The sequence below is a fragment of the Marichromatium sp. AB31 genome, from assembly GCF_003718685.1.
In the GTDB taxonomy this organism is placed as follows: domain Bacteria; phylum Pseudomonadota; class Gammaproteobacteria; order Chromatiales; family Chromatiaceae; genus Marichromatium; species Marichromatium gracile.
In genome coordinates, this window is sequence record NZ_RHFI01000020.1 from 1 (window position 1) to 54939 (window position 54939).

The following is a 54939-nucleotide window of genomic DNA, read 5'->3' on the forward strand; positions in this document are numbered from 1 at the left end:
CGCCTCGACCTCGGCGGCGACGAGCGCGCGCTCGACGGCCTCGCGATCGCGCGCGGCGCGCGCCGCCGAGGCGCCGCCCCAGCCGCCGGACTGCCAGGGATGGCGCCCGAGCGCGACCAGATCGGCCACCGAGATCGGCCAGCGCACGCCGTCGTCCTGACCGAGATAGGCCAGACGCCGCGCCCGCTGGCGCGCCGGCAGCCGCGCCAGCGGCTCGCCGGCGAGCCGCACCTCGCCGCGATGGGGCAGCAGTTGGGCGATCGCCTTGACCAGGGTGCTCTTGCCCGAACCGTTGGGACCGACCACCCCGAGCAGCTCGCCGGCCTCGAGGGCGAGCGCGACCTCGCGCAACAGCGTCCGCGCGCCGATCCGGACCTCCAGCCCATCGACCGTCAGCAGGCTCATCCCGGCGCCCCGCGCGAGCGCAGCACCAGCGCCAGGAAGAAGGGCGCGCCGACCAGCGCGGTGACCACCCCGAGCATCAGCTCGCGCGGGGTGTCGAGCAGACGTAGCGCGATGTCGGCGACCAGCACCAGCAGCGCGCCGCCGAGTGCGCTCGGCACCAGCAAGGCGCCGGGACGGTGGTGTACCAGCCGACGCAGCAGATGCGGCACCACCAGACCGACGAAACCGATGGTGCCGCTCACCGCCACGGTCGAGCCCACCGCCAGCGCCGCGCCGAGCACGATCAGCCCGCGCAGCCGCGCCAGATCGACCCCCAGGCTCGCCGCCTCGGCCTCGCCGAGTGCGAGCACCTCCAGCGCCGGCGCGGTGGCCAGCAGCAGCATGAGCCCCAGCACCACGAAGGGCAGTGCCAGCAGCACGTCGTCGAAGCTGCGATCGCTGATCGAGCCGAGCAGCCAGAGCACGATGTCCTGCACGCTCGCCGGATTGGGCGCGAGGTTGAGCGCCAGCGAGGTCAGCGCCCCGGCGAGCGCCGAGAGCGCCACCCCGGCGAGGATCAGCGTCAGGTTGCTGGCGCCGCGCCGGGTGAGCAGATAGAGCGCCAGGGTGGCGAGCAGCGCGAACAGCATCGCCGCCCCCGGCAACAGCCACAGGCTGATGGCGGTGAGACCGAAATGCAGGGTGAGCACGGCGCCGAGTCCGGCGCTCGCCGAGACCCCCAGCAGCCCGGGTTCGGCCAGGGGATTGCGCAGCAACCCTTGCAACGCGGCACCGCTGGCCCCCAACGCGGCGCCGACCAGCCAGGCCAGCACCACCCGCGGCAGCCGGATCTGCTGCACGATCAGCCGTTGCTCGGTGCTGCCGGTACCGAGCAACCCGGCGAGCACCTCGCCCGGCGTGAGCGGCGCGGCACCGAGACCGAGCGAGAGCAGGCTGGCGAGCGCGAGCGCCACGAGCAGCGCGAGGTTCAGCGACCAGGGCGCGAACAACCGGCGCATCACCGCCCTCCCCCGACGCTCGACGGCGGCAGCGCCTCGACCGCGGCGACGATGGCCTCGGCCGCCGCGACCAGCTCCAGCCCGCCGCAGCCCCAGGCATCGCCCGGCACCCGCACCGCGGGGATGCGCGCGAGCTGGTCGCGAAACAGCGGGTGACGGGCGTAGGTCGAGGCGCTCGGCGGCTGGCGGCGATCGAAATAGCCGAGCAGGAAGAGATCCGGCGGATCGCTCACCAGCCGCTCCAGCGGGAAGCGGCCCCAGCCGCGATGGCCTGCCTCGGCGGCGAGGTTGACCAGCCCGAGATGGCGCATCAGTCCGTCGACATAGGTCCCGGCCCCGGCACTGCCGCCGCTCGGGCGCAGATAGAGCGCACGCCGACCGGCAAGCCGCCCGGCGAGCGCGCGCATCCGGCGGCGCGCCTCGGCGGCCAGCGCGGCCCCGGCCTCGGCACGCCCGATCGTGGCGGCGACCGCGCGCGCCGTCTCCAGGCTGTCGTCCCAGTCATGCGGATAGGGCAACTCGATCAACCGCACCCCGCGCTCGGCGAGCAGCCCGGCGTGGCGCCGCCCGCCCCAGCCGCTGTAGACCAGGGCGATGTCGGGCTTGAGATGGAGCAACTCCTCGACGCGCCCCCGATTCCCGGGATAACGCTCGGCGAGCGCCGCGCGCGGCGAGCCGGGCCGCTGGCTCTGTACCGAGACCGAGCGGATCTGTCGGGGATCGGCGACGGCCAGCAACAGCAGGTCGGCGCAGAGATTGGTGCTGGCCACGCTCGGCGCGGGCGCGGCGGCCAACGGCGGGTGCCAGCACAGCACGACCAGCGGCAGGCACCAGACCCAGATGTGGCGCATGCGAGAAGCGAACCTGGACATCGGCGGATCAGTCGATGGGGATACCGAGTCGGGAGAGATCGATCGCATGTCCGGCGCTGACCAGATAGCTCGCCGCGCAGCGCGGCCCCAGCCGTCGGGTCAGGGCGCCGAGCCGATCGCGAAACAGCCGACCCTGCGGGTGCGCCGGGATCACGCCCCAGCCGGTCTCCTCGGCGACCAGGATCACCGGCGCGCGGGTACGCCCGAGCTGCTCGAGCAGACGCTCGACCTCGATCGCCCATTCGGCCTCGGCGGCCTCCAGCCAGTTGGCCACCCAGGTGCCGAGCGAGTCGACCAGCAGACAGTGACCGGTGCGGTCGTGCTCGGCCAGCGCCGCGACCAGCGCGGTCGGCGCCTCGCAGGTCAGCCACTCGGGCGGGCGGCGCACGCGGTGCGCCTCGATGCGCGCGCACCACTCGGCGTCCTCGGGGTCGAGCGCGGCGGTGGCGACATAGACCACCGTCAACCCGGAGTCACGCGCCAGACGCTCGGCCCACTCGCTCTTGCCGCTGCGCGCCGGACCGGTCACCAGGATGGCGCCGGTACGCGGCTCGATGCGATGATCGGGACGCATCTCAGGCATCGTAGCCCAGCACCGGCGAGAGCCAGCGCTCGGCCTCCGCGAGCGTCATGCCCTTGCGCACGGCATAGTCCTCGACCTGATCCTTCTGCACCCGGCCGATGCCGAAATAGCGCGACTCGGGGTGCGAGAAGTACCACCCCGAGACCGCCGCCGTCGGCCACATCGCATAGTTCTCGGTGAGGCTGAGATCGATGCGCCGCTCGGGTTCGAGCAGCTGCCACAGGGTGCCCTTCTCGGTGTGATCGGGGCAGGCGGCATAGCCCGGCGCCGGGCGGATGCCTCGGTAGCGCTCGGCGATCAGCGCATCGTTGTCGAGGGCCTCGTCGGCGGCATAGCCCCAGAAGCGGGTGCGCACCAACTGGTGCAGCCGCTCGGCGAAGGCCTCGGCGAGGCGGTCGGCGAGCGCCTTGAGCATGATCGCGCTGTAGTCGTCGTGATCGGCCTCGAAGCGTTCGAGATGCGCATCGATGCCGTGCCCGGTGGAGACCGCGAAGGCGCCGAGATAGTCGGCCCGGCCCGAGTCGTGCGGGGCCAGATAGTCGCTCAGACAGAGATTCGGCTGGGTGCCGTCCTGGGCGCGCAACATCTGCTGGCGCAGATGATGGAGCACCACCTGCGGCTCGGCGCGCGCCTCGTCGGCGTAGAGCGCGATGTCGTCCTCGCCCCAGGCGTTGGCGGGGAAGAAGCCGAACACGCAGCGCGCGCGCAACCAACGCTCGCGCACCAGTTGATCGAGGAAGGGCAGCGCCTCGGCATAGAGCTCGCTCGCCTCCTTGCCGACGATCTCGTCCTCGAGGATCGCCGGGAACTTGCCGGCCAGCTCCCAGGCCTTGAAGAAGGGCGTCCAGTCGATGCAGCCGACCAGGTCGTCGAGCGGATAGTCCTCGATCACCGCGATCACCCCGTCGCCGACGCGCTCCAGACGCAGGTCGAGCCCCTCGGGGACGGTGAACGCGGGATCGAGCAGCGCCGGGCGCGGCGGCTGGTAGTCCGCCCAGTCGAATCCCGCCCGGTTGGCGCGCGCCGCATCGATCGGCATCGCCTTGCGCGCCGTGCGCTTGCCCTCGCGATCGGCGCGCACCTTGGCGTATTCCTCGCGGATGCCGGCGATATAGCCGGCGCGCTGCCCCTCGCTGAGCAGGTTGGAGGCGACACCGACCGCGCGCGAGGCATCGGGGACATAGATCACCGGGGCCTCGCGCTGGGGCGCGATCTTGATCGCGGTATGGAGCTTGGAGGTGGTCGCGCCGCCGATCAGCAGCGGCATGTTCATGCCCTGACGCTCCAGTTCCTTGGCCACGTGCACCATCTCGTCGAGCGAGGGGGTGATCAGCCCGGACAGCCCGATGATGTCGACCCGCTCCTCGCGGGCGCGCTGGAGGATGGTCTCGGCCGGGACCATGACGCCGATGTCGATCACCTCGTAGTTGTTGCACTGCAGCACCACGCCGACGATGTTCTTGCCGATGTCGTGCACGTCGCCCTTGACGGTGGCCATCAGGATGCGACCGTTGTGCTGCTCCTCGGCGCCGGAGGCGGCGCGCTCGGCCTCGAGGAAGGGGAACAGATAGGCCACCGCCTTCTTCATCACCCGCGCCGACTTGACCACCTGCGGCAGGAACATCTTGCCGGCACCGAACAGGTCGCCGACATGGTTCATGCCCGCCATCAGCGGTCCCTCGATGACGTGCAGCGGACGCCCCAGGGCCTGACGCGCCGCCTCGGTGTCCTCGTCGATGTACTCGGTGATGCCCTTGACCAGGGCATGCTCCAGGCGCTTCTCCACCGGCCAGCTACGCCACTCCTGATCCTGCTGGCGCGACTCGCCGCCACCGCCGCCGGCCTGATACTCGGGGGCGATGTCGAGCAGCCGTTCGGTGCCGTCGGCGCGACGGTTGAGGATGACGTCTTCGACCGCCTCGCGCAGCGCCTCGGGCAGGTCGTCGTAGATGGCGAGCTGACCGGCGTTGACGATGCCCATGTCCATGCCGGCGCGGATGGCGTGATAGAGGAAGACGGCGTGGATCGCCTCGCGCACCGGGTTGTTGCCGCGGAAGGAGAAGGAGACGTTGGACACGCCCCCGGAGATCTTGGCGTGCGGCAGGGTGCGCTTGATCTCGGCCACCGCCTCGATGAAGTCGACGGCGTAGTTGTCGTGTTCCTCGATGCCGGTGGCGACGGCAAAGATGTTGGGGTCGAAGATGATGTCCTCGGGCGGGAAGCCGACCCGCTCGGTGAGCAGCCGATAGGCGCGGGTACAGATCTCGACCTTGCGCGCACGGGTATCGGCCTGGCCGACCTCGTCGAAGGCCATCACCACCACCGCCGCGCCGTAGCGCCGACACAGCCGCGCCTGGTGGAGGAACTTCTCCTCGCCTTCCTTGAGCGAGATCGAGTTGACGATCGGCTTGCCCTGGACGCACTTCAGCCCGGTCTCGATCACCTCCCACTTGGAGGAGTCGACCATCACCGGCACCCGGGCGATCTCGGGCTCGGCGGCGACCAGGTTGAGGAAGCGACGCATCGCCGCAACCGCGTCGAGCAGTCCCTCGTCCATGTTGACGTCGATCACCTGAGCGCCGTTCTCGACCTGTTCGAGCGCGACGCTGAGCGCGGTGTCGTAGTCCTCTTCCTTGATCAGCCGGCGAAAGCGCGCCGAGCCGGTGACGTTGGTACGCTCGCCGACGTTGACGAACAGCCCATCGGCGCCGATGTTGAGCGGTTCGAGCCCGGAGAGCCGACAGGCCGGGGCGATCTCGGGACACTGTCGCGGCGAGACCTCGGCGACCGCCGCGGCGATCGCGCGGATGTGATCCGGGGTGGTGCCGCAGCAACCGCCGACGATGTTGAGAAAGCCGCTGCGCGCCCACTCCGAGACCTGCCCGGCCATGGTCTCGGGGTCGAGGTCGTAGCCGCCGAGTTCGTTGGGCAGCCCGGCGTTGGGATGGGCCGAGACGTGGCAGTCGGCGATCCGCGACAGCTCCTCGACATAGGGACGCAGCTCGCTCGGACCGAGCGCGCAGTTGAGCCCGATCGAGAGCGGCTCGGCGTGACGCAGCGAGTTGTAGAAGGCCTCGGTGGTCTGGCCGGTGAGGGTGCGCCCGGACTGGTCGGTGATGGTGCCCGAGAGCATGATCGGGCGCTCCACCCCGTCCTCGTCGAACACCTGACGCACGGCGAACACCGCGGCCTTGGCGTTGAGGGTGTCGAAGATGGTCTCGATCAGGATCAGGTCGGCGCCGCCCTCGATCAACCCGCGGGTGGACTCGGCATAGGCCGCCACCAGGGTGTCGAAGTCGATGTTGCGCTTGCCCGGATCGTTGACGTCGGGCGAGATCGAGGCGGTGCGGTTGGTCGGGCCGAGCACGCCGGCGACGAAGCGCGGACGCTCCGGGGTCGAACAGGCATCGGCGGCGACGCGGGCCAGTCGCGCCGCCTCCACATTGATCTCGCGGGCGAGCGCCTCCATGCCGTAGTCGGCCATCGCCACCGAGGTGGCGTTGAAGGTGTTGGTCTCGATGATGTCGGCGCCGGCCTCGAGATAGTCGCGATGGATGCCGACGATGATCTCGGGCTGGGTGAGCACCAGCAGGTCATTGTTACCCTTGAGGTCGCAGGACCAGTCGGCGAAGCGCTCGCCACGATAGTCGGCCTCGGACAGACCATGACGCTGGATCATGGTGCCCATGGCGCCATCGAGGATCAGGATCGAGCGTTCGAGACGCTCACGGATGAGGGCATTGGAGTCAGTCATGGGTGCTCGCGGATGTTCAGTGGCAACGCGCGCCGGATCGTCGCGTGTCCCGGCGCTCACGGCAGACGCACCGAACCCGTACACGACGCCGCGCAGACGTCCGCTCTGTGGCTGTCCATCCCGGACCTGCGGACCGCTCCATCCGCATCCGGGATGAAGGCCCATTCGGCGCGGAGACCGTCGAGAGGAGACCGGCGCGCCGCACGCGAGGTGTTCGGCACCGGGCTAGTCAGTGAAGACCCTGGGGGTCCGGGACACTCGTAGACAAGTTTCGGACGATAACAGAAAACGGGATCGAGTTCCGCATCCAAGGGCCAAGCGCCGTCATCGCCCCGCGTTGGAATCACTCCAGCCGAAAAGACCCGCCCCTGCTCACCCGCCGTACGGTTGACGGTGACCGTTGGGATGGCGTGCCCGCACGTTGTCGAACACATCTGCGTCGCCTTCGGCGAGCAGCGTCAGATGATGTGCATCGATGAAGGATTTCCCCATCTCGCCGCAACCGAAGGGGGCCGACTGGACGCAATCATCGCAGACTCCAATAACCCACCGCTTGGCTGTTCGGACAGCATCGGAACAGGCCGATAGCGCGCGGTCAATATCGAGACCTGCGTGTGTTCCGGCCGCGCATCATCGGCACACTGTCGATCAACCTTCATCCTGGCGCTGATCTACTCTGCCATCGAGCTGGCGCAACAACGCCTCGGCCTGCCCGCGCTCGGCGAAGTCCTCGGTCCCTCGCAGCAGCGACTGGAGCAACACCCGTGCCTTGGCGTCCTCGCCAGCGGCGTGGAGGATGCGCGCCTTGTGGAACTGCATGGTGACATTGCCCGGCGCGACGGCGAGCGCCTGGTCGATCAGGGTGCGTGCTTCCTCGATCTCACCGGCGCCGAGCAGCACCATCGCCAGGGTATCGGTGATGCTGGGCACGGACGGGGCGAGACCGTGGGCGCGCCGGGCGAGATCGATCGCACGCGCCGGATCGCGCTCACGCAGCAGCCAAGCGAGATTGTTGAGCGCGATCAGGTTCTCGGGCTGGGTCTCGAGCACCTGCTCGAACTGCTCGGTCGCCGCATCGGGCTGGTCGAGCTGATCGAGATAGAGCTGGGCGAGCGCGAAGCGGGTCTCGATATCCTCCGGGTTGCCGTCGAGCCATTGGGTCATCTCGGCTGCGGCGGTCTCGGGCTCGCCTGCGGCCAGCTGCGCCTGGGTCAGGCGTCGCAGATTGAGCCCCGAGGGCGCCTCCTCGAGCAGCGCACGAAAGCGTGACTGGGCCTCCTCGACCTCGCCCTGACGCAGCGCCAGACGACCCTCGAGGGCGAGCACATCGGGGTGCTCGGCACCGACGACCTCGCGCAATGCGGCGATGCGCGCGACGGCCTCGTCGATCTCGCCCTGGACGATCGCGTACTGCGCCAGACCACTGAGCGCCGGCACCGACTCGGGGTCGAGCGCGAGCGCCGACTCGAACGCCCGCGCCATCCGTTGCGGGCGCTCCAGCCCGGCCTCGGCGAAGGCGAGCGCGACGAAGGACTTGGCCGTCGGCACCAGCTCGGTGAGACGCAGCAGGGTGTCGCGCGCGGCCTGATAGCGCTTGAGCGCAAGCTCGGCCTCGCCGCTCAGTGCGAGCAGGTTGAGGTCCTCGGGGTGATCCGCGCGCACCGGTTCGAGCACCGCGAGCACGCGGGCCGGATCACCGGCACGCAGATGGAAGGCGGCGAGATAGAGCCGCGGCTGCAGCGCGCTCTGATTGAGCGCCACTGCGGCCTCGAGATAGGCCTCGGTGGCCACGCGATCGTCACGCTGCAGCGCCACCTGCGCCAGCCCGACCAGCGGCGCGATTGCCTCGGGGTGGGCCTGGTGCGCGGCCTCGTAGAGCCTCTGCGCCGCAGCCGGATCACCGGCCTCGAGCGCCAGCTCGGCCAGGCCGCTGCTCGCCGCGACATTGGCCGGATCGAGTTCGAGCGCGCGCCGCCAAGCGGTCCTCGCCTCGTCGTCACGCTCCATGCGTCGCAGCACCTGACCGACCAGCACATGACCTCGCGCCGCTTCGGGGCGACGCGCGCGCAGCGCTTCGGCCGCTTCCAGCGCAGCGTCGGGGTCGCCGGCGCGCAGCTGACCGAGCACCAGCTGCTCTGCGGCCCCCCACAGCGCACCGCCCGGCACGGGCGCAACATCGGCACTCTCGAGCAGGCGCTCGAAGGCCGCCGCCGCAGCGGCGCGATTGCCTTGCAGCTGCGCCAACCGGCCGGCGATCAGCAGCACCTCGGGGTGATCGTCGCCGAGACGCGACGCCAGGACCCGCAGCCAGCGCTGGGCCGTCTCCTGATCACGCTCGGCGAGCGCCAGCCGCGCCAACCCACGCAGCGCGGGGACGAAGCCCTCGTCGATCCGCCGCGCCCGCTCCAGCGCCTCGCCGGCGGCCTCGAGATCACCGAGACCGAGACGCGCCGAGGCCAGCGAGACCAGCACCCTGGGATCCTGCGGGGTCAGGCGGGCGAGTCGTGCGAGCGTCGAGGCGGCATCGCCATAGCGCTGCAACGCCAGCTCGGCATCGGCCACCAGGCCGAGCAGCAGGGCATTGTCCGGGAAGGCATCCAACGCCTCGGTGGCGGTACGCAGCGCCTGCTCGGGGGCATCGGTGCGCAGCTGATAGGCGGCGCGATAGAGCTGCGGCTCGAGTGCCTCGGGATCGGCCGCGCGGGCGCGGCGCAGATAATCGTCGGCGCCAGCCAGGTCGTCCTGCGAGACGGCGATCCTGGCCAACGCGATCAGCAACGGCACGCTGTCGGGGTGATGTTCGAGCCCGCGTTCGAGTTCGGCGCGCGCACCATCCATGTCACCGCTACCGAGACGGATCACCGCCAATCCGCTGAGCGCGGCGAGACTGCCGGGATCGCGCTCCAACGCGGCGTTGAACACCTCGGCAGCGGCCTCGGGCTCCTGGCGGCGCAGATGCACCGCACCGAGCAGCGCCAGCGCACGCACCGAATCGGGTGCCCGGTCACGATAGGCGCGCGCGGCCTCGAGTGCACTGTCGAGGTCACCGCTGCGCAGCTGCCCGATGATCAGTTGCTCGCTCGCGCCCTCGAAGTCCGGCGCCTGTTCGAGTGCGTCCTGCAGCGCGCGCACGCCCTCCACGGCATCACCCTGATCGAGCAGCGCCGCACCGAGGCGTGCGCTGACGGTCGCCGACTCGGGAATCTCGGCCTTGACCCGGCGCAGATAGCCGATGCCCTCGTCGCGCTTGCCCTGACGCATCAGCGCCGAGGCCAGCAGATCCATGGTGGGCAGATCGTCGGGGGCCTGTTCGAGGATGCGCCGCGCCTGCCCCTCGGCCTCGGCGACATCGCCGGCCTGGAGCAGCGCAGTCGCCAGCAGGCGGCGTGCGGCAAGGTCATCGGGACGTTCGGAGACGGCGCGCTGGAGATGGATCAGCGCCAGCTCGGGCTCGCCCAGGGCGAGTCGGGTGGCGCCGGCGAGATAGAGCGCGGGGCCGAATTCGGGGCTGTCACCGAGGGCGGCATCGAGCGACTCGATCGCCGCGGAAAAGTCCTGCCGGCTGTAGTGCAGCATGCCCTGGGCATAGTCGACCAGGACGCTGTCCTTGATCACCCGGCGCAGGCGATCGATATCCTGCTGCGCCTCGTCGAACTTGCCGGCCTGGATGCGCACATAGGTCCGGCCGAGTTGCGCCCTGACCTGCTCGGTGGGCGACTTCATCGCCTTGCCATAAGCCGCCTCGGCGCCGGCAAGGTCGTCTTCAGTCCGCGCGATATCGGCCAGCAGCGCCCATGCGCCGCCGACAACCGCCTGATCGTCGGCCGCGACCGCCCGCTCGGCCAAGGCGCGGGCATCGGCCATCCTGGCGGAATTGAAATGGACTTTGGCCATCGCCAACTGTGCACGAAACGACGTATCATCGGCTTGCAGCGCAGCCACTGCCTCACGCTCGGCGCGCTCGCCGTCACCCTCTCGCAAGGCGGCTTCCGACTTGATGGCCAAGATTTCAGCACGCAGCGCATCGCTGGCTTGCTCAGGGACGGAAAGCGCATCGAGGCGCGCCAGCTCGCCCTGGATCAGCCAGGCCCGCGCCAGCCAGGGCTGCAGCGCCAACGGCTCGGCACCGAGGCGCTGCGCGCGCTCGAACTCCTGCTCGGCGGCGACCGCGTCCCCCAGCCTCAGGAAGGCGCGCCCCAGCAACACCCGCGCCTCGGCGTTCTGCGGCTCGGCCTGCAACAGGTTCTTGAAGGCGATGACGGCGGCGCGCCACTCACCCTCGGCGAGCGCACTCTGGCCTTCGCTCATCAGCTCGCCGGGATCGCCGGTCGAGCGCCCGGCCTCGCAGCCGCCCCCCAACGGGGCCAGAACCACGGCAACCAGCCACCACTTGCGCAACACCGTCAAGCTCGTCATCGTTCTCCCCTCAACGACCGATTCAATGGATGGACAGCAGCCGTCCGCCCCGTCGTCCGTCCTTGCCGAGTGCGTGGACGGACACAAGAACACGCGATGGATACCCCGCAAGGCCCGAGCGATCATGCCGGATCGTGGACGCAAACTCAACGCGCCCCCGTCTCCGCTGAGCAACGGCCACGACGACGGCCATCGCCGCACAGCTTCGGCCTTCCGGCAACACCCGGATGCCAGGCGACGCGGTGAACCGTGGCGACCCCGGGTGATGGGAATGAACTCAGACGCCGCGCATTGCCAACACCGTGTGCATGTAACCTACTGCGCGCGCCCTGAGTCACCATATCCGAGATCGTCATGCCCTTACACAGATTCGACTTCGAGACCGCGTTCAGCCGCAACATCGGCTGGCTGACCCGACAGGAACAGCAGGACCTGCGCCAGCGGCGCGTAGCCATCGCCGGACTCGGCGGCGTCGGCGGCAGTCACCTGATGACCCTCACCCGGCTCGGGCTGGGCGCCTTCAGCATCTCCGACTTCGACACCTTCGGTCTGGTCAACTTCAATCGCCAGGCCGGCGCCTCGCTGCGCTCGATCGACCGCCCCAAGATCGAGGTGGTCTCGGAGATGGCGCGCGACGTCAACCCTGAACTGGAGATCCGGGCCTTCCCCGACGGGATCAAGGCCGCCAACGTCGACGCCTTTCTCGAGGACGTCGACATCTATGTCGACGGGCTCGACTACTTCGCCGTCGAGGCGCGCCGGCTGGTATTCGCCGCCTGCGCGCGCAAATCGATCCCGGCGGTCACCGCCGCGCCGCTCGGCATGGGCGCTGCGGTGCTGGTGTTCGTGCCGGGCGGGATGGGCTTCGAGGACTACTTCCAGCTCGAGGGCAGGAGCGAGGACGAGCAGCTGATCCGCTTCCTCCTCGGGCTGTCGCCGGCGATGCTCCAGCGCAGCTATCTGGTCGCACCCGAGGCGGTCGACTTCGACCAACACCTCGGCCCCTCGACGCCGATGGCCTGCGAGCTCTGCGCCGGGATCGCCGCGACCCAGGTCCTCAAGCTGCTCACCGGGCGTGGCCGGGTGATCGCCGCACCGCGGGCATTGCACTTCGACGCCTATCGCAACAAGCTCAGCGTCACCTGGCGTCCCGGCGGCAATCGCAACCCGCTGCAGCGCATCGGTCTGGCGATCGCCAGACACCAGCTCAAGCGCATGCGCGAGACGAGCTGAGCGCCGGACAATCACCCTCGACCAAGGACAAGGACCCTGGCATGACAGTCCCACGCCTCCCCGGGGCGCTCGCACTCGCGCTGCTGCTGTTGCTCGGCGCGCTCTCGGGCGCCCTGTTACCCAGACTCCATCTCGACAACGCCCCCGAGGCCTACTTCCCGGGTGACGCCCCGGCGGTACGCTTCGAGTCGGCGCTGCGCGCGGACTTCCCCCCGGATCAGGTGCTGATCGCCCTGTTCGAGGGCGATGACCTGTTCAGCGACGCCTTCCTCCAGCCCTTCTTCGGGCTGATCGAGGACATCGAGCGCAACCCCAGGGTCGAGCGGGTGCTGGCGGTGGCCGGTGTCGACCACATCAGCGGCACCGCCGAGGGCTTCGTCGTCGAGCCACTGCTCGATGCCGAGATCGCCGCCGCACTCACCCCCGCCGAGCGCCGCCAACGGGTGCTCGACGATCGCCTCGCCGCCTCCTACCTGGTCGCCGACGACGGCCGGGCCATGGCGCTGATCGTGCGCCCGCTCGAACTCAGCGACAGCCTGCAGCGTCTCGCGCTCGAACAGGACACCCGCGCGGCCATCGCCGCGGCCGGACTGGAGGGACGGCTGACGGCCATCGCCGGACAGGTGGCGCTCGACGTCGCGCAGCTGCGCGCGATGATCCACGACACCCTGATCTTCGTACCGGCAACCATGGGGTTCGGCCTGCTGATCATCTGGCTGATGTTCAGGCGGGTGCTGGCGGTGGCGGTCAGCGCCCTGGTGATCGCGGTGGTGGTCAACCTCACCGTCGCCCTGCTGGTGCTCGCCGGCAAGCCCTACACCCTGGTCTCGGCCCTCCTGCCGCCGCTGATGTCGGCGCTGACCATCGCCTCGCTGATCCATTGGCTCAACGCCCTGGCCCAGGCATCGCGTCACGGACTCGCCGGGAGCGCGCGCATCGACTGGGCGCGACGCCGGGTCGCCCGCCCCACCCTGTTCACCGCCTTGACCACCGCCGCCGGGCTGGCCTCGCTCGGTTTCAGCCCGATCCAGCCGATCGCCGCCTTCGGGCTGGTCGCAGCAGCGGGGATGCTCGCACAGTGCGCGATCGTGATCGGGTTGGTGCCGCCGATCTTCGCGCGCTGGGACCGTGGCGAGTGGCAAACCCGCCGGACACTGCGACCGCTCGACCACGCGGTCGGACGGCTGCGCCATCTCGGCATGCGTCACGCCGGTTGGGTGCTCGCCGTCACCGCCCTGGTACTGGCGTTGGGGGTACCGCAGATCTGGCGCATCCATACCGAGACCGACATGCTGCGCTTCTTCACCCCGGCGCACCCCATCACCCAGGCCAACACCCGCATCCAGGAGCGCCTGATCGGCACCACCACCCTGGAGCTGGTGTTCGACGCCGGCGCGCGCGACGCGCTCAAGCGCCCCGAGCGCCTGGCGCTGATCGACACCGTGCAAGGATGGCTCGAGGACCAGCCCGAGGTCGGCCATACCCTGTCGATGGTCGACCTGATCGAGGAGATGCACTGGGGCTTCCACGACGAACGGGCCGACTACCGCACCCTGCCCCGCGATCCCCGGCTGATCGCCCAGTATCTCTTCATCTACGACGGCACCGACCTCTACGAGCTGGTCGATCGCGAGTTCGCGCGCACCCGGCTGACGCTCAATCTCGACATCCGTGGCGCGCGCGCGATCAACGCCTTCATCGCGCGGGTCGAGACGCGGCTCGCGGAACTCGACCTGCAGGGCATGGAGGTGCAGGTGGCCGGGTTCGGCAGGCTGTTCGCCGATCAGGAGCGGCTGCTCATCGACGGCCAGATCCGCGGACTGGCCGCCGCCGTGGTGCTGATCTCGCTGTTCATGCTGGCGATGTGGCGCCGCCCCGGCGACGCCGCACTGTGCATGGTGCCGAACATCGCGCCGATCCTGCTGATCTTCATCGCCATGGGGGTGCTCGGGATCTGGCTCGACATGGCCACCGCGATGATCGCCAGCGTCACCGCCGGCATCGCCATCGACGACACCATCCATCTCTTCCACGCTTACCGTCGCAACCTCGCCGCGCACGGCTCGCGGGTCTGGGCGCTGGCCCGTGCCTATCAGCACAGCGGTCGTGCGGTGGTCGCCACCACGCTGATCCTGTGCGGCCAGTTCCTGCTGCTCGGCAGCTCGGCGTTCGTGCCGACGCGCGAGTTCGGCCTGCTCACCGCCGTCGGCCTGCTCACCGCGCTGATCTTCGATCTGCTGCTCTTCCCGGCGTTGCTGATGGCCGTCGGACGAGCGCGCGCGCGGCGCGCGCGAGCGGACTGGACAGGTCGGTGAAATCGCACCAGACTTTGGCGCAATGTCAGTGGGGCGCGAACCGGATGCGCGAGCACCGCCAACGCGCCCCACTGAACCCCCCAAGCGCCGCGCCGGGCCTTGCGGACCGCCGCGCCACCGAGCCTGAAGCGAGGAAGCCCATGTCGACGCCATCGCCCCGCCCCCAGCGGACGTCACGACGGCTCACGCCGCCACGAACGCATCACTGGACAACGGCGCTCGCGCTGCTGCTCGCCTGCGCCCTGCTCACCCCGGTGCACGCCGATCCCAAGGGGGAGCGCCTCGCCCAGCAGGTCTACGACCGCCCCGACGGGCGCGACCTCACCACCAGCGGCACCATGGTGCTGCAGGAGCGCGGCCACGCCCCGCGCACCCGCGAGATGTTCATCTACCGTCGCGACCAGGGGGGCGGCGAGGTCTCCACCCTGATCCGCTTCACCGCGCCGGGCGACATCGCCGACACCGGGCTGCTGACCATCGACCATGCCGCCGGCGAGAGCGACCAGTGGGTCTATCTGCCCGCGCTCGGCAAGCCCAGACGCATCCCCGCCGCCCGCCAGGGCGGGCGCTTCGTCGGCTCGGACCTGTTCTACGAGGACCTGCGCGATCGCCGCGTCGCCCTCGACGAACACCGCTGGCTGCGCCAGGAGACCTACGAGGGGGTGCGCACCGAGGTGCTCGAGAGCACCCCGGTCGATCCGGGCAACTCGGTCTACGGCAAGCGGCTGAGCTGGATCCACCCCGAGGCGCTGGTGGCGCTGCGTATCGACTTCTTCCGTCCCGGCCAGAACCAGCCCTTCAAGCGCTTCACCGCCCGCCGACTCGAGCGCATCCAGGGCTACTGGACGGTGACCGACAGCCTCATGACCGATCTCGACAGCGGCCACCAGACGCGGATGACCAGCACCCTCACCCGCTATGACCGCGGACTCGACCCGGTGCTGTTCTCGCGCCGCGCGCTCGAGGACCCGGTATTCGAGTCCAGGTTCCGGCCATGAGCGCACGCGCCCTCGCACCGCTGCTGCTCGCGCTCGCCGCAGCCCCCATCCAGGCGCAGGAGGTGCTGATCATCGGCACGCCCGAGACGCCGGCAGCGGTGCTGCCCGAGCCGACGGCGCCGATCGAGCGACACACGTTGGAACTCGGCATCGACCGACTGTGGACCGAGTTCGGCGCCTTCACCGAGGGCGAGGCGCGCGCGGCCACCGGCGCCCACTTCACCGGGGTGGTCGCCGCCGCGTGGCGCCCGGCGCCGGCCTGGGAGCTGCGCGCGGCACTACGCCTCGATGGCGACGCCCAGTCCGGCGCCGACCGCTTGCGCGCGCTCGCGCTCGATTACGACGAGAGCTATCTGCGCTACCGCAACCCGCAGCGACGCGTCACCCTCGGCGCCCAGACCGTGCTCTGGGGGCGGGTCGACGAGATCCCGCCGACCGACCGGCTCTCGGTGCAGGACATCAGCCGCTTCGCCATCGATGAACTCGACGACCGCCGCCGCGCCGTGCCGCTGCTGCGCTGGGAGGAGTTCGGCACCGATCACAAGCTCGACCTGGTGGTGATCCCGGCATTCCGTCCCGCCGAGCTGCCCGACGACGACAGCGTCTGGTACCCGGTCGACCGTGACCAGGGGCGGCTGCTGGGGATCCGCTCCGATCCACTGCTCGCGGCCCTGGTGCGCGGCGCCAGCACGGGCGACGATCGCCCCGGCGGCGCCGGCGCCGGTCTGCGCTTCAGCCACAGCCTCAGCGGTCTCGACTACGCACTCACCGTGCAGCACACCCGTCACTCACTGCCCTACTACGAACTCGACCCGGCGGTGCGGCGTGCGCTGCTCGACGGCGCCGATGTCGCCAGCGCGCTCGCCGCCGGCGGCGAGCGCCCGACCTTCCTCGGGCGTCACCCCTACACCACCATCCTCGGCGGAGACCTCGGGGTGGTGGTCGGCGGCGCCACGCTGCGGCTCGAGGCCGCCTGGCTCAGCGATGTCCCGGTGACCACCCGCGACCTGCGTCTCGACACCGTCGCCGGGCTCGACTGGGTGGCCGGCATCGAGTTCTATCCGGGCGACGCCGACACCCGCATCAACCTGCAGCTGGCCGGGCGGCACCTGCTCGACGCGCCGCCGGTGATCGACTGGGTCGACACCCTGAGCCTCAACGGCCAGCTCGAGAGCGAGTGGGGCCAGGGTCGCTGGCGCGGTCGGCTGCGTTTCGCCGCCGGACTCAACCGCCACGACCTCTATCTCAACCCCGAGATCGCCTATATCGCCCGCGAGCCCCACGAGTTCTATCTCGGGGCGCACTACTTCGACGGCGAGGACGGCACCTTCGGCGACTTCTATGCCGACGACACCCTCATCGCCACCGGCTGGCGGGTGCGTTACTGACCCCCGAAACGCCCTGCACAGGAGTGTCGGCAGACTTTACAACCCGCCCCTCACATGCCTGCATAAACCCAAGCAAAATTCTCAAGTAATTGAAAAATAATAACAAAAAAACCTGGCCCAACATCTGCATACAACTCCAGTGAGGGCCGCGTGACTCCGGCAAAGGAAGCTGCCGACGACGCCCCGACAGCGCGCATACAGCTCAACCTCGCAGGAGTGAAACCATGAAGACCTTGACGATCTCGCTGGCCGCAGCGACCGCACTGACCGCCAATGTCGCCAGCGCCGGCCTGATGTATCTCAATCTCCCGGACAACAGCTACGACACCACCCGCTTCATCGGCGCGCCGGACGCGAACACCATGACCGGGACCTTCGACGAGTTCGGCTACAACCAGCTGCTCGCGACCTCGATCTACGACTTCACCGACGGCTCGGTGGCCGGGTCCTTCTTCGACACCAACGACCCCGCCACGCTCGCCAGCTACGGCATCCCGACCTCCGGGACCGCGCTCGACGGCGTCTCCACCGTCGATCTGGTCATGCCGAACTGCCCGCTCGGCCAGTGCGACATCGACGCCCTGAGCCCGCTGGTACCGCCGCTCGCGACCGACAACGAAGGCTTCCTGCAGACCTGGGACCTGCAGGTCGAGTACACCTTCTACGGTGACCTCGGCGCCGGCGGTCCGACCTATACCAGCGGCACCTTCGACGTCTATTTCAACGACCTCAACGACGACACCAATGACCGTCTGGTGCTGACCGGCGAGCTCACCGGCTCGGTGCTCAGCGGTGCCAACCTCGACCTGTTCTTCGACATCACCTTCGTCGTGGATGACTTCCTGTTCATCCAGGACGACAACGGCGTCTTCGTCGATGCCTTCGACAAGCTCAGCGCCGGCGGCACCCCGACGCTGAAACTCGACACCAACGTCGATCCGCCGATCCCGGCCCCCAGCGAGCTGCTGCTCGTCGCCGGCCCCAGCGGTCCGGCCGCCGTCCGCCAGGCCAAGCTCGACGGCTCAGTCACCGGCAGCATCCCCGAGCCGGCCACCCTCGGCCTGCTCGGCGCCGGTCTGCTCGGCATCGGCTTCGCCGGCAGCCGCCGCCGCAAGCACGCCTGATCCGCTGACCTCTCGTCAGCTCGCATGATCCGACGGCGGCCTCCGGGCCGCCGTCGGCGTTTGGGGAAGGGCCGCCAGCCGCCAGCCGCCAGCCGCCAGTGGGCGTCTATACTCGATGCCTGCGCCCAATGCCCCGCAACCGCAAAGCTGCCAGAGGCGCGAAGAACGCGACCCGTCTTCGGTGTCGGCCTGCCATCAGCTGCGCGACGACGAGACAAACCACCTCCCCTCACTGGTGGCTGATCGCTGGTCGCTGATGGCTGATCCCCCCTACATCCCGAGCAGCGCCAAGCCGCGCGGCAGCAACGGCAGCAGCAGCGCGGTGAGCACCGCCGAGAGTCCCATCGCCAGACCCGCCATCGCGCCCTCGCGATGACCGAGCTGGAAGGCCCGGGCGGTCCCGATGCCGTGCGCGGCGGTGCCCAGGGCCACCCCGATCACCGCCGGATCGCGGATCCCCAGACGGCGCAGCACCCCGACCCCGAACAGCGCCCCGACCAGGCCGGTGAGCACCACCAGGGCGGCGGTCAGCGCCGGGATGCCGCCGAGCTTCTCGGCGATCCCCATCGCCACCGGCGTGGTCACCGACTTGGGCGCGAGCGAGAGCAGCACCGCGCGATCCGCGCCGAGGGCCGCCGCCAGCCCCACCGCACTGACGACCGCCACCACCGCCCCGACCACCAGGGCAACCGTGATCGGCAGCGCCAGCACGTGTAGCTCGGCGCGCAGCCGATAGAGCGGGATGGCCAGCGCCACGGTCGCCGGACCGAGCAGGAAGTGGATGAACTGGGCACCGTCGAAGTACTGCGCATAAGGCGTGTCGGTGAGCACCAGCAGCCCGATCAGGGTCGCGATGCTCAGCACCACCGGATTGAGCAGCGCCAGCCCCCCGCACCAGGCCTGGAGCCTGCGCGCACCGAGCCACACCAGCAGGGTGAGGGTCAGCCAGAACAGCGGCCGCGCGGCGAGATAGACCCATAGCGTCTCGAGCGGCATCTCGGTCACGACCGCGCCCTCGCCGCCCGTACTCGGCGCACCACCCACAGCGTGCCCTGCATGGCCAGCGCCGTCGCCACCAGGGCGATCAGGGTACCGAACAACAGCGCCGCGCCCAGCGCCTGCCAGTGGGCATAGAGCAGCTCCCAGTGGACCATCACCCCGACTCCGGCGGGGATGAACAGCAGCGGCAGATGCGCGAGCAACCCGTCGGCGGTCTCGGCAACGCGCGCGGCGAGCCCGCCGCGCACCACCAGCAGCAGGAACAGCAACAGCATCCCCAGCACCGGCCCGGGAAGCGGCCACCCGAACAGCAGGACGAGACTCTCGCCCAGCAGCTGACAGGTCAGGATCAGGGTCAGGGCCTCAATCATCTCGATAAGGACTCGCGTTCATGGAAGGTTGAAAACGATCGGCATCACGCGAGTGGCGCGACGGAATGGTTGACGAAGCGGGCAAAGACAGAAAACACGGAATGTAAACGTCGAGATGATTGACACCCCTATTAAAACTGACCTCACGGCAAGCAAAGCCGAGTTCGAGACAAAATTCGCACACGTAAAGGCTGAAAATGTTGAGTAAGCCGCGATTCAGCGGCGCTGAGCGCCTTGTCAATCGGCCCAAAACAGAACACTAAAAGTTTACGTCGAATTAATTTACGACGATAAAAAACAAAACCTTACGATCAATCCGTCTTGAATTCACAAATCACTGAACACATCCTGTTCCTGAAGTCGCGATTTCGGCAGTACTGCGTTGAAGTCGGTCTCGGCGCGATAGCCGAGCGCGACCAGCACCACGGCACTCAGCCCACGCTCGCGCAGCCCCAGCTCGACATCGAGTACCTCGCGATTGAAACCCTCGATCGGGCAGGCATCGATGCCCAGGGTCGCCGCGCCGAGCAGGAGCGAACCCAGCGCCAGATAGACCTGCTTCTCGGCCCACTGATCGAGATCGCCCAGCTCATCGCGATGCAGTCCGACATAGAACCCCCGGGTGGCCCGCTGACGCGCCTCGGCCTCCTCGGTCGGGAAGCGACCATCGGCGCGCTCCTGTGCCAGCAGGTGTTCGAGATAGTCGTCATCGATCTCGGTGCGTGCGCAGAGGACGACCACGTGCGAGGCATCGACGATCTTCGGCGTGTTGTAGGTGTGGCCGGCCTCGGTGGACATGCTCACCCGCGCCTTGCCGGACTCGGTGGCGGCGATGACGAAGTGCCACGGCTGGGCGTTGACCGACGAGGGGGCATTGCGCAACAGCGCGCGCAGCGTCTCGATCTCGGCCTCGGGGATCCGACGCTCGGGATCGAAGGCCTTGGTGGCATGACGGGTCTGGGCGTAATGGGCAATGTTCATCGGCATCGAGCACGCGATCAGGGCGTGCCTCCTCGGGAAGATCAGTCACAGACACAAGGCTCCGGCGGGCGCCGAGCGCGTGTGCCACTCAAATAGGGCGTCCCCGACCTGGGGGCGGGCGGGACCGGTCCGGTCGGCAGGCTACCAGATCCAGCAAGCGCGAGGCGATAGGGCGCGGCGGCGGTTGCTGCACGTCGCCCTCGGGCAGGTGGCGCGAGGACATCGGGTGATGGGCGCGAGCAAAGAAACCTTTTCGTGTACACAAAACCCCTGCAAGCCTATGCTTTCAGTCGTCAGCGTCAGCAACACAACTGCAGGTACACGAGGACCCACGCATGAAACGGCTCATCGTCTGCTGCGACGGCACCTGGCAACATCTCGAATCCGACTACCCCACCAATGTCGTCCAGCTCGCCCAGGCGATACGGACACAATGCGACGACAGCACGACCGAACAGGTCGTCTATTACGACGAGGGTGTCGGCGCCGAGGGCGGCATCGGCGCGCTCAGCCGCGAGTTCACCGCCATCATCGGCGGCGCCTTCGGGCGCGGGATCGACAAGAACATCATGGACGCCTACCGCTTCCTGGTGCTCAACCACCAGCCCGATGACGAGATCTATCTGTTCGGCTTCAGCCGCGGCGCCTATACGGTGCGCAGCCTCGCCGGACTGATCGGCGCCGCCGGCCTGCTGCAGCGTCATCAGCTGCGCTATATCCGCGAGGCCTACGAGTTCTATCGCGACCCCGACGCAGACAGCGACGAGGTCGCCCGTTATAGCGCGTTTCGCGACCGTCACAACCCGCAACCTGCACCGATCCGTCTGCTCGGTTGCTGGGACACGGTCGGCAGCCTCGGCTTCCCCGACGTCATCCCCGGACTGACCCTCGACCGTGCGCTCAACCGCCGCTACCGCTTCCACAACAACCGCATCGGCGCGCACGTCGAGCAGGTCGCCCATGCCGTCGCGATCGACGAGGCCCGCGCTCAATTCATGGTCACCCTCGCCGATGCCGATGACCCGACCCGCACCCAGGTGCGCGAGACCTGGTTTCCCGGCGACCACGGCTGCATCGGTGGCGGCAGCTTCGTCAAGCGCGGACTCTCGAGCATCACCCTGCGCTGGATGCTCGAGCAGGCCGGCGATCTCGGTCTGGAGAGCGACACCCGGCACATCGAGGTCGATGTCAGCCGTCACTTCAAGCACCATGAACCGGTCCTCGAGGGTCTGGCCCCCGAGGATCCCTGCATCTTCGTCGACGACGACATCCCCTTCCCCTACACCGCGGGCGAACGCGACCCGGCGCGCCTGCAGCGCGAGACACGTCCCCAGCTCCATGCCCACGCCCCGCATCAGCAGGTGGACCTCCATACCAGCGTCGGCCAGCGCTGGCGCGACTGCGCCTGGTGGCGACCGCAGCCACTCGCCCCCTTCGCCGCGACCCTTGATCGCTGGGCTGAGGACCATCCCAACCCGCTCACCGAACTACCGGCCGACGGTCACCTCGCCCCTGGGCAGGAGGTCGAGATCGAGGTCGCCGCCCGCACCCGCGATCTCGCCGACCAGCCCTGGCGGCTCCATCTCGAGGCCGGCGCAACCTACACCTTCGCACTCAGTCCGACCCAGGTCTGGCAGGACGGCGAGCTGCCACCCTGCTCGGCCGACGGCTGGGACCGACAGGATCTGCGCGGCCTGCGCCGCCTGCTCCGCCCGGTGATCCATCTGTTCGAGAACCAGCGCCAGCACCCCGAGGCGAACTGGTTCGAGCTGGTCGGCGAGATCCGAGAGGACAGCGGCGCCCGCCACCACTTCCGCCTCGGCGCGCATCCGGCCGAACGCTTCCAGCCACCGGCAAGCGGCATGCTGCTGTGCTACGCCAATGATGCGCCGGATCATTACGACAACAACGCGGGGCAGATTCGGCTGAGGATCAGCCGGCTGAGCTGACCCCCTGCTCGGGAAGCCCGCGACATGACACTCGACATCTCACCGCTGCTGATCGGTCATCCCGCATCCTGGCTCGTCCTCGCCGGGTTGCTCCTGCTGCTGCTCGCCCTGACCGGCAGGATCGGGCGCTTGCTCGAACTCTCCCGCGCCCGCCAGCGAGCTGCCTTGCTGATCGGCACCGCGCTGACCCTGAGCGGATTGCTGCTGTATCCGCCGGTGCACCCGGAGCACCCATCCGACAGCACACCCGCTGCGACAGCAGCGCCCCAGGCCGTCGAGTGTCGAGCGACGAGCGGCCCCGGAGACATACCGCCGGCCATCGCCATCGAGGCCCTGCTGGTCGCGGTCAACCACAGCACCAGGCTGGTCGAGGCCGATCAGCCGCTGGCAGCCAAGCCAGGCGACCTGCTCGCCGTCGAGTCGGTCACCCTCTGCGTCCCGACGACGGCGGACGCCCGAGCCGGCAGCGCCCATGTCGAGTTCGCGCCGGTCGACACCCGGGGTCGGACGATCACCTCGGCCATCGCCGCAACCCGCGGTCGAACCCTGATCCCGGGCCGTCAGACCCTGCCGGGTCCGGGCAGGCAATGGCGGATCGGCACCGACTGGCGCCACCTCTCGGTCACGCTCGTGCACTACCCGGACGGCGGCGGCACCGCCAACCCCGGCTGCGAGCAAGGCGCCTGCGAGATCGACGACCGACTGACCTTGCCCTTCGACTGAAAAACCCTCCCTGCCCGCGAGATCGACGGCAACCCGACCGGGTCGTCGCGGGTCTCGCCCCCCATCGCCCGCCACCGCGGCGCCATACCGGTCCAACGCCGCGCAGCACTCAACTCGTATCGACCTCGACCCACCGGGGCACACCGAAGCGCCAATCGTTGCGGCAAAGACGCCTCCGCACATAGTGCTGCAGCGCCACGCGCACGCCAGGAACACGCAACAGCTCGCCGTTCACGGGAAGAAAGTCCAGCCTGAGCGCTTCCTGAGCGGCCTGCGGCAAATCGGGGTTGATCTCGAAGGTCAGCTCTTGCTGACAATGCCAATCATGATCCTCTTCGCTCGACATCCCCCGCTCATCGCTTGGAGCGGCCTCCATCACTCGGCTCAGGACGAAATCGAGAAACCTGGATGAGTCGTGGCAATACGCCCGGAAGTGATAACGACCGTCGGCGAACACCAGGTGATGCGGTGAGATCAGGCGGGAACGCGTCCTGCTTTTCGACCAGTAGCCGATCTCCACGGCCCTTTCCTGTCGGAGCGCCTCGAGCACGACACGCAGCGCGCCAGGGGCATAGAGGGGACGGACCAGCATGTCGGCATCCTGAAAGGGCAGATCACTCCAGTCCCGCTCCTCATAGAAATAACCGAGGTGATGGACGGCACGCTGATAGTCGAGAAATCGCGCGACATCGTCGCGAATGTAGACCGCCTCGAAGCTCTCTGTCGCGACCTGACGACGCAGGCGTCGATCATGGCGCATCTGCCCCGGATGCTCTCGTTGATAGGCCTGGATCGTGCCTTGGGCATTCTGGCGAGCGATACCGAACTCCTGGGCAAGCTCTTTGGCGGTGAACCCGCCGCCCCATAAAAGGCGGGTCTCGATGAAAGCGAAGCGCCTAATGATGTCATGTTTCATGTCAGGCAATGCATTGCTTATGGTTGATGCTTTTGCTTACACTCAAAGTGTAGCTTCCATCAAGGGATATCGCCATGGACATGCACAGGGTTCGCTTACAGCTTCGACCTGGAGAGCAGGCGGACTACCGTCATCAAGACCTCATCCACGACACCCTAATCAACGCCTGGATCGAGAGCGGCGCCCGGCCGGATCAGGTCATCGGCGCATCGGCCCAACCGTGGACCTTTGCCCCGCTCGGCTTCCACAACCAGCACCAAGGGCGGGCTCACACCCTGGTCGTCTCTACCCCGAGCGCGGAGCTGGCCGCGATCCTGGCTGCATTCGAGACCGGCGCACTGCGCCATGCGCGCACCACAACGGGCGAGTTGCTCGACTTCACCTCGGCAACCGTCGTGCACGAATCACCACCGATGCTGTCCGAGCAAGCCACGCTAGGTGTTCTCACCCTCTCCCCCATCGCGATCCGGGACCGCTCGGCACCCGGCAAGCGTTGGCATACACGCCTCGACGCCTTCGACCTCTCTGCGGCGGTCAACACACGCCTGAGCCGTATCGCCGGCCGTGAGGTCGCCTTGGAGGTTCATCCCGACAGCCTCTACCTACGCGCCAACCCTCGGCACTCGGTGCTGGTGAGCACCAAACGCATGCGTAATGGACACTCGGCCTTCGTCATCGGGATGAGCGCACCTCTGGTGCTCGCCGGCAGCCGCGAGGACCTGCTCCTGGCCTGGTATGCGGGCCTCGGCGAGAAGACCCGCAACGGATTCGGCTGCATCGGTCTGGCCGAGGACGGGGTGGGACGATGAGCGATTCACTCACCCTGGCCAGCCAAGTGGCCGCAGACGTCTATCAGGCGTTGATGACCGAAGTCGTCGAGCCTTTCGTCTTGAAAGACCGCAAGGGTCACGTGCTCGATCAGAAGAAACAGAGGGATCTGAGCGCGGGAAAGATCATCGACACGCGGGTCGTGCACCTCATGTCCATCAGCGGCAAGGGAGGATATGACCCCGACCCCGTCAAGAATGCGCGCTATGCCGAAAGCGCCAACATCACCCTGCTCGATCACCTGCTCTCGGTGACGCGTGGCGCCCTGATCTTCGCCGCACTCGACATCCTGGAGCGTACCCCGGACATCGACCTGGATGGACTGCGTGTAGAGCTGCGTATCCTGGCGGCCCTCGCCTTCATGCATGACGTCGACAAGGATCTCTGTCTTCCACGTGGCACGCTGTTGTCACTGGAGGCAATCGCCGAGCGTTGGGCGCGATACGGGCTCGACCAGTTCACCGGCGATGCCCTGACAGCGGACCAGGTGCGATTTCTCATCGAGCATGCAGAAACCACCCAGGCGCATCGCAGCCCGCCGGCGGAGTATCCGCCCCGGCGTTTCTCGAGCTTGATGCGCTATGTCGCGCTGGCCGACAAGCTCGACGGACTCTGGCTCAAGGAAGGCATCGATGCGGTGCTGGAGCGTCTGCGCAAGGACGGCGCACTCGACAGCGACCTGCTGCGTCACTGGACACTGATCGACCTGTTCGATCCGCACCACCCCTTTCTCGTCGATGAACTGCAGCGTGCCCTGTCCGCCTGCTGTAAACCCGTTCCGCCACTCATCGAGGGGCATCAGGACGGGCGGCTGGTCATGCTGGTTCCCGCCGCGCAAGCAAATGAGATCCGCGACACCGCAATCCGCAAGGTGCGACGGTTTCTCGGACGCAAGCTTTTCGGACTCCGCATCAATGTCTCGAATCGCGGTCTGCCTGAAATCCTGGACTCACAGCCGGACCATGAGCAACTGACGAACTTTCTCTCGTCGAAACTGAAAGGGCGCGACCTCGCCGCACTCTTCCGGGTCAAGTCGACCCTCGCCAACGAGGTCATCACCCGAGAACTCGACGGACTCCTTGGCTGCATCGGTCTGGAACCCAACTGGCCGAAGGGTCAGGGACAGACCATCACCCCCTACCCCAACCCAGAAGCCTTGTCGGGCAATGCACAACACGCCCTGAGATCGGCCGCACACCTCGCCCTGCTCCTCAACTACAAGGCGGTGAAACAACTGCCGAGCTATGACGCACGCGAGCAGGCCGTGCTCGATGTCATCGGAGAGGAGCGACCCGCCTGGTTGAGCGCGATCGAGGACGCCGCATCACGGCGCACCTTCACCAGCCTCTGGGCGACACAGCGCGCCACCACCAACCCGGACCTGTACGCCGATATTTGGGGGACTGGTGGGTTGCTGCACCACTGGCTGGAAGGCACGGACGATCAGCCCGGCCTGCGTGACAGCATCTTGGCTCAAGGAGAAGACCGCCTCGATGCAGTGGTGTCGCATTTTGCCGAGCGACTCGACAACAAGCGCATGGCAGCCCCATCGAACCAGGGTAAACGCTGCCTTATCACCGACATGCCGGTGCGCAAGGATGCGACGTTCAAAGACTCCGACAAGCTGTACGAGGTGAAGAAGTCCGCCTTCTCGGGACGAGACGGGCGGCTCGAGAACATCGACTCGGCCACCGGCGAAACGCACATTGCTCCAGTCTCCTATGCCGAGCATCGACTGCGCAGCGTCGTCCATGCCAATGCCGGTGGCAGGCCGGACGGCATTCCCACCCTGCTGTCCATGTCCTCGACGACCGGCCTGTTCGCCGGACTCGTGCTCGACAACGAGCGTGACTTCCAGTCGCTGTCGGTCTTCGATCTGGCGCGCGAGCAAGTGGCAAAGGGCAAGGTCTACTCGGGGCTGGGCGCCTATCGCCAGCGCTTCCGTGTCGCCCGCTTCGAACGCGTTCCAGTGAAGACAGAGGAGCAGACCGCACTGCTGCGCCTCTTGCTGCGCAGCGCGCTGCGGATCGGCCGCCCCCTGCACCTGTTTCGCGGACTGCCAACGAACGAAAAGGCCTTCTTCGCCTATGACGCCATGCCACGCCGACTGGCCGACCTGATCGGCGGTCGTCGACTGCGCATCGAGCAGGTTCCAGCAGCCATCGAACGCCTGGAGACGGCCCAGCTCATTCTGGACACCAATGGGTTGGGATTCGAGGTCTTCGACCGTTACACGCGACCCGCGACACGGTTGGGCGCAATCTGCCTGACCTGGTCGTCTCTGCACGAGGCGGCCAGGAGCGGGAAGCCGGATCGCACCCTGCGCTTCAAGCGCGAATTTGAGCAATGTATCGAGGAGAACAGCATGAGCGACACCGAAGCCCCATTGGTCAAGTTGGGACACGCGGCGGCCCGCATCCAGCAACGCCCGCACGGCAGTGCCTCCACGAACGAGGAGATGCTGACCTTCAACCTCTGCCTGAAAACGGCGATCGGTGCTTGGCGTCTGGGGCAACGCGACCCGGAATCACTCGCCATGGCAGTCGCCGGAGAACTCGAAACCAACCTGGCGCGCAAGAACAAGATCGCCAGCGCCAAGAATCGCCCCGAGGAAACGCTGGCGGATGCCTTTCTGTCCTTCGCGCAACTCTTCGTCGACGACGTCTGGTTCGGGGTCATGCAGGGGCGCCCCCCTGCCCAGAGCAGCCGCCGCATCCTCGGCAGTATCTACCGCATGTCGTTTCTGACCGCGCCACGCCCCAAGTCCGAGGCCACTGACGCACCCGCCGCAGCCAATTCATAAGCAAGGAGCCACCCCATGGAACGCTTGAACGACTATCTCGCCCCCCTGAACGGACTGCTCGAGAAAACCCAAGGTGACAACAGCGCCTATCTGCACCCGAAGCGCAAGAACCTCGGGAGCATCTCCCTGGTGCTGATCCGCGAGGCGATCGCGCCGGTGGTCTTCCGCAATGCCGAGCAAGAGATCACCGATATCGAGTTCAACGACGAGACCTACGTCCGCGCGGTGCCGAACAAGTTCAAATACCCGGAACGGGGGCGCGCACTACAGATCCTCCGCGCGATGGGCGCGGGTGGGCGCTATCCACAGAACCGTACCGTGATCCCCAAGAAGGCCAAGCCCTCCGAGTCCTTCGACCTGAACACCCTGGTGTTCGGCGACTCGGCAAACTCCGACAACAAGGTCCTGCCGGTACGGGCCGCGGTGAACTACTCCGACGGGCTCAGCCTGCGGCCCAAATATCTGTGTGTCGACGAAAGCTTCCACAACCGTGGGATGGAGGATGGCACCCTCTGGGACGCAGAGGACAACAAGAACACCGACAACCTCTTCAGCCGCCACTTCATCCGCCCCGGATCGCTGATGGTTCAGGTGCTTTCGACGCGCGGGAAGATGCTCCCCGCCATCGGACTCAAGCACCTGCTGCTGTCGGTCGGCATGGCCGGGAGCTACGGCGGTCAGACCTCGGTGACCGGCATCAACATCCGCACCCATTGCGTCGGGATCTACGCCGATAAATTCGAGAAGGCCGAGACCTCGCCCTACGAACTGATCAAGCACTTCGATCCGGCCGAGACGACCGACGTCGAGACCGCCACCGCACGACTGCACAACCTACTCGCCCCCCTGCACCAAACCGTCATCCCAGGACAGGAGGTCCAGGGATGGGTCGAGCAGCTCGTCGACGACTTCAACCAGCCTGGCGGCCGACTCGAGGCCGAATACAAGGAGGCCGCCACCGAGATCGCGCAGCTCTTCGACGGCTGGTTCGGAAAATGAGCCCGGCCATCGGACTGCGTGCCGAGACCCTGACACCGTTCGCCTATCACTCGCTGGCAGTTCAGGGTGGCACGGCCACCCTACCCGAGCTCATCAGCGACAACGCGCTGGCGTTCGGCCTGGCCGGCACACTGGGTTGGATGCGCGCGAGCGGCGCGCTCCCGGAGAAGGACTACCGTCGTGACCTGGGCGTCATGCCCTGGCGGGCGTCGCTGCTGATAGCCGACGATCCACGCTTGCTGCCGCCGCTGGCGCGCCGACTCAACCTGGAGGAGGAAGGCGGTTATCAGAAAAAGCTTCGCGATGTCACCTATAAGGGCAACCTGAAGCAATTCTGGACGACCCAAGAGGTGCCCCCGGGGGCCGTCTTCCGCGGCGCGCTCTTCGGCATTGATCCCTTCGAGGAGACAGGCCAGACAGCGCTCGTCATCAGAATCGGTCTGCATCGCAACGGCATGCTGAAACTCACCCGCGACGACAGCATCGAGCAGGTCCGGCTCAACGCCGCGACAGCGGCACTATTCGGGCGTGAGCTGGCGGTCGAGCGCTTCCTGCTCTACGGCTTGCAGCTCACGGAATGGATGCCGCTCACCCAGGCCGGAGAGGAGGTCGCCCGATGGACGTGATCATCGCCAGGCACTGCGTCGCGGCGGGAGAGGATGGACTCTCACCGCTGCAGCGCGACCTGATCGAGCACCCGGCACGGATACGCATCGCCGAGGCCCCCACGGGGGCCGGAAAGAGCTACGCCTTCCAGCGTGCGCTGCGCGATCGTGGACACCGTATCCTCTTCATCGTACCGACGCGACGACTGGCGCAGAACTTGGCCAACGGGCTGATCAACGACCTGCAGGATGCCGGTTGGAGCCGACAGAAGGCCGCACAAAGCGTGGCGATCTGGAGCAGCGACCAGACGGCGATCTTGAGAAGCCAGGGCGTGGCCAGCATCAACGGGGTTCGGCTGCTCCAGATGACGGACCTGGGCAGCTTCGATGGCGGCATGATCGTCGCTACCCCCGAGGTCGTCAGCGGCCTGCTGATCCGCCGCCGGGTGGAGGCTGGACAGGCGGGCGAAGGCGTGTTCGACATGCTGGAGCAGTTCGATCACATCGTCTTCGACGAATTCCACTCGATCGAGGCGCGTGGATTCGGTCTGGCGGCCCTGTTCGCCCGCCTTGCCACGGTTCAACTCGACAACCGGGTAGGGTTCGGGGTGTCGCGAATCAGCTTCCTCTCAGCGACACCACTCGACCTGAAACCAACCCTGGTGGATATCGGCATCCCCGAAGAGGCGATCGCCCTGCTGGGTGAGCGGATCGTCCCGGACGGCCGCCCGCTCCACGGCGACGTGCGCCTCTCGCTGGTCGATTCCCCAAGCCTTTACGACCTGATCCTCGACCACCTGAACGAGGTGGTCGAGGAACTGGCAGCGGGCCGTCAGGTCGTCATCGTCTACAACCGCCTGGTCGACCTGGAGAAGGACCTCCCGGGGCTGTCACGCAAGCTGCCCGAGGCCGGAATCGACCCCGCCCGGGTGCTGGTGATCAACAGTGTGCGTGACAGCACCGCCAAGGGCCGACATCAAGGAGGGTTCGCGATCGGTCGTCAACGCGACCCGCTCGCCTATGACCTGATCCTGGCAACCGCCAGCGTCGAGATGGGCGTGACCTTCCGCAATGCCGATTTCATGCTCATGGAACCGGGCTTCGAGGCAATGAGCTTCCTGCAACGCTACGGCCGCGCAGCCAGGCGCGGCGCGAACGGTCGCGTCATTGTGCGGATCGAAGAGCAGCGAAAACCCTGGCTGCGAGCCGTCGTGGACTGGGTCCGGGAGCAGCCCGGTGAGCGAAGCACGATCGCGGCACTGACCCAAGTACTCAGCCGATCCGTGCAGGCCGAGTTCTCGCCTCACAATACCGCCAGCACCTTCGGCCAGCTATCCAGTCAGGCGAAGTGGTGTACCGCGCTTTATTGGTCAGTGCTGCTGGAGCACGCAAGCAACCGTCAGCCCCGCCGAGGCCACCTGCTCGCCCACCAACCCAAGGGCGCCGGCGCGTTCTACCGGCTGGAGCAGAGGGTACGTCAACTGGCCGACGAACCGGGTCTGACCGAGCAGGTCGACCACTGGCTGAAGCTGTTCCATGCCCAGGCATTCGATCTACGCACGATCGAGCCGAAGATCCGAGTGGTCAGCGACACCGGCGAGGCATACGACTATCCCAAAGTCTGGCTGCAACGGGAAACGGAGGTATTCGAGCGCGGCATCGAGACGGGCGACGAAATCCACATCCAGGGCGGCCTCGACGACTACTGGCGCGAGGACAAGGATCGTCACGCCAAACGCGACTGGATCTGCCACTTCCCTCACACCACGCGAACCCTGAGGTTGCCCTGCGATGAGCGCCTGGTCAATCGCTGGTGTGACGAGCTGGAAGACATCGACCCTTATGAATTCGACTGGGAGGATCACCCCCAGGCACTGGAGGCCGTGAAAAAGCTTGTTCGCCTAACCGGACTGGTACCCGGACATGACCCCGAGATTTCACTGGACGCAGTCAGCGGCGTTCTCTGAGCGTGTCGACCGATTGAACCTGCACGGACTGCACTTCCAGCACATCAACCTGTGTCGGCGGCGAGCCTGGATGTACCTGCACCGGATCAACTTCGCCCAGTGGAACAATCGCGTCGCAACCGGGCTGGCACATCAGGAAACCCGTTACAAACGCGACCGCTCGACGATCGGCCTGTTCGGTCTGGCCCCGGATCGGCTGGACTGGGAGCAGGCCATCGTGTTCGAGAACAAGGGAACCGGTGGAGCCCAAATCGCCGTCGACCGCCAGGTCGGCTACTACGCAGTCATGCTCTCCATCGCCACGGGGCGCGCCTGGACGGCACGGGTACAGGTGCTGACAAACCGACGCTGGCGTGAAGTCGCGCTCGACTCAGCCCTGCTCGATGGGCTCTGGCACGACAGCCTCGCCCTCGAACGGCTCACCCAGTCGGAGCAGGTTCCCGAGGCATCGAAAATCGGCCTGTGCGCCAGTTGTTCATTGGCACCTTTCTGCGGGTATGACTGATGGAAACGCTCTTCGTCACGCGTGATGCCACACTCAGGCAGCACGAAAACACCTTGTCGATCATGATCGACGGGCGCAAGCGCTCGCTGCCGATCGAAGCCGTCGGGCATCTGGTCCTACTCGGCGAGAGCCGCCTGAACAGCCGCCTGTTGACGCTGTGCGGCAAGCACGGTGTGCGTCTATCGGTATTCGACTACTACGGTTACTGCAAGGGCAGCTTCGAACCACTCGACCGCAACCCAGCGGGCATGGTCAAGCTCAAGCAGGCAGAGCTGTTACTGGACGAGCGAAAACGTATTGCCGTCGCTCGGGAGGTCGTTCGCGGCGCGGCTCACAACATGCTCGCCAATCTGCGCTACTACCACTACCGAGGAATTAAAGCGCTGGGTGACATCATCACCAAGATGCAACGTCTGATGGACAAGATCGGCACGGCCGACAGCAGTCCCACCTTGATGGGAATCGAGGGTAACCTGCACGAGCTGTACTACAGCGGCTGGCGACACATCGATCCGGCGCTGGATTTCACGCCGCGGGTAAGGCGGCCGCCGAACAATCCGGTCAACTGCCTGATCTCCTTTCTCAATCAGCTCACTTATACCGTCACCAGGCACGAGACAAGCAAGACCCATCTCGAGGAGACCTTCAGCGTACTGCACGCCCCGGGCCACGGACGCGCGTCACTGAGCCTGGACCTTTCCGAGCCCTTCAAGCCAGTGCTTGCCGATATGCTCATCTTCCGCATGGCACGCCGCAAGATGCTCGGCGACAACTGGTTCTCCATCAACCAGGGAGTCTGCCTGCTGACGGAGACTGGGCGTCGCCATGTCAGCGAACTGTTCACACAACGCCTTGAAGAGCAATACTCCGGGCACAGCTTCAGGCAGTGGATATATCGTGAAGCACTTGGACTCGAACGACAGGTTCTCGAGGTTTCCGAGTACGAATCATTCAAGCGGCGGGCTTAATCATGTTCATGCTCGTCACGTATGACGTCGAAGCGAAACGGACCAGAATTTTCAGAAAAATCCTGAAGCGCTATCTCAACCACGAACAATATTCTGTTTTCTCTGGAGACATGACCGAAGCGGAAGCCGTGCGCTTGCGCCAAGAGCTGAGCGCAGCCATGCTCCCAGAGGACAGAATCACCGAAATCACAGCAGAAAACCGCAAGAATGTAGAGGTCACCCACTTGATCAAGGCAAAATCCGGCAAAGGAGCAGTCAGTCGTAAAGCGGACACCAGACACAAGACCGATTACGGCGTCTTGTAGCCCCCAGACTTCTATCGCCTGTGAAGTTTCCAACTACAGACTCCGACGCACGGCCATCAGCCTCTACACAAAGAAAGTCAACACAAACATCATTCAACACTACAGGAAACACATCAAAATCGAGGGTTACGAATCCCTATAAGGGGTTATGAGACTCGGACGTTGAGGCGATGATCGACGAAGAGGGAGGTTACGAATCCCTATAAGGGGTTATGAGTGATCGCTAGCGGTGCGCGTGAGATCATCGTCACCCGTTACGAATCCCTATAAGGGGTTATGAGTGCGGATAAGTCGGCGCTCGCGCGCGACTATGGGGCGTTACGAATCCCTATAAGGGGTTATGAGACGCCGGCCCAGCGCAACGCGATTGGCAACGCCATCGTTACGAATCCCTATAAGGGGTTATGAGGATCAGCAGACCGTCTGGTAACAGGCGTCCCCAGGAGTTACGAATCCCTATAAGGGGTTATGAGACGATCGCCGCCAACCCGCCCTGCTCCCGGCGCACCGTTACGAATCCCTATAAGGGGTTATGAGAACTCCTCGCCGCCCCTGTCGTCATACTCGTAGACAGTTACGAATCCCTATAAGGGGTTATGAGGGGGCCGTCAGCGGGGTCGGTGGCGTGATCGTGGTAGTTACGAATCCCTATAAGGGGTTATGAGTCCATCCCGCCGTCGCCCACCTGCGCGCCGTCTCGCGTTACGAATCCCTATAAGGGGTTATGAGGACGTTCAGGATTCGCCCCCAAACGGCAAGACCGAAGGTTACGAATCCCTATAAGGGGTTATGAGTGTCGACCTATTACCTCGATGGCTCGCGTCGGCGCCGTTACGAATCCCTATAAGGGGTTATGAGAACATGGGCATCACCCTGCGCACCTACCGGCGCCACGTTACGAATCCCTATAAGGGGTTATGAGCCGAGCATCACGTCGGCGCTGCGCTGGTACATGTTGGTTACGAATCCCTATAAGGGGTTATGAGGATGCGCTCGACGCCGGCTCGATCGGCCTGAGCGAGGTTACGAATCCCTATAAGGGGTTATGAGCATAAAGCACGCTAGCCTTGCGCTGTTCCGGGGCGCGTTACGAATCCCTATAAGGGGTTATGAGTTGTTGAAGTTCGCGCGCTTGACCAGCCAGCGCAGAGTTACGAATCCCTATAAGGGGTTATGAGATGTCTGCCAGATTCTCGGGCAGCTCGGCGACGAGCGTTACGAATCCCTATAAGGGATTATGAGTTTCAGGCGGGTCAGATTGACTGCCGAGGAAATCCGGTTACGAATATCTATAAGGGGCTATTAGGGAGACGGTAACTGTGTCGGTCCCGACTGCGGTGATGGTTACGAAATCCTATAAGGAATTATGATTCTAGCACGCCTGCCATCTTCATCAGTTGCTTGAGAATTACGAATCCCGAAAAAGGATTATGAGATAGGTCGCGAGTCTTTTCCATTGCGTGATAGATGCGTTACGAATCCCCTCAAGGGATAACGAGCAGCCTCTAAACAGATCTTGGGGATGTCTGGCATGGACGACACCCCCTATGAGAGCCGACAGACCTCACCCAGCGGCGTGGCGCTGGAGACGCACCAGATCAACATCTGGTGTTAGGATGGGGTATGGAGCACCGTCCCAGGCGGTGTCCGCTCGCGTGTTGACACGGCCCGGATCGGGGCCGCACGCAATGCTGCAACATGGATGTTCAATCAGTGCCCCACGCCGCTCACCGTCTGCCGGACGGCTCGCGATGACGCTCGACGAGTCGGTCTATATCCGTCGTCTCACCACCCTCGGTGACACACAGCCGATCGCCGCCAGCGCCGATATCCGCGCGGCCAATGGCAGCAAGTTGCTGGCCCGTGGCGCGCGGATCGATCGCTCGGTGCTGGAGCGATTGCTGCTCCACAAGCTGCTCGAACCGATCGACCGCACCACTCGCCTCGCCGAGCGGGTCGATCGCACCACCTTGCTCGAGACCATCGCGCGCCTGCTCGATCGGGACCCGACCCTGGCGGCACTGATCGCCTGTCTCGGCGGACCGCACCACGACCCGCGCCGCACCGCCGCGCGGATCGATCCACCCGGCGTGCTCGGCAACAAGCTCGCCGTTGCCCGTCATCTCAACCCGGCGCTGTTCGAGCATGGGGTCGCCACCCTGCTCGCGGCCGATGCGTTGGCCAGCGCACGCGCCCTGGAGCCTCGCGACCAGGAGCGTCTGGCGTTGGCCGCACTCTGTCACGACATCGGCATCCTCCATCTCGAGGCCGCCTCGCTGGCTCCCTCGCAGCCCCTGCATCCCGAGCACTGGAGTCAGTTCTATGCCCACCCACGGATCGGCGCGCTGATCCTCGAGGGCGAGCCACAGACCCGCGGACGAATCGCGCGCGCGGTACTCGAACATCACGAACGCCTCGACGGCAGCGGCTACCCTCATGGCCGACGCAGCAAGGACCTCAGCCGACTCGGCATCCTGCTCGCCTTCACCGAGTTCATCGTCTCCACCAGTCAGCGGCTGGGAGCGCACGAGATGCTCACCATCGCCAAGACCCAGGATGCGGGCTTCGATCGCGCCCTGATCGGGCAGCTGATCGAGGGGATGCGCGAACGCGTGGAGTGGCTGCCGGCGCCGTCGCCGCGCCTCGAGACCGAACGACTGCTCAGCGCGCTCGATACGCTCTGGGAGGTCGTCGAGCCACCGGATGCCGGCGATCGACTGCTCAGCCCCGGACTGGCGGAGATCAGGCTGATGCTGGTGCGCGCGGGCCTCGCTCCCGGCGCCATGGGATCGGACCCCGAACTACTCGGCGACGATCAGCAGATACGGCTCGAACAGGAGCAGTTGCTGCGCGAGGCGCTGTTCAGGCTGCGACGATTGCGGCTGGAGACACTGCGTCGCGCCGGCGAACGATCGAGCCGGCTCGAAGACTGGATCAGGCGCTCTGGGGAGCTGCTCACGGCGGTGCGGCAGGCGCTGCAGGAGCAGCAGCCATCGGCCTCCGCGCTCGCCAACGGCTAGGAGGGGTCGCGTCGACGATAGCGCTGCTGCGGCTCGCCGCACCAGGGTCGGGGGTCGTCGAGCCACTTCTGGATGAACGACCAGGCGGAGTGATAGCCCTCGTGCGGCAGGCGGCAGTCGGTGCAGTCCTTGCGCCTGTTGCCGTGACGGTCGGTGTAGATCCGGTAAGGACCGGGACAGTCGTAGGCGATCAACGGGCAATAGCAGAACAGACAGTTGAACGTTCGCCGGACCCCGGGATGACAGGGGTAGAAGGGGCAGTCGTGATTGGTGAAGCCCTTGAAGGACGGGTTGTTGGTCAGCTCCTTGGGTTCGGTCACGACGCCCCTCCGCTTCAGCGCGCCAGTGTCAGCAGGGCGTCGAGATCGAGATTGGCCTCGCAGTGGTCGGCCAAGGCATCGAGCGCGGCCTCGATGCGTGCCTCGAAGTCGATCCGCGCCGCCTGGGCGCCGACCTGGTCGAGCCAGTGGGCGCGGAACGCGTCACCACCGAAGATGCCGTGGACATAACCGCCCATCACCCGTCCGTCGGCGCTGATCGCGCCCTCGGCGCGCACCCCGCCCTGGCCGTCGTCGAGCATCAGCCAGGGGCGTTCGAGCCCGGCCCCGGCGGTGCGCCCCATGTGCATCTCGTAGCCGGTGAGGCGACAGCCGCTGCGCTGGTCGCGGCCATCGATCTCGATCAGTCGCTTGTCGCCGCCGATCTCGGTCTCGATGTCGAGCAGCCCGAGCCCGGGGGTCTCGCCCGGCTCGCCCTCGATGCCCTGGGGGTCGCGCACCACGCGCCCGAGCATCTGGTAGCCGGCGCACAGCCCCACCACCCGGCCGCCACGGCGCACATGGGCGATGATGTCGACGTCCCAGCCCTCGCGGCGCAGACAGTCGAGATCGGCGCGGGTGGCCTTGGAGCCGGGCAGGATCACCACGTCGGTCTCGGCGGGGATCGCCTCGCCCGGCTGGATCCAGCGCAGGTTGACGCTCGGCTCGGCGGCCAGCGGGTCCATGTCGTCGAAGTTGGCCACCCGCGACAGCCGCGGGATGGCGACGTTGAGCACGCCGCCGCTGGTCTCGGCCGGGCGTTCGAGCGCCAGCGAGTCCTCGGCGGGCAACCGCCCCGCCCCCTCGAACCAGCGCAGCACGCCCCGGAAGGGCCAGCCGGTGATCTCGGTGATGGTCTCGCAGGCAGGCTCGAACAGCGAGAAGTCGCCACGGAACTTGTTGACGATGTAGCCCACCACCCGCTCGCGGTCGGCCTCATCGAGCAGCAGCCAGGTGCCGACCAGCGAGGCCATGGTGCCGCCCTTGTCGAGATCGCCGAGCACCACCACCGGCACCTCGGCGCGCTCGGCGAAGTGCATGTTGGTGATGTCGCAGTCGCGCAGATAGACCTCGGCGCCGCTGCCGGCGCCCTCGACCAGCACCAGATCGGCCTCGGCGCAGAGCCGCTCGAAGCTGTCGAGCACCGCCGGCATCAGCCCCTGGCGCATCTCGTGATAGACCCGCGCCGGACAGTTGCCAAGCGCGCGTCCGCGCAGCACCACCTGGGAGCCGACGTTGCTCTGCGGCTTGAGCAGCACCGGGTTCATGTGGATCGAGGGCGCCACTCCACAGGCGCGCGCCTGCAGTGCCTGGGCGCGACCGATCTCGCCGCGCGGCTGCTCGCCGTCGGGGCCGGGGGCGGCGTCGGTGTCGATGGTGACCGCCGCGTTGTTGCTCATGTTCTGCGCCTTGAACGGGCGCACCACCAGGCCGCGGCGGGCATAGGCGCGGCACAGGCCGGCGACCAGCATGCTCTTGCCGACGTCCGAGGCGGTGCCCTGGATCATCAGCGTGCGGGCACGGCGCGGGCCGCTGTCGCGCAGCGGCGGGAGGTCGATCTTGATCGTCGGTGCGGAATCGGTCATGCGATGAATCTCTGAACGACACGGCCCGCGTTCGTCGTGCGACGAAGCGGGCCGCTGATTGCCTATGCGGCGCGAGCGGACGGAACGGCCGCGACCGTCCACCCGCCCGCGTCGACCAAGTCGCGGATCAAGCGTTCTCGTACTGCTTGACCTGCTCCTCGGTCATCTGCTGATCGCCACCGCCACAGGCCTTGGGCCCGGCGCAGGCCTGGGGCGCGGCACCGGTGGCCGAGACCGCCGGACGCTTGGCCGGCGGCGCCTTCTTCCAGGCGTTGTGATCCGGCTCGACGATCTTGGCGCGGCTCTTGTCGTAGTCGAACTTGATCAGCTTCTTGAACATCGGCCCCCAGTAGTTCTGCTTGCCGAGCTGGTAGAAGCGACGCTCCATGGCGCTCTTGAGGAAGGCCTTGATGCAGCCGATCAGGTACTTGCGACGGAAGGGGTCGCGCACCCAGGGGTACTGGAAGAACATCCGCTTCATGTAGAAGCGTCGGTAGTTGGCCATGACCCCGTCGAGCAGCTCGGCGCGATCGATGTTGTCGGGCTTCATGATCGGCGAGACGAAGTTGTACTTCGAGTAGTCGAAGACCTCCACCCGATCGCTCATCTCGGTGAACATGTCGGCGAACGGCCAGGGGGTGTACATCGACCAGTTGGCCATGTCCGCGCCCCAGTCCATGACCATCTGATAGGTCTCTTCCAGGGTCTCGCGGGTCTCGTTCTCGAGACCGACGATGAACTGCGCCTCGGTGACGATGCCGTTCTCCTGGAGCAGCTGGATCGCGCGCTTGTTCTGCGCGACCGTGGTCTCCTTGACGAAACGATCGAGGTTGAGCTGCGCGGCCGCCTCGGTGCCGAGCGAGACGTGCACCAGACCGGCCTTGCGGTAGAAGGGCAGCAGCTCCTCGTCGCGCATGACGTCGGTCACACGGGTGTTGATGCCCCAGTGGATACCGAGATCGCGGTCGATCAGCTCCTGACAGAAGGCGACGAACTTGTTCTTGTTGATCTGCGGTTCTTCGTCGGCAAGGATGAAGAAGCCGACGCCGTGGACCTTGACCAGCTCCTCGATCTCGTCGACCACGCGCTTGGGATCGCGCACGCGGTAGTCGCGCCAGAACTTCCACTGCGAGCAGAAGCTGCAGGTGAAGGGACAGCCGCGCGCCATGTTGGGCGTGGCCACCGGCACCCCGAGCGGGATGTAGATGTACTTCTGCCAGTCGAGGATGCCCCAGTCCGGCCAGATCGAGTCGACGTCCTTGATCGAGGGCTCGGCCGGGGTGGCGACCACCTCGCCGTCGTCGCCGAGGAAGGCGATACCCTTGACCTTGTCGCGATCACCCGGCCAGCCGGTCTGATCGATGCTGCGCACCAGGTTGAGGGTGACCGCCTCGCCCTCGCCGCGCACGATGGCGTCGATCCAGGGCGCCTCTTCGAGTACCTGCTGGAACATGAAGGTGGCGTGGATGCCGCCGAGCACGGTGAGGGCCTGCGGGCGCTCTTCCTTGGCAACCTGCAGCAGGCGCTGCGCGGCGTAGATCATCGGCGTCATCGCGGTGGTGGCGATGATATCGGGCTCGATCTCCCGGATGGCGGCACGCAGCTGATCGTCGTCGAGCTTGTCCACCATGGCGTCGATGAAGTGGTAGTCCTCGTAGCCACCGGACTTCAGATAGCCAGCCACATAGGCAACCCACGCCGGCGACCAGTTGCCGGCGATATCGGCGGCACCGGCGCTATAGTTGGGGTGGACAAAAAGGATTCGCATTGTCAGCTCCGGGTTATCTCGATCGTCGGACTCAGCTGGGCTCTGCTGAGTGTAGTGAAGCCCCGCCAGACTGCGACAGTTGGCACAGACACCGTCGACCGGCGCAGCGCGACGGGGCCGGGGCGAACGGCTCGCTCGACGGCGTGCGATGACGAACGATCATGACGGGAGTCCTGTGACGGGCGAGCGCTTGGCCAAATTCGAAACAGTCGGTGTAGTAGTAGATGACGCAAGGGCAAGCATCGACCACGATCCGCGAGCATGCGTCAGCCCCTTCGGCGCTGGCAACCACAAAACCCTTGTGGGAAAAATTCTCGCCCGCATCATGTCTGCAAAAAGCCGGTTCTACGTCGGGCAGGCATCTTACCAACGGATCCCAGAATGCGCCACGACCGATACGGCTGACGGTCCGGCGAGGATACTGCTACCATCGGCCACCGCCGACGCGGTTGGCTGGCACCACACCAGATCATGGGGCCAGACAGTCCGTCACTCCGGCCGCGAGGCCAGGTTGGTCGCTGGTTATACACATGAAGACGCTCTATCTCATCGGCATGGGTCCGGGGGACCCGAAATATCTCACCCTGCAGGCGATCGAGACCATGCGGAAGACCGATGTCTTCTTCATGCTCGACAAGGCCGGGCGCGGCAAGGAGGATCTGCTCGCACTGCGCCACCAGATCCTCGAAGCGCACTGCGAGCCCGGCAGCTACCGGGTGGTCATCGCCGAGAGCCCTCAGCGCACCATCGAGAACGGCGACTACAAGGAAGGCGTGCGCCGCTGGCACCAGCGCAAGCGCGAGATCTTCGCCGAGCTGATCGAGCGCGAGTTGGCCGACGGCCAGTCCGGCGCCTTCCTGCTGTGGGGCGACCCCGCGCTCTACGACCAGACCATCACCAACATCACCGAGCTGGTCGCCGAGCAGCCAGAGCAGCTGCGCTTCGAGGTCATCCCCGGGATCACCTCGGTCCAGGTGCTCACCGCCCGGCACAAGATCCCGCTCAACCGCGTCGGCGAGGCGATCACCATCACCACCGGACGCCATGCCGAGCACTGCGACCCGGCCACGCTCGACAACGCCGTGGTGATGCTCGACTACAACGCCTCCTACCAGCGCTTCACCGGCCAGGACATGGATCTCTACTGGGGCGGGCTGGTCGGCACCGCTGACGAGCGCCTGGTCGCCGGACCGCTCGACGAGGTGGTCGACGAGGCGCTGCGCGCCCGCGCCGAACTCAAGGCCGAGAAGGGCTGGCAGATGGACATCTACCTGCTGCGCCGACGGCGCGACGAGCAGCAGGACGAGGACTGAAGGGCCGGCGCGCCCGTACGGACGCGCCGCTGCAGGATCCCAACCACGACAGGAGGTCGAACCATGTCCGCTCGCACCACGCGCCTCGGCGCGCTGCTCATCGCACTGCTGCTCAGCATCCCCGCCAGCGCCCTCGCCGCCCCCGATCGTCACGTCTTCTACAACCTCACCAGCGACGAGGCCTGGCGCGCCGGCATGGCGCTCGGCCACGCCACCCGGGCGCTCGAGGCCGGCTACGCCGTCACCGTCTTCCTCAACGTGCGCGGCGTCTATCTCGCCCAGCAGGGCTTCGCCACCGACCGTGCCGGCGGCGCCCCCGACGACCTGCGCGGCCAGCTCGTCGCGCTGATCGACGCCGGGGCCGAGGTGATGCTCTGCGGCATGTGTCTGCGCAAGGCCGGACTGGAGATGGCCGACATGCTCCCCGGTACCGTCAAGGTCGACTGCGCACGCAGCCTCGCGGCGATGAGCGCCGAGGACACCGTGGTGATCAGCTACTGACCTGACCGGCAGCGGCACCACGCCGCCGCGGGCCGCCACGATCCCGCCCGCTGCGCGCTCGCCCGCGCCTCGCCGAGACACTGCGCGCGCGGCACCGGCGTGTAGCCTGAGGACGCGACCCGGGTCTCACCCCGGACGGCTAAGGGTTTTTGCCCCCTTGAACCGGGCCGCGAAAAGCCCGATTCTCGACAACGAGGGTCGGGCGCGCTGGTCGCCCGGCAACATGACCCACGACCACGCGAGGACAGCCCAATGAGCGAGGCACTCCTGACGACACTCCAGCTGGCGCTCTTCACCGGCGCCCTGGGCGCCATGGCCTGGCAGCTCCAGCATGCCCGGCGCCGTGCCCGCCAGACCGTCCCGGTCAGACGCACCCGCACGCGCATCCGCTGACCCGCGCCCCTCACCACCACCTCAACCACAACGGCCAACCGCGACGCGGTTGGCCGTTTTTCGTCCAGCCGCCAGCCGCCAGCCGCCAGCCGCCAGCCGCCAGCCGCCAGCCGCCAGCCGCCAAGAGATTGAACCGCAAAGCCGCGAAGGGCGCGAAGGCAGGAGAGATTCCAGCCTTCAGCCGCCAAGGGATTGAACCGCAAGATACCGTCTTTCCCGTCAACGGCCGACCGCACACCAGCTGCCTCGACTGGAGGCTGGAGGCTGAGCGCTGGAAGCTGATTTGAACCGCAAGATGCCGTCTTTCCCGTCAACTGCCGACCATGCACACCAGCTGCCTCGACTGGAGGCTGGAGGCTGGAGGCTGAGCGCTGGAAGCTGATTCGAACCGCAAAGATACCGTCTTTCCCGTCAACTGCCGACCATGCACACCAGCCTCCCCGACTGGAGGCTGAATGCTGATCGCTGGAAGCTGATTCGAACCGCAAAGCCGCGAAGGGCGCGAAGGCGGGAGGGATTCCAGCCTTCAGCCGTCAGCGGCCAGCCGCACGCCTCGCCTGCTCTGCGCCCGACACGCTGCCTTTGTCCAAAGGGGGTTGGGGATTCGACTGCGATGACAGCTAACGCACCTCGACCGCTCGCGATCACCGACCGGTGACAGGGAGACCCGCTCCGACTGGAGGCTGGAGGCTGGCCGCTGGCCGCTGACGGCTAGCTGCCCCGGCAGTCCAGGCCCACACCAGAGACCTCAACCCCTTCGCCGGGCACGCTGCGCTTTGCCCGGCTTACGGAAAGGCGCTCTCTCCTACTGGAGGCTGGCCGCTGGCGACTGGTCGCCGTCCCGGCAGCATTCGTCCGGCTTCGCACCACTGGCCTCCTGACGGCCCGAGGCCCCTGCCGCCGTCGGCTCGACGACCCGCGCCCGCAGCAGTCGCAGCGAGTTGGCGGTCACCAGCACGGTGGCGCCGGTATCGGCGAGCACCGCCGGCCACAGCCCGGTCACGCCGAGCAGGGTGGTGACCATCAGCCCGAGCTTGAGCCCGATGGCGAGGGCGACGTTCTGGCGGATCACCCGCAGGGTGCGGCGCGACAGCCGCACCATCGCCGCAACATCACCGACCCGAGCGTGCAGGCTGGCGGCATCGGCCGTTTCCAGCGCCACCTCGGTGCCGCCGCCCATGGCGATGCCGATCTCGGCGGCCGCCAGCGCCGGGGCGTCGTTGATGCCGTCGCCGACCTTGGCGACCCGCTCGCCGGACTTCTGCAGCTCACTCACCAGCCGTTGCTTGTCCTCGGGCAACAACCCGGCGTGGGCCTCGATGCCCAGCGGCCCGGCCAGGGCCGCGACCGCCGGGCGCTGATCGCCACTGAGCACCAGGGCGCCGATCCCCAGCCGGTCGAGCGCCGCGATGCCGGCGGCGGCATCCTCACGCGGCGCATCGTGCATCGCGATCAGCCCGAGCGCACGCCCGTCCTCGACCACCACCGAGAGGCTGCGCCCCAGCGCCTGCTGCGACTCGGCGGCGACGACCAGCCCGGAAGCATCGCCGCCGATCAGCTCGCGCGCCGCCGTCAGCGAGCCGAGGAAGCACTCACGCCCCTCGATCTCGCCACCCACCCCGCGACCGGGGAGCGCGCGCACGTGCTCGGGCGCGACGGCGGCGAGTCCCGCTGCCTCGGTGTGGGCGAGGATCGCCCGCGACAACGGGTGCGACGAGCCCTGACTGAGCGCGGCGGCACACTCGAGCAGGCGCGCGCGCTCACCCTCCAGGACGACCACCTCGGTCACCCGCGGCTGGCCCAGGGTCAGGGTGCCGGTCTTGTCGAAGGCCACCCGGGTGATCCGCGCCAGCCCCTCGAGCACCGCCCCGCCCTTCATCAGCAACCCCTGACGCGCCCCGGCGGCCAGCCCGGCGGCGATCGCAGCCGGGGTCGAGATCACCAAGGCGCAGGGGCAACCGATCAACAGGATCGCCGCGCCGCGATACACCCACTCCGACCAGAGCGCGCCCAGGAACAGCGGCGGCACCACCGCCACCAGGGTGGCGAAGAGCACCACCAGCGGGGTGTAGACGCGGGCGAAACGCTCGATGAAACGCGCGCTCGGCGCCTTGCGCGCCTGCGCCTCGCGCACCAACCGGGTGATCCGCGCGATGGTGTTGTCGGCGGCATCGGCGGTGACGCGCAACCGCAACCGGCTCTCCAGGTTGACGCTGCCGGCGAACACCGCATCGCCCGGACGCCTGAGCTGGGGCAGGCTCTCGCCGCTGAGCGGCGACTCGTCGACGCCGCCGACACCCTCCAGCACCTCGCCGTCGGCGGGGATGCGCTCGCCCGGGTGGACCTCGATGCGATCATCGACCCGCAACCGCTCGGCGGCGACCGTCTCCAGCGTACCGTCGGCGCGCAACCGGCGCGCGTTGCGCGGCAACAGCTCGATCAGGGCGCCGATCCCGGCGCGCGAGCGCCGCGCCGCCAGCCCCTCGAGCGACTCACCGACCTGGAACAGGAACAGCACCGCCGCCGCCTCGGCCTCGGCGCCGACGGCCACCGCGGCGAGCGCCGCCAGACTCATCAGCGTCTCGATCGACAGCGGCGAGCCGAGCCGAGCCGCCGCCCAGGCGCGCCGCGCCACCGGGACCAGGCCGAGCAGCACCGCGGCGAGGAAGATCGGGCGCTCGAAGGCCGGGAACAGGCTCGCCGCGCCATAGGCGGTGAGCATCAGCGCCCCGGTGCCGAGGGTGAGCAGCCCCTGACGACTGCGCCACCAGGGCGTCGGTCGATCGGCGCCCGTCGGCGGCGCCTCCGGGGCGGCGCAGGCCGCCGCGCCGCAGCCGCAGGCCGTGGCCCCGGTCGATGCGGTCTCGCGTGGCGTGAAGCCGAGGCGCGACAGGGTCTCGGCGAGCTGTGCGCGGTCGATCCCGGGCAGATGCTCGACCCGCACCTCGGCGGTGGCGAGCGAGACCGTCACCGCGCGCACCTCGGGCAACCGACCGAGCGCCGTCTCCACCCGGCTCGCGCAGGCCCCGCAATCCATCCCATCGACCCGCAACCGGGTCTCCACGGGCACCGTCAGCGGCGCCCCGACAGCTTGGCTAGACATCTTCAGATTCACCTCATCGATACAATCCTGTCGTCATCGATGAGGCTACAATCTCTAGTGACTAGAGCATCAAGTGAGAATCAGAATCATGCTTGGAATCGGTGAGCTCTCCCGCGCGACCGAGGTCAAGGTCCCGACCATCCGTTACTACGAGGAGATCGGGCTGCTGCCCGCCCCGGCGCGCACCGCGAGCAACCGCCGTCGCTACCCGCAAGAGGCGGTGCAACGGCTGCGCTTCATCCGTCACGCCCGCGAACTCGGCTTCGACATCCCCGCGATCCGCGCGCTGCTCGCGCTCGAGGGCGACGGCGAGCCGCCCTGTCATCGCGCCGACGCCATCGCCCGCGCCCATCTCGACCAGATCGACCAGCGCATCGCGCGTCTCACCGCGCTGCGCGACGAGATCAGCCAGATGCTCGCGGACTGCGACCGCGCCTGCGACGACCACTGCCGGGTGCTCGAGGTGCTCGCCGATCACAGCCACTGCCGTCACCAGGAACACTGACCCCATGCCGCCACGCGTCCCACTGACCCCACCGGTCGCAACCGACCGGCTGCTGCTCCACACCTGCTGCGCGCCCTGCTCGACGGCGATCGTCGAGTGTCTGCTCGACAACGGCATCACCCCGGTGCTCTATTACTTCAACCCCAACATCCACCCCGAGCGCGAGTACCGGCTGCGCAAGGCCGAGACCATCACCCATGCCGAGCGCTTGGGGCTGCGCTTCATCGACGCCGACTACGACCCCGCCGACTGGGTCGCGCGGATGCGCGGGCTCGAACAGGAACCCGAGCGCGGCGCGCGCTGCGCACGCTGCTTCGACCAGCGACTGCACGCCACCGCCGCCGAGGCCGCGGCCCAGGGACTGACCCTCTTCGCCACCACCCTGTCGACCTCGCGCTGGAAGGATCTGGCCCAGATCGACGCCGCCGGCGCGGCGGCCACCGCCGCCAACCCCGGCGTCCACTACTGGGCGCGCAACTGGCGCAAGCAGGGGCTCACCGAGCGGCGCAACCAGCTGGTGCGCGAACTCGATTTCTATCAGCAGACCTATTGCGGCTGTCTCTACAGCCTGCGCGACGCACGGGCGCGCGAGCGCGGACAGCCGCGGACGGCGACCAGGGCCGACGCTGACACCTGAGCGCACGACAGCGATCACCGACGGCGCCGCGTCAACCCCGGTAGAGACCGATCACGCCGCGGAAGGGTCGGTCATCGCCCGGCCGCCTGGTCGAACGGCAACACGATCACCGTTGCGGTGCGTCCCACCACCAGTCCGTCCTCGGGCAGGGCGTCGAGGCGGATGCGCACCGGCACGCGCTGGGCCAGACGCACCCAGCTGAAGGTGGGATTGACGTCGGGCAGCAGGCTGTCGCCGGCACCGCGATCGCGATCCTCGATGCCCATGGCGATGCTCTGGACATGACCGCTCAGGGTGCGCTGCTCGCCCATCAGCCGCACCAGCGCGGGCTGTCCGACCTCGATCCGGCTCAGCTTGGTCTCCTCGAAATAGCCCTCGACCCGGTAGGAGCGGGCATCGATCAACGCCAGCACCGGCGTGCCTGCGGTGACATAGTCGCCGACGCGCAGCGCGAAGTCCGACAGCACCCCATCGGTCGGGGCGCGCACCGTGGTGCGGGCGAGATCGAGCGAGGCCAGATCGCGCGCCACCTCGGCGCGGGTCAACGCCGCCTCGGCGAGGATCTGGCGCGACAGGCTGTCCTCGCGGTCCTCCGTCGAGATGACGTCGCCGAGCGCCAGCGCGCGCTCGGCATCGCGCCGCGCCTGCTCCATATCGGTCCGCCGCGCCAGCATCTCGGCGGCGGTCTCGCGCAGCGCCAGCACATAGCGTCGACGATCGATCTGGAACAACGGGTCGCCCTCCTTCACCCGCTGGTCGTTGGTGACGAAGACCTCGGTGACCAACCCGGAGACGTCCGGGGTGATACGCACGATATCCGCGCGCACCCGCCCGTCGGGGGTCCAGGGCTCGACCTGATAGTGGATCCACAGCCGTTGGCCGGCGAGGAGCGCGAGCGCGACGGCGGCGAGGGTCAGGCCGACCCGGCGGATGCGCTGCCAGGTGGCGGACGGGAACAGAAAGGCTTGAGTCATAGCAACCAGGATGAGGAGAGTTTCACCACCAGGGCCCAGAGGATCACGAACACGGCGACCTCGAACAGGGCCTGGTGCCAGAGATGACGATAGAGACCGAGGTGGATCAGCACCCGGTTGAGGACCAGGGTCAGCGCCAGCGCGATGGCGCTGGTCACCAGCTCCGCGTGCAGATAGACGCCGAACAGGTTGAGTTCACCGCTCATGCCGCGCCCTCCACCACCGGCACCGGCGGCGCGGCCTCGGGGAAGAGATTGCGCCGCAGCCCGACCAGGGCGCAGAGCCCGCGCGCCCCGGTCGCGGCCAGATCGCCCCGCGCCAACCGCCCGAGCAACCGGTCGAGACGCTCGCGCAACGGCGGCCCGGGCGGCTCCGGTGCGCCGAGGGCCCGCGCCTGATAGCAGGCCCCGACCCCGTCGAGCAGGCCGTCGAGTTCGACGACCATCGGCTGCGGCAGGCGCCGGCGCAGCGCGCGCAGGGTCGCCAGATCGATGCCGACGCGCAGCTCGCGGAGGATGTCGAGTCCCTCGAGATCGCCGGCGCGGGCGGCGGCGAGCTTGGGACTGAGCAGCCCCACCCGGTCGACCAGCCGCGAGGCGAGATCGACCGCCGAGTCATCGTCACGCCCCCCGGCGACCCGGGCGAGATCGCCCCAGGTGTGGCGCAGCAGTCGCCGGGCGCTGACCTCGGCGCTCATCGAGCGCAGGGTGCGGGTGACCAGCACCGCGGCGAAGACGCCGAAGAACTGCGAGAGATTGATGTTGACGAAGCGCGCAAAATCGGCGGAGAAGTGGTCCTGGATCACGAGTGTATTGACGAGATTGACGATGAGTGACAGCGCCGGGAAGGCCAGACGCGGATCGGGGATCATCGCGCCCACCACGAGCAGGGTCGGCGCGAGCACCAGCACCAGCATCGGGAAGCCGCCGATCGCCGGCATCAGCACGAACAGATAGAGCGCGCCGAGCACCATCGCCACCAGCAGATAGACGCCGAACTTGCGGATCGCCGGCACCGGGTCGTCCATCGCGGCGAACAGACAGCAGGTGATCGCGGCGGTGATCGCCGCCGACTCCCCTTCCTGCCAGCCGCTCCAGATCCACACCACGCAGCACAGCAGCACCGCGCCGAACGCCGCCGCGCCGGAGAGCGCCGCCAGCCCGAGGTCACGATGCAACGGGCGGCGCTCGCTCGCCCGCCCGGCACCGAGCAGCCGCGGCGGCGGTCCCTCGGGGTCCTGCAGATAGGCATGCAGGGCATGGGCGTCGGCCTGCGCGCGCACCAGCTCGATGGCGCGCGTGAGCAGGCTCGAACGGTTGAAGCCGTACCAGTCGCGCACCGACATCGACGTCCGCGCCGCCTCGAGTTCGGCGATCAGCGCCTCGCCGCGGGCGCGCGGTGCGCCGGACTCGACCCACTCGGCCAGCGCCGCGAGCAGGCCGCGCAGCTCGGGGTCGAGTTCGGGCGCGATCGCGCGCAGCGCCGCGAGCCGGTCCGACAGGCTCGCCAGCACCGGCACCAGCACCAGCACCCGGTCGCGCAGCTGACGCACCACGACGGTGGTCTCGCGCAGGAAGGAGGTGTCGAACGGCAGGTGCCTGGCCATCAGCTGGATCTCGCTGACGGCGCCGGCGAGCCGGCCACGGTCGCGTTCGAGCTGATCGAGGTCGCCGCGCAACAGCGCCAGCGCCCAGCGATCGGCCTCGCCGAGCCAGTGACCGATGCGCCCACGCAACGCCGTGCCCACCGGACGCGGGAACACCAGACTATGGACCAGGGCGGCGCAGGCGATGCCGATGAGGATCTCCTCGACCCGCGCCGCGGCGATGTCGAAGATCGCCGTCGGCTGGTTCACCGCCGGGAAGCCGATCATCGCGCAGGTATAGCCGGCGAGCATCAGGATGTAGCTCGGCGGCGAGCGGTCGAGCACCGAGAGCGCCAGACAGCCGCCGACCCACAGCGACATCGCCAGCGACAGCAGCAGCGGCGCGTGCACCAGCAACGGCACCAGCAGCACCGCGCCGGCGGCGCCGACGAAGGTGCCGAGAAAGCGATAGAGCGCCTTTGAGCGCACCGCCGCGGCCAGCGGACCGCTGACGATATAGACGGTCATGATCGACCAATAGGGACGCTCCAGACCGATGCTCATGGCCAGATAGAGCGCCAGCATCGCCGCGACGAAGGTATTGGCCGAGAACAGCAGCGCACTGCGCGAGAGCTTGGGCATGGGGCTCAGCGCTGGCCCTCGCCACGCGCCGCCAGCCCCTGCTCCAGGGCCTCGAACACCCGCAACGCCGCGGCCAGGTCGTCATCGGCGACCGGCCCGAGCAGCGACTCGCGCAAGCATCCGAGTGCGGCCTCGACGCGCTCGGCCAGGGCCTCACCGGCGGCGGTGAGGTGCAGCGTCTTGGCGCGGCGGTCGCTGCCGTCGTCGCGCCGCTCCACCAGCCCGCTCGCGCACAGCTGATCGAGCAGTCGCACCAGCGACGAGCCGCGGATGCCGATCTCCTCGGCGAGCGCGTGCTGGCGCATGCCGCCGCCGTCGCGGGCGATGTGCAGCACCGGCACCGCCTGGGCGTCGGAGATCCCGTAGCGGGCCAGCTCGCGGTTGACCTCCTGACGATAGAGCCGCGACAGCCGCACCAACCGTGTCGTCAGCGCACGCTCCCGTTCCTGTCTGTGCTCGGTCACGACAGCTTCCACAAAATCAATAGATGCCTAAATATTAGTTAGCATGCTAACTATCTGTCAATGGACGCGGTGCATCATCCTGATCGCGCCATCCGCCCAGCCACTGACCCCAGGCGCCCTCTTCCTCTTGCCGTCTGCAGGCACCCCAGCGCGGCGCCACGCTTCGGGTCGACTCCCGGTCCCGGGGCAGCAAACCAGTCGCCCGTGGCGTGGCGGGAAGGCCCCGGCCCCGGGCCGGTGATCCGGGTTGTTGCAAAATGGTTTAGGAGCTATACAATTAATCCCATGGACACCCCGGCACACGACTCGATCGACGCACTGATCCGCCACCTGCTGCGACTGCTCAACAAGCTCGACCGTATCGAGAAGCAGCCGATCCAGGTGGAGGACGGGCTCGATCTCAGCACCAAGGAGATCCACACCGTCGAGGCGATCGGCGAGCGCGGAACGATGAACGTCACCGAGGTCGGCACCCATTTCGGCATCACCAAGGGCGCGGCCTCGCAGCGGATCAGCCGGCTGGTCGAGCGCGGGCTGGTCGCCAAGCGGGCGGCCGCGCACAGCAACAAGGAATTCGAGCTGAGCCTGACGGACCTCGGCTGGCGCGCCTTCCGCGCCCACGAGCACTACCACGGCAGGGCCAAGACCGAGCTGATCGAACGGCTCGCCGCCCTCCCCCGCGAGCAGCTCGACGATGTGACGGTGGTACTCGACATCATGGAAGGCGTGATGAACGAACGGCTGCGCGAGCAGTGATCTTTTTTTTCGCGCAAAAGGTTTAGCTCCTAAACATTTTGCGCCGGAGGACCCCACCATGACGATCATGCGTAAACGGACCGCGGCGGGACTGACCGGGCTCGCGGCGCTGACCGCGCTCGCCCTGCCGCTGTACGGGGACTGGTCGAGCGAGGCGACGGCATCGCAACCGACCGCAACCGAGGTGACGCGTCCGGTGCCGACCGCCGTCGTCACCCGCGACACGCCCTGGGTGACACGAGACTTCCCCGGCAGCGTGCGCGCCAACCGGCGCGTGGAGCTCGCCTTCGACCTCGACGGCCTGCTCGTCGAGCTGGACGCGCGCGAAGGCCAGGCAGTCGCCGCCGGCACGGTGCTGGCCCGGCTCGACGACCGTGACGCACGCAATGCGCTGAGCGCCGCCCAGGCGCGCTTCGACGACGCCCACCGCACCCTCGATCGCGCCCGCGAGTTGCGCGGCCAGCGGATGGTCTCCGAGTCCGAGTACGACAAGGCGCGCGCGGCCCTGGACATCGCCCGCGCCGAGCTGCAGGCGCGCGAGAAGGCGGTCACCGACACCGTGCTGCGCGCGCCCTTCGACGGCGTGGTGGCGGCGCGCCACCTGGAGAATCACGAGCGCGTGACCGCCGGCCAGACGGTGCTCTCGCTGCAGGACGGCTCGCGCATCGAGGTGGTGATCCAGGTCCCCGAGCGGCTGATCGCCCAGGGCGGACTGGAGGCGCTGCGCAACCCCCGGGTGCGCTTCGACGTCGAGGGACAGCGCTGGTTCGCCGCGCGCACCCACGAGTACCGGCTGCAGCCGGACCAGGCCACCCGCACCTACGACCTGACCATCGCCCTGGCCCCGCCCCCGGGGATCAACATCCTGCCGGGGATGAACGCGACCGTGCGCACCGACATCGATCAGCCGCCGGTCGCCACCGGGGCGCCCACCGAGGTGATCACCCGGGTCCCGAGCGAGGCGGTGTGGCGCGACGCCGACGGGGGCTGCCATGTCTGGGTCGTCCCCGAGGCCGGCGGCACGCCGCGCCGCGTCCGTGTCGAGCCCGGGCCGCTGCGTGACGGTCAGATGCTGATCCTCTCCGGGCTGCGCCCCGGTCAGCGGGTCGCCGTGGCCGGGTTGCGCGCGCTGCGCGAGGACCTGCCCGTGCGCCCCCGACTGGCCGGCAAGCGAGGGCTGGAAGGATGAACCCCGCCGGTATCGCGATCAGGAACGGGGCGGTCACCCAACTGCTCTGCATCCTGCTGTTGATCGGCGGGTTGCTCTCCTACGCCAGCATCGGCCGGCTGGAGGACCCGGAGTTCTCGATCAAGGAGGCGCTGATCGTCACCCACTACCCCGGCGCCACCGCCGAGGAGGTCGAGCAGGAGGTCACCGATCCGCTGGAGACGGCGATCCAGCAGCTCAAGCAGCTCGATGAGGTGCGCTCGATCTCGCGCGCCGGGCTGTCGATCATCTTCGCCGAGATCCAGGAGACCCACGACAGGCACAGCCTGCCCCAGGTCTGGGACGAGCTGCGGCGCAAGGTGCGCGACGCCGCCGGCACGCTGCCGCCGGACAGCGGCACGCCGGTGGTCAACGACGACTTCGGTGACGTCTACGGCGTCTTCCTCGCGCTCACCGGCGAGGGCTATTCAAAGTCCGAGCTCAAGGAGGTGGCCGAGGACCTGCGCAAGTCACTGCTGACCTGTACCGACGTCGGTCGCATCGACTTCTGGGGGATGCCGGACGAGGCCGTCTATATCGAGATCGACCGCGCCCGACTGACCCAGCTCGGGCTGCACCCACGCACGATCCTCGACGCCATCGCCCAGCAAAACCGCGTGACCAGCGCCGGCGAGGTCAGGGTCGGGAGCAGACAGGTGCGGCTGCGGGTCGACGGCGACTATCGCGACATCGACGAACTCGGCGAGCAACTCGTCGAGGGCGGCAACGGGCGGCTGTTGCGCATCGGCGACATCGCCACCATCAGCCGCGGTGACATCACCCCAGCCAGCCAGCTGCTGCGGCGCAACGGCGAGGACGGCATCGGGCTCGGCATCTCCACCGTCTCCGGCGGCAACGTCATCGCCATGGGCGAGGCGATCGACCAGCGCATCGCCGAGCTGCGCGCGCGCATCCCCGCGGGCATCGAGATCCACGCCATCGCCCACCAGGGCGACACCGTGCGCGACAAGGTGCAGGGCTTCGTCCACGGGCTGATCTCGGCGGTGGTCATCGTCATCCTGCTGCTGGTGGTCTTCATGGGGCCACGCGAGGGGTTGATCGTCGGCGCGGTGCTGCTGCTGACGATCATGGCGACGCTGCTGTGCATGCGCGCACTCGACATCACCCTGCAGCGCATCTCGCTCGGCGCGCTGATCATCGCGCTGGGCATGCTGGTCGACAACGCCATCGTCGTCACCGAGGACATCCTCGAGAAGATGCGCGCGGGCATGGAGCGCACCCGCGCCGCCGAGACCACGGTCAGCGAGCACCAGTGGCCGCTGCTCGGCGCGACCGGGATCGCGATCCTCGCCTTCGCCGCCATCTCGCTGTCCGACGACATGACCGGCGAGTGGCTGGAGAGCCTCTTCCAGGTGATCTGTCTGTCGCTGGGACTGAGCTGGCTGCTGGCGATCACCGTCACGCCCTATCTCTGCGCGCGCTTCCTGCGGGTCGGGCAGGACGGTCGGACGGGCAGCGTCACCGACACCGCCTTCTATCGCCGCTATCGACGTCTGGTCGCCTGGTGTCTGGGGCATCGGCCGATCGCGCTCGGCGTCACCCTCGCGGTCCTGGTCGCGGCCATGGCCGGTTTCTCCAAGGTCCAGCAGGACTTCATGCCCGACATGAACCGCGATCAGTTCATGGTGCAGCTGTGGCTGCCCGAGGGCACCCACATCGACCGCACCGCCGCCACCCTCGCCACCATCGAGCGGCACGTCGCCGGGCTCGAGGGCGTCACCGCCACCACCGGGTTCATCGGCGCCGGCTCGCTGCGCTTCCTGCTGACCTACGAGCCGGAGATGACCAACAGCGCCTACGCCATGCTGCTCGTCGATGTCGAGGACTTCCATGCCATCCCCACGCTCGCGCGCACGGTGATGACGCACATCGAGCACCACCACCCCGAGATCACCGTCACCGCCGACGCCTTCAAGCTCGGACCCGGCGGCGGCGCCGTCGAGGCGCGTCTGATCGGCCCCGAGATCGCGGTGCTGCGCCACCTCGCGCAACAGGTCGAGACCATCATGCGCCGCGACGACAACGCCCGCACCGTGCGCACCGACTGGGGCGAGCCGGTGCCGGTGCAGGTGATGACCATGGCCCGCTCCCAGGCCCAGCGCATCGGCGTCACCCGCCCGGAGATCGCCGAGGCGGTGGCGATGAACTTCTCCGGCGTGCGCGTCGGCACCTATCGTCACGGCGACGACCTGCTGCCGATCCTGGTGCGCGCCCCGGCCGAGGAGCGCACCCGGATCGACACCCTCGGCAACGTCCGGGTGTGGAGCGAGACCAACGACCACTGGGTGCCGCTCGAACAGGTCACCACCACCGCCACCACCGACTGGGAGGACCCGTTGATCCGCCGCCGCGACCGCGAGCGCACCCTCTCGGTGTTGAGCAAGCCGGTCTCGGGCACCACCGAGGCGCTGTTCCAGCGGCTGCGCCCCCAGATCGAGCAGCTCGACATCCCCGACGGCTACCGACTCGAATGGGGCGGCGAGCACGAGGCGGCGACCGAGGCCAACGCCAAGCTGATGTCCAACTTCCCCATCGCCTTCCTCGCGATGTTCGTGATCTCGGTGATGCTGTTCAACTCGCTCCGCCACGCGACCGTGATCTTCCTCGGCCTGCCGCTGGTGATCGTCGGGGTGGCCCCGGCGATGCTGCTCGCCGGCAAGGCGTTCGGCTTCATGGCGATGCTCGGCTTCCTCAGCCTGTTCGGCATGCTGATGAAGAACGAGATCGTGCTGCTCAACCAGATCGATCTCGAACGCGCAGCCGGCAAGCCGCCCTATCGCGCCGTCCTCGACGCGGCGGTCAGCCGCGTGCGCCCGGTCACCATGGCCGCCTTCACCACCGTGCTCGGCATGGCACCGCTGCTGTGGGACGCCTTCTTCTCGCCGATGGCGGTCACCATCATGGGCGGGCTGACCATCGCCACGGTGCTCACCCTGATCGTCGTGCCGGTGATCTATGCCAGCGTCTTCCGCGTCGAGCCCGAGGCGACGCACCATGAGGCACCCCCGGGCACGCGCGCGACACGACGCCGCTCGACTTGGCGCACCCGGCACGACCCGCACCACTGGCCGAGCATCGAACGCTGAGCCCGCGCGGCGCGGGACACCAAACCGCCACCGCGCCGGGGTTGCCGTCGGCAACC

Annotated in this window: 42 protein-coding genes and 1 CRISPR repeat array; of the genes, 24 read left to right on the forward strand and 18 right to left on the reverse strand. The window is 67.6% G+C overall.

What is annotated here, in order from left to right; all coding sequences use genetic code 11:
* The 6 genes from EBL84_RS13120 to prsT all read right to left on the reverse strand — a co-directional run.
* Nucleotides 1-405 (reverse strand): ABC transporter ATP-binding protein (locus EBL84_RS13120; RefSeq protein ID WP_148040301.1); only part of this gene is annotated, 405 nt, incomplete at its 3' end.
* Entirely contained in the window at nt 402-1403 is a 1002-nt protein-coding gene (locus EBL84_RS13125) for an iron ABC transporter permease (RefSeq protein WP_123141227.1), read from the reverse strand. The genes EBL84_RS13125 and EBL84_RS13120, both read right to left, overlap by 4 nt.
* A complete protein-coding gene (locus tag EBL84_RS13130; protein WP_223806157.1) occupies nt 1403-2254 on the reverse strand; it encodes an ABC transporter substrate-binding protein in 852 nt (283 codons plus the stop codon). Before EBL84_RS13130 ends, EBL84_RS13125 begins: the two co-directional genes overlap by 1 nt.
* 28 nt (nt 2255-2282) lie before the next feature.
* The gene (cobU, locus tag EBL84_RS13135; protein ID WP_123141229.1) at nt 2283-2858 is read right to left on the reverse strand and encodes a bifunctional adenosylcobinamide kinase/adenosylcobinamide-phosphate guanylyltransferase; all 576 of its coding nucleotides are present in this window, start codon (nt 2856-2858) and stop codon (nt 2283-2285) included.
* Complete coding sequence (metH, locus tag EBL84_RS13140; RefSeq protein ID WP_123141230.1) at nt 2851-6612, reverse strand: methionine synthase; 3762 nt, start codon at nt 6610-6612, stop codon at nt 2851-2853. Before metH ends, cobU begins: the two co-directional genes overlap by 8 nt.
* Before the next feature lie 648 nt (nt 6613-7260).
* Entirely contained in the window at nt 7261-11028 is a 3768-nt protein-coding gene (gene prsT, locus EBL84_RS13145) for an XrtA/PEP-CTERM system TPR-repeat protein PrsT (RefSeq protein WP_190287968.1), read from the reverse strand.
* A 354-nt stretch (nt 11029-11382) separates the two neighbouring features.
* On the opposite strand from prsT, the gene EBL84_RS13150 reads away from it, so the two are divergent.
* The 5 genes from EBL84_RS13150 (at nt 11383) to EBL84_RS13170 (ending at nt 18086) form a co-directional block, all read left to right on the forward strand.
* Nucleotides 11383-12261, forward strand: a complete 879-nt coding sequence (locus EBL84_RS13150; RefSeq protein ID WP_123141232.1) for a ThiF family adenylyltransferase — start codon at nt 11383-11385, stop codon at nt 12259-12261.
* A 41-nt stretch (nt 12262-12302) separates the two neighbouring features.
* Nucleotides 12303-14576, forward strand: coding sequence for an RND family transporter (locus EBL84_RS13155; protein ID WP_123141233.1), 2274 nt, complete (start codon nt 12303-12305; stop codon nt 14574-14576).
* A 140-nt stretch (nt 14577-14716) separates the two neighbouring features.
* The gene (locus tag EBL84_RS13160; protein WP_123141234.1) at nt 14717-15574 is read left to right on the forward strand and encodes an outer membrane lipoprotein-sorting protein; all 858 of its coding nucleotides are present in this window, start codon (nt 14717-14719) and stop codon (nt 15572-15574) included.
* Nucleotides 15571-16962 carry a hypothetical protein gene (locus tag EBL84_RS13165; protein ID WP_123141235.1) on the forward strand — a complete coding sequence of 464 codons (1392 nt, stop codon included), beginning with the start codon at nt 15571-15573 and terminating at the stop codon, nt 16960-16962. Before EBL84_RS13160 ends, EBL84_RS13165 begins: the two co-directional genes overlap by 4 nt.
* A 224-nt stretch (nt 16963-17186) precedes the next feature.
* Nucleotides 17187-18086 carry a PEP-CTERM sorting domain-containing protein gene (locus tag EBL84_RS13170; RefSeq protein ID WP_123141236.1) on the forward strand — a complete coding sequence of 300 codons (900 nt, stop codon included), beginning with the start codon at nt 17187-17189 and terminating at the stop codon, nt 18084-18086.
* Between the two features lie 270 nt (nt 18087-18356).
* Here the strand turns inward: EBL84_RS13170 and EBL84_RS13175 are convergent, their stop codons facing one another.
* The 3 genes from EBL84_RS13175 to nfsB all read right to left on the reverse strand — a co-directional run bounded on the left by EBL84_RS13175 (nt 18357) and on the right by nfsB (nt 20443).
* Nucleotides 18357-19082: an LrgB family protein gene (locus tag EBL84_RS13175; RefSeq protein WP_123141264.1), complete on the reverse strand. Its 726-nt coding sequence runs from the start codon at nt 19080-19082 to the stop codon at nt 18357-18359.
* Between the two features lie 5 nt (nt 19083-19087).
* The gene (locus tag EBL84_RS13180) at nt 19088-19456 is read right to left on the reverse strand and encodes a CidA/LrgA family protein (RefSeq protein ID WP_123141237.1); all 369 of its coding nucleotides are present in this window, start codon (nt 19454-19456) and stop codon (nt 19088-19090) included.
* A 327-nt stretch (nt 19457-19783) separates the two neighbouring features.
* The gene (gene nfsB, locus EBL84_RS13185; protein WP_223807015.1) at nt 19784-20443 is read right to left on the reverse strand and encodes an oxygen-insensitive NAD(P)H nitroreductase; all 660 of its coding nucleotides are present in this window, start codon (nt 20441-20443) and stop codon (nt 19784-19786) included.
* A gap of 329 nt (nt 20444-20772) precedes the next feature.
* On the opposite strand from nfsB, the gene EBL84_RS13190 reads away from it, so the two are divergent.
* Both EBL84_RS13190 and EBL84_RS13195 read left to right on the forward strand, forming a co-directional pair.
* Complete coding sequence (locus EBL84_RS13190) at nt 20773-22386, forward strand: DUF2235 domain-containing protein (RefSeq protein ID WP_123141239.1); 1614 nt, start codon at nt 20773-20775, stop codon at nt 22384-22386.
* Between the two features lie 24 nt (nt 22387-22410).
* Nucleotides 22411-23109, forward strand: a complete 699-nt coding sequence (locus EBL84_RS13195) for a hypothetical protein (RefSeq protein ID WP_123141240.1) — start codon at nt 22411-22413, stop codon at nt 23107-23109.
* Between the two features lie 109 nt (nt 23110-23218).
* Here the strand turns inward: EBL84_RS13195 and EBL84_RS13200 are convergent, their stop codons facing one another.
* Nucleotides 23219-24025, reverse strand: coding sequence for a WYL domain-containing protein (locus EBL84_RS13200; RefSeq protein ID WP_123141241.1), 807 nt, complete (start codon nt 24023-24025; stop codon nt 23219-23221).
* A gap of 74 nt (nt 24026-24099) precedes the next feature.
* Between EBL84_RS13200 and EBL84_RS13205 the strand changes: the two genes are divergently transcribed.
* The 9 genes from EBL84_RS13205 (at nt 24100) to EBL84_RS13245 (ending at nt 36025) form a co-directional block, all read left to right on the forward strand.
* Nucleotides 24100-24834 carry a CRISPR-associated endoribonuclease Cas6 gene (locus EBL84_RS13205; RefSeq protein ID WP_123141242.1) on the forward strand — a complete coding sequence of 245 codons (735 nt, stop codon included), beginning with the start codon at nt 24100-24102 and terminating at the stop codon, nt 24832-24834.
* A complete protein-coding gene (locus EBL84_RS13210) occupies nt 24831-27656 on the forward strand; it encodes a hypothetical protein (RefSeq protein WP_123141243.1) in 2826 nt (941 codons plus the stop codon). Before EBL84_RS13205 ends, EBL84_RS13210 begins: the two co-directional genes overlap by 4 nt.
* 15 nt (nt 27657-27671) lie before the next feature.
* Complete coding sequence (locus EBL84_RS13215) at nt 27672-28655, forward strand: type I-D CRISPR-associated protein Csc2 (RefSeq protein WP_123141244.1); 984 nt, start codon at nt 27672-27674, stop codon at nt 28653-28655.
* Nucleotides 28652-29281, forward strand: a complete 630-nt coding sequence (locus tag EBL84_RS13220; RefSeq protein WP_123141245.1) for a hypothetical protein — start codon at nt 28652-28654, stop codon at nt 29279-29281. Before EBL84_RS13215 ends, EBL84_RS13220 begins: the two co-directional genes overlap by 4 nt.
* Nucleotides 29272-31227, forward strand: a complete 1956-nt coding sequence (locus EBL84_RS13225; protein ID WP_123141246.1) for a DEAD/DEAH box helicase — start codon at nt 29272-29274, stop codon at nt 31225-31227. Before EBL84_RS13220 ends, EBL84_RS13225 begins: the two co-directional genes overlap by 10 nt.
* Before the next feature lie 13 nt (nt 31228-31240).
* Nucleotides 31241-31732 (forward strand): Dna2/Cas4 domain-containing protein, encoded by a 492-nt coding sequence (locus tag EBL84_RS13230; protein ID WP_223807016.1) that lies wholly within the window; start codon nt 31241-31243, stop codon nt 31730-31732.
* The gene (gene cas1, locus EBL84_RS13235; protein WP_123141248.1) at nt 31732-32700 is read left to right on the forward strand and encodes a CRISPR-associated endonuclease Cas1; all 969 of its coding nucleotides are present in this window, start codon (nt 31732-31734) and stop codon (nt 32698-32700) included. Before EBL84_RS13230 ends, cas1 begins: the two co-directional genes overlap by 1 nt.
* A gap of 2 nt (nt 32701-32702) precedes the next feature.
* Entirely contained in the window at nt 32703-33005 is a 303-nt protein-coding gene (gene cas2 / locus EBL84_RS13240; protein WP_123141249.1) for a CRISPR-associated endonuclease Cas2, read from the forward strand.
* Nucleotides 33006-33130: 125 nt separating this feature from the next.
* Nucleotides 33131-34504: a CRISPR direct-repeat array (repeat unit 28 nt; unit sequence GTTACGAATCCCTATAAGGGGTTATGAG).
* Between the two features lie 252 nt (nt 34505-34756).
* Nucleotides 34757-36025: an HD-GYP domain-containing protein gene (locus tag EBL84_RS13245; protein ID WP_190287969.1), complete on the forward strand. Its 1269-nt coding sequence runs from the start codon at nt 34757-34759 to the stop codon at nt 36023-36025.
* On the opposite strand, the gene EBL84_RS13250 is transcribed toward EBL84_RS13245, so the two are convergent.
* The 3 genes from EBL84_RS13250 to bchE form a co-directional block, all read right to left on the reverse strand.
* Nucleotides 36022-36345 (reverse strand): cysteine-rich small domain-containing protein, encoded by a 324-nt coding sequence (locus tag EBL84_RS13250; RefSeq protein ID WP_123141251.1) that lies wholly within the window; start codon nt 36343-36345, stop codon nt 36022-36024. The two genes, EBL84_RS13245 and EBL84_RS13250, sit on opposite strands and share 4 nt — an antisense overlap.
* Nucleotides 36346-36359: 14 nt before the next feature.
* Nucleotides 36360-37928 carry a cobyric acid synthase gene (locus EBL84_RS13255; RefSeq protein WP_123141252.1) on the reverse strand — a complete coding sequence of 523 codons (1569 nt, stop codon included), beginning with the start codon at nt 37926-37928 and terminating at the stop codon, nt 36360-36362.
* Nucleotides 37929-38055: 127 nt separating this feature from the next.
* On the reverse strand, nt 38056-39696 hold the full coding sequence (bchE, locus tag EBL84_RS13260) for a magnesium-protoporphyrin IX monomethyl ester anaerobic oxidative cyclase (RefSeq protein ID WP_123141253.1): 1641 nt from the start codon (nt 39694-39696) through the stop codon (nt 38056-38058).
* Between the two features lie 530 nt (nt 39697-40226).
* Here bchE and cobF point away from each other — a divergent pair.
* The 3 genes from cobF to EBL84_RS17110 all read left to right on the forward strand — a co-directional run bounded on the left by cobF (nt 40227) and on the right by EBL84_RS17110 (nt 41903).
* A complete protein-coding gene (gene cobF, locus EBL84_RS13265; protein ID WP_123141254.1) occupies nt 40227-41009 on the forward strand; it encodes a precorrin-6A synthase (deacetylating) in 783 nt (260 codons plus the stop codon).
* Between the two features lie 63 nt (nt 41010-41072).
* The gene (locus EBL84_RS13270) at nt 41073-41510 is read left to right on the forward strand and encodes a DsrE family protein (protein WP_123141255.1); all 438 of its coding nucleotides are present in this window, start codon (nt 41073-41075) and stop codon (nt 41508-41510) included.
* Between the two features lie 252 nt (nt 41511-41762).
* The gene (locus EBL84_RS17110) at nt 41763-41903 is read left to right on the forward strand and encodes a hypothetical protein (RefSeq protein WP_160330969.1); all 141 of its coding nucleotides are present in this window, start codon (nt 41763-41765) and stop codon (nt 41901-41903) included.
* A gap of 805 nt (nt 41904-42708) precedes the next feature.
* Here EBL84_RS17110 and EBL84_RS13275 read toward each other — a convergent pair.
* Nucleotides 42709-45006, reverse strand: a complete 2298-nt coding sequence (locus EBL84_RS13275) for a cation-translocating P-type ATPase (protein WP_123141256.1) — start codon at nt 45004-45006, stop codon at nt 42709-42711.
* Between the two features lie 88 nt (nt 45007-45094).
* On the opposite strand from EBL84_RS13275, the gene EBL84_RS13280 reads away from it, so the two are divergent.
* Both EBL84_RS13280 and EBL84_RS13285 read left to right on the forward strand, forming a co-directional pair.
* Complete coding sequence (locus tag EBL84_RS13280) at nt 45095-45511, forward strand: helix-turn-helix domain-containing protein (RefSeq protein WP_123141257.1); 417 nt, start codon at nt 45095-45097, stop codon at nt 45509-45511.
* Between the two features lie 4 nt (nt 45512-45515).
* Entirely contained in the window at nt 45516-46148 is a 633-nt protein-coding gene (locus EBL84_RS13285; RefSeq protein ID WP_123141258.1) for an epoxyqueuosine reductase QueH, read from the forward strand.
* A gap of 71 nt (nt 46149-46219) precedes the next feature.
* On the opposite strand, the gene EBL84_RS13290 is transcribed toward EBL84_RS13285, so the two are convergent.
* The 4 genes from EBL84_RS13290 to EBL84_RS13305 are packed head-to-tail and all read right to left on the reverse strand — an operon-like array spanning nt 46220 to nt 49813.
* Nucleotides 46220-47122 carry an HlyD family secretion protein gene (locus EBL84_RS13290; RefSeq protein ID WP_123141259.1) on the reverse strand — a complete coding sequence of 301 codons (903 nt, stop codon included), beginning with the start codon at nt 47120-47122 and terminating at the stop codon, nt 46220-46222.
* Nucleotides 47119-47328: a DUF1656 domain-containing protein gene (locus EBL84_RS13295; RefSeq protein WP_005220775.1), complete on the reverse strand. Its 210-nt coding sequence runs from the start codon at nt 47326-47328 to the stop codon at nt 47119-47121. Before EBL84_RS13295 ends, EBL84_RS13290 begins: the two co-directional genes overlap by 4 nt.
* Nucleotides 47325-49349 carry an FUSC family protein gene (locus EBL84_RS13300; protein WP_123141260.1) on the reverse strand — a complete coding sequence of 675 codons (2025 nt, stop codon included), beginning with the start codon at nt 49347-49349 and terminating at the stop codon, nt 47325-47327. The genes EBL84_RS13295 and EBL84_RS13300 overlap by 4 nt, the downstream gene beginning before the upstream one ends.
* Nucleotides 49350-49354: 5 nt before the next feature.
* Nucleotides 49355-49813 carry a MarR family winged helix-turn-helix transcriptional regulator gene (locus EBL84_RS13305; protein WP_123141261.1) on the reverse strand — a complete coding sequence of 153 codons (459 nt, stop codon included), beginning with the start codon at nt 49811-49813 and terminating at the stop codon, nt 49355-49357.
* Between the two features lie 285 nt (nt 49814-50098).
* Here EBL84_RS13305 and EBL84_RS13310 point away from each other — a divergent pair, with 285 nt between their 5' ends.
* From EBL84_RS13310 to EBL84_RS13320, 3 genes are read left to right on the forward strand one after another with little or no spacing between them, the layout of a single operon-like run.
* Complete coding sequence (locus EBL84_RS13310) at nt 50099-50569, forward strand: MarR family winged helix-turn-helix transcriptional regulator (protein WP_123141262.1); 471 nt, start codon at nt 50099-50101, stop codon at nt 50567-50569.
* Nucleotides 50570-50627: 58 nt separating this feature from the next.
* Nucleotides 50628-51758, forward strand: a complete 1131-nt coding sequence (locus EBL84_RS13315) for an efflux RND transporter periplasmic adaptor subunit (protein ID WP_123141263.1) — start codon at nt 50628-50630, stop codon at nt 51756-51758.
* Entirely contained in the window at nt 51755-54883 is a 3129-nt protein-coding gene (locus EBL84_RS13320) for an efflux RND transporter permease subunit (RefSeq protein ID WP_223807017.1), read from the forward strand. The genes EBL84_RS13315 and EBL84_RS13320 overlap by 4 nt, the downstream gene beginning before the upstream one ends.
* Nucleotides 54884-54939: the final 56 nt, after the last annotated feature.

What these genes read in the sequence shown, in the direction of transcription:
- EBL84_RS13180 (WP_123141237.1), bottom strand. Translation starts at nt 19,456, where the DNA reads ATGATTGAGGCCCTGACCCTGATCCTGACCTGTCAGCTGCTGGGCGAG.
- bchE (WP_123141253.1), bottom strand. Translation starts at nt 39,696, where the DNA reads ATGCGAATCCTTTTTGTCCACCCCAACTATAGCGCCGGTGCCGCCGAT.
- EBL84_RS13270 (WP_123141255.1), top strand. Translation starts at nt 41,073, where the DNA reads ATGTCCGCTCGCACCACGCGCCTCGGCGCGCTGCTCATCGCACTGCTG.
- EBL84_RS13195 (WP_123141240.1), top strand. Translation starts at nt 22,411, where the DNA reads ATGACACTCGACATCTCACCGCTGCTGATCGGTCATCCCGCATCCTGG.
- cas1 (WP_123141248.1), top strand. Translation starts at nt 31,732, where the DNA reads ATGGAAACGCTCTTCGTCACGCGTGATGCCACACTCAGGCAGCACGAA.
- EBL84_RS13165 (WP_123141235.1), top strand. Translation starts at nt 15,571, where the DNA reads ATGAGCGCACGCGCCCTCGCACCGCTGCTGCTCGCGCTCGCCGCAGCC.
- EBL84_RS13280 (WP_123141257.1), top strand. Translation starts at nt 45,095, where the DNA reads ATGCTTGGAATCGGTGAGCTCTCCCGCGCGACCGAGGTCAAGGTCCCG.
- EBL84_RS13275 (WP_123141256.1), bottom strand. Translation starts at nt 45,006, where the DNA reads ATGTCTAGCCAAGCTGTCGGGGCGCCGCTGACGGTGCCCGTGGAGACC.
- EBL84_RS13220 (WP_123141245.1), top strand. Translation starts at nt 28,652, where the DNA reads ATGAGCCCGGCCATCGGACTGCGTGCCGAGACCCTGACACCGTTCGCC.
- EBL84_RS13320 (WP_223807017.1), top strand. Translation starts at nt 51,755, where the DNA reads ATGAACCCCGCCGGTATCGCGATCAGGAACGGGGCGGTCACCCAACTG.
- EBL84_RS13295 (WP_005220775.1), bottom strand. Translation starts at nt 47,328, where the DNA reads ATGAGCGGTGAACTCAACCTGTTCGGCGTCTATCTGCACGCGGAGCTG.
- EBL84_RS13310 (WP_123141262.1), top strand. Translation starts at nt 50,099, where the DNA reads ATGGACACCCCGGCACACGACTCGATCGACGCACTGATCCGCCACCTG.
- EBL84_RS13130 (WP_223806157.1), bottom strand. Translation starts at nt 2,254, where the DNA reads ATGCGCCACATCTGGGTCTGGTGCCTGCCGCTGGTCGTGCTGTGCTGG.
- EBL84_RS13290 (WP_123141259.1), bottom strand. Translation starts at nt 47,122, where the DNA reads ATGACTCAAGCCTTTCTGTTCCCGTCCGCCACCTGGCAGCGCATCCGC.
- EBL84_RS17110 (WP_160330969.1), top strand. Translation starts at nt 41,763, where the DNA reads ATGAGCGAGGCACTCCTGACGACACTCCAGCTGGCGCTCTTCACCGGC.
- EBL84_RS13315 (WP_123141263.1), top strand. Translation starts at nt 50,628, where the DNA reads ATGACGATCATGCGTAAACGGACCGCGGCGGGACTGACCGGGCTCGCG.
- EBL84_RS13255 (WP_123141252.1), bottom strand. Translation starts at nt 37,928, where the DNA reads ATGACCGATTCCGCACCGACGATCAAGATCGACCTCCCGCCGCTGCGC.
- EBL84_RS13160 (WP_123141234.1), top strand. Translation starts at nt 14,717, where the DNA reads ATGTCGACGCCATCGCCCCGCCCCCAGCGGACGTCACGACGGCTCACG.
- EBL84_RS13215 (WP_123141244.1), top strand. Translation starts at nt 27,672, where the DNA reads ATGGAACGCTTGAACGACTATCTCGCCCCCCTGAACGGACTGCTCGAG.
- EBL84_RS13200 (WP_123141241.1), bottom strand. Translation starts at nt 24,025, where the DNA reads ATGAAACATGACATCATTAGGCGCTTCGCTTTCATCGAGACCCGCCTT.
- cas2 (WP_123141249.1), top strand. Translation starts at nt 32,703, where the DNA reads ATGTTCATGCTCGTCACGTATGACGTCGAAGCGAAACGGACCAGAATT.
- EBL84_RS13125 (WP_123141227.1), bottom strand. Translation starts at nt 1,403, where the DNA reads ATGCGCCGGTTGTTCGCGCCCTGGTCGCTGAACCTCGCGCTGCTCGTG.
- EBL84_RS13210 (WP_123141243.1), top strand. Translation starts at nt 24,831, where the DNA reads ATGAGCGATTCACTCACCCTGGCCAGCCAAGTGGCCGCAGACGTCTAT.
- EBL84_RS13205 (WP_123141242.1), top strand. Translation starts at nt 24,100, where the DNA reads ATGGACATGCACAGGGTTCGCTTACAGCTTCGACCTGGAGAGCAGGCG.
- cobF (WP_123141254.1), top strand. Translation starts at nt 40,227, where the DNA reads ATGAAGACGCTCTATCTCATCGGCATGGGTCCGGGGGACCCGAAATAT.
- metH (WP_123141230.1), bottom strand. Translation starts at nt 6,612, where the DNA reads ATGACTGACTCCAATGCCCTCATCCGTGAGCGTCTCGAACGCTCGATC.
- nfsB (WP_223807015.1), bottom strand. Translation starts at nt 20,443, where the DNA reads ATGCCGATGAACATTGCCCATTACGCCCAGACCCGTCATGCCACCAAG.
- cobU (WP_123141229.1), bottom strand. Translation starts at nt 2,858, where the DNA reads ATGCCTGAGATGCGTCCCGATCATCGCATCGAGCCGCGTACCGGCGCC.
- EBL84_RS13300 (WP_123141260.1), bottom strand. Translation starts at nt 49,349, where the DNA reads ATGCCCAAGCTCTCGCGCAGTGCGCTGCTGTTCTCGGCCAATACCTTC.
- EBL84_RS13175 (WP_123141264.1), bottom strand. Translation starts at nt 19,082, where the DNA reads ATGCCGCTCGAGACGCTATGGGTCTATCTCGCCGCGCGGCCGCTGTTC.
- EBL84_RS13155 (WP_123141233.1), top strand. Translation starts at nt 12,303, where the DNA reads ATGACAGTCCCACGCCTCCCCGGGGCGCTCGCACTCGCGCTGCTGCTG.
- EBL84_RS13245 (WP_190287969.1), top strand. Translation starts at nt 34,757, where the DNA reads ATGACGCTCGACGAGTCGGTCTATATCCGTCGTCTCACCACCCTCGGT.
- prsT (WP_190287968.1), bottom strand. Translation starts at nt 11,028, where the DNA reads ATGACGAGCTTGACGGTGTTGCGCAAGTGGTGGCTGGTTGCCGTGGTT.
- EBL84_RS13190 (WP_123141239.1), top strand. Translation starts at nt 20,773, where the DNA reads ATGAAACGGCTCATCGTCTGCTGCGACGGCACCTGGCAACATCTCGAA.
- EBL84_RS13285 (WP_123141258.1), top strand. Translation starts at nt 45,516, where the DNA reads ATGCCGCCACGCGTCCCACTGACCCCACCGGTCGCAACCGACCGGCTG.
- EBL84_RS13150 (WP_123141232.1), top strand. Translation starts at nt 11,383, where the DNA reads ATGCCCTTACACAGATTCGACTTCGAGACCGCGTTCAGCCGCAACATC.
- EBL84_RS13170 (WP_123141236.1), top strand. Translation starts at nt 17,187, where the DNA reads ATGAAGACCTTGACGATCTCGCTGGCCGCAGCGACCGCACTGACCGCC.
- EBL84_RS13225 (WP_123141246.1), top strand. Translation starts at nt 29,272, where the DNA reads ATGGACGTGATCATCGCCAGGCACTGCGTCGCGGCGGGAGAGGATGGA.